Annotated in this window: 50 protein-coding genes (2 of these 50 only partly in view); 33 read left to right on the top strand and 17 right to left on the bottom strand. The window is 64.8% G+C overall.

Annotated elements, in window-relative coordinates:
• A protein-coding gene (locus tag AC3WLX_RS08740; protein WP_492335522.1) for a TRAP transporter large permease crosses the window boundary here: on the top strand, positions 1 to 1085 show its 3' portion. It extends 235 nt beyond the left edge of the window; the window shows 1085 of its 1320 coding nt (coding positions 236-1320); its start codon lies beyond the left edge, outside the window; the stop codon is at positions 1083 to 1085.
• Between the two features lie 41 nt (positions 1086 to 1126).
• Here the strand turns inward: AC3WLX_RS08740 and AC3WLX_RS08735 are convergent, their stop codons facing one another.
• The gene (locus AC3WLX_RS08735) at positions 1127 to 2401 is read right to left on the bottom strand and encodes a serine hydrolase domain-containing protein (RefSeq protein ID WP_492335521.1); all 1275 of its coding nucleotides are present in this window, start codon (positions 2399 to 2401) and stop codon (positions 1127 to 1129) included.
• 162 nt (positions 2402 to 2563) lie between these two features.
• Here AC3WLX_RS08735 and AC3WLX_RS08730 point away from each other — a divergent pair, with 162 nt between their 5' ends.
• Positions 2564 to 3481: an intradiol ring-cleavage dioxygenase gene (locus AC3WLX_RS08730; protein ID WP_492335520.1), complete on the top strand. Its 918-nt coding sequence runs from the start codon at positions 2564 to 2566 to the stop codon at positions 3479 to 3481.
• 22 nt (positions 3482 to 3503) lie between these two features.
• Here the strand turns inward: AC3WLX_RS08730 and AC3WLX_RS08725 are convergent, their stop codons facing one another.
• Entirely contained in the window at positions 3504 to 4394 is an 891-nt protein-coding gene (locus AC3WLX_RS08725; RefSeq protein WP_492335519.1) for a LysR family transcriptional regulator, read from the bottom strand.
• Positions 4395 to 4496: 102 nt separating this feature from the next.
• Between AC3WLX_RS08725 and AC3WLX_RS08720 the strand changes: the two genes are divergently transcribed.
• The 10 genes from AC3WLX_RS08720 (at position 4497) to AC3WLX_RS08675 (ending at position 16905) form a co-directional block, all read left to right on the top strand.
• Positions 4497 to 5366 (top strand): SDR family oxidoreductase, encoded by an 870-nt coding sequence (locus AC3WLX_RS08720; RefSeq protein WP_492335518.1) that lies wholly within the window; start codon positions 4497 to 4499, stop codon positions 5364 to 5366.
• A gap of 450 nt (positions 5367 to 5816) precedes the next feature.
• A complete protein-coding gene (locus AC3WLX_RS08715; RefSeq protein ID WP_492335517.1) occupies positions 5817 to 7133 on the top strand; it encodes a CmpA/NrtA family ABC transporter substrate-binding protein in 1317 nt (438 codons plus the stop codon).
• Positions 7134 to 7198: 65 nt separating this feature from the next.
• On the top strand, positions 7199 to 8095 hold the full coding sequence (gene ntrB, locus AC3WLX_RS08710; RefSeq protein ID WP_492335516.1) for a nitrate ABC transporter permease: 897 nt from the start codon (positions 7199 to 7201) through the stop codon (positions 8093 to 8095).
• Positions 8096 to 8108: 13 nt separating this feature from the next.
• Positions 8109 to 8903, top strand: coding sequence for an ABC transporter ATP-binding protein (locus AC3WLX_RS08705; RefSeq protein WP_291624547.1), 795 nt, complete (start codon positions 8109 to 8111; stop codon positions 8901 to 8903).
• A gap of 245 nt (positions 8904 to 9148) precedes the next feature.
• Positions 9149 to 9577, top strand: a complete 429-nt coding sequence (locus AC3WLX_RS08700) for a globin family protein (protein ID WP_291624548.1) — start codon at positions 9149 to 9151, stop codon at positions 9575 to 9577.
• A gap of 11 nt (positions 9578 to 9588) precedes the next feature.
• Positions 9589 to 10806 carry an NAD(P)/FAD-dependent oxidoreductase gene (locus AC3WLX_RS08695; protein WP_492335515.1) on the top strand — a complete coding sequence of 406 codons (1218 nt, stop codon included), beginning with the start codon at positions 9589 to 9591 and terminating at the stop codon, positions 10804 to 10806.
• Position 10807: 1 nt separating this feature from the next.
• Positions 10808 to 13513 carry a molybdopterin-dependent oxidoreductase gene (locus AC3WLX_RS08690; RefSeq protein ID WP_492335514.1) on the top strand — a complete coding sequence of 902 codons (2706 nt, stop codon included), beginning with the start codon at positions 10808 to 10810 and terminating at the stop codon, positions 13511 to 13513.
• Positions 13514 to 13796: 283 nt separating this feature from the next.
• Positions 13797 to 14636 carry an aldo/keto reductase gene (locus AC3WLX_RS08685; RefSeq protein WP_492335513.1) on the top strand — a complete coding sequence of 280 codons (840 nt, stop codon included), beginning with the start codon at positions 13797 to 13799 and terminating at the stop codon, positions 14634 to 14636.
• A gap of 187 nt (positions 14637 to 14823) precedes the next feature.
• Positions 14824 to 15765: a DMT family transporter gene (locus tag AC3WLX_RS08680; RefSeq protein ID WP_291621390.1), complete on the top strand. Its 942-nt coding sequence runs from the start codon at positions 14824 to 14826 to the stop codon at positions 15763 to 15765.
• Positions 15766 to 15825: 60 nt separating this feature from the next.
• On the top strand, positions 15826 to 16905 hold the full coding sequence (locus tag AC3WLX_RS08675) for a zinc-binding dehydrogenase (protein WP_492335512.1): 1080 nt from the start codon (positions 15826 to 15828) through the stop codon (positions 16903 to 16905).
• 5 nt (positions 16906 to 16910) lie between these two features.
• On the opposite strand, the gene ppk2 is transcribed toward AC3WLX_RS08675, so the two are convergent.
• Complete coding sequence (ppk2, locus tag AC3WLX_RS08670; protein WP_291621385.1) at positions 16911 to 17831, bottom strand: polyphosphate kinase 2; 921 nt, start codon at positions 17829 to 17831, stop codon at positions 16911 to 16913.
• An 86-nt stretch (positions 17832 to 17917) separates the two neighbouring features.
• Positions 17918 to 18379 carry an Lrp/AsnC family transcriptional regulator gene (locus AC3WLX_RS08665; protein WP_131866897.1) on the bottom strand — a complete coding sequence of 154 codons (462 nt, stop codon included), beginning with the start codon at positions 18377 to 18379 and terminating at the stop codon, positions 17918 to 17920.
• 131 nt (positions 18380 to 18510) lie between these two features.
• Here AC3WLX_RS08665 and AC3WLX_RS08660 point away from each other — a divergent pair, with 131 nt between their 5' ends.
• A complete protein-coding gene (locus AC3WLX_RS08660; protein WP_492335511.1) occupies positions 18511 to 20874 on the top strand; it encodes a thiamine pyrophosphate-binding protein in 2364 nt (787 codons plus the stop codon).
• A 284-nt stretch (positions 20875 to 21158) separates the two neighbouring features.
• Entirely contained in the window at positions 21159 to 22589 is a 1431-nt protein-coding gene (locus AC3WLX_RS08655; RefSeq protein ID WP_291621377.1) for an aldehyde dehydrogenase family protein, read from the top strand.
• Positions 22590 to 22781: 192 nt separating this feature from the next.
• Here AC3WLX_RS08655 and AC3WLX_RS08650 read toward each other — a convergent pair whose 3' ends face one another.
• On the bottom strand, positions 22782 to 23759 hold the full coding sequence (locus tag AC3WLX_RS08650; protein ID WP_492335510.1) for an SMP-30/gluconolactonase/LRE family protein: 978 nt from the start codon (positions 23757 to 23759) through the stop codon (positions 22782 to 22784).
• An 89-nt stretch (positions 23760 to 23848) separates the two neighbouring features.
• Here AC3WLX_RS08650 and AC3WLX_RS08645 point away from each other — a divergent pair, with 89 nt between their 5' ends.
• Positions 23849 to 24673, top strand: a complete 825-nt coding sequence (locus tag AC3WLX_RS08645; protein ID WP_492335509.1) for an NAD-dependent epimerase/dehydratase family protein — start codon at positions 23849 to 23851, stop codon at positions 24671 to 24673.
• Positions 24674 to 24747: 74 nt separating this feature from the next.
• Here AC3WLX_RS08645 and AC3WLX_RS08640 read toward each other — a convergent pair whose 3' ends face one another.
• Positions 24748 to 24999 carry a hypothetical protein gene (locus tag AC3WLX_RS08640; protein ID WP_492335508.1) on the bottom strand — a complete coding sequence of 84 codons (252 nt, stop codon included), beginning with the start codon at positions 24997 to 24999 and terminating at the stop codon, positions 24748 to 24750.
• A 306-nt stretch (positions 25000 to 25305) separates the two neighbouring features.
• On the bottom strand, positions 25306 to 25611 hold the full coding sequence (locus AC3WLX_RS08635; RefSeq protein ID WP_492335507.1) for a nickel-binding protein: 306 nt from the start codon (positions 25609 to 25611) through the stop codon (positions 25306 to 25308).
• Positions 25612 to 25762: 151 nt separating this feature from the next.
• Here AC3WLX_RS08635 and AC3WLX_RS08630 point away from each other — a divergent pair, with 151 nt between their 5' ends.
• The gene (locus tag AC3WLX_RS08630; protein WP_492335506.1) at positions 25763 to 27556 is read left to right on the top strand and encodes a winged helix-turn-helix domain-containing protein; all 1794 of its coding nucleotides are present in this window, start codon (positions 25763 to 25765) and stop codon (positions 27554 to 27556) included.
• 125 nt (positions 27557 to 27681) lie between these two features.
• On the opposite strand, the gene AC3WLX_RS08625 is transcribed toward AC3WLX_RS08630, so the two are convergent.
• Positions 27682 to 28626, bottom strand: coding sequence for a DUF6662 family protein (locus AC3WLX_RS08625; RefSeq protein ID WP_492335505.1), 945 nt, complete (start codon positions 28624 to 28626; stop codon positions 27682 to 27684).
• A 251-nt stretch (positions 28627 to 28877) separates the two neighbouring features.
• Positions 28878 to 29834 carry a hypothetical protein gene (locus AC3WLX_RS08620; RefSeq protein WP_492335504.1) on the bottom strand — a complete coding sequence of 319 codons (957 nt, stop codon included), beginning with the start codon at positions 29832 to 29834 and terminating at the stop codon, positions 28878 to 28880.
• A gap of 191 nt (positions 29835 to 30025) precedes the next feature.
• Between AC3WLX_RS08620 and AC3WLX_RS08615 the strand changes: the two genes are divergently transcribed.
• Positions 30026 to 31744, top strand: coding sequence for an IlvD/Edd family dehydratase (locus AC3WLX_RS08615; RefSeq protein ID WP_492335503.1), 1719 nt, complete (start codon positions 30026 to 30028; stop codon positions 31742 to 31744).
• 33 nt (positions 31745 to 31777) lie between these two features.
• Here AC3WLX_RS08615 and AC3WLX_RS08610 read toward each other — a convergent pair whose 3' ends face one another.
• Together AC3WLX_RS08610 and AC3WLX_RS08605 are read right to left on the bottom strand one after the other, a co-directional pair.
• Positions 31778 to 32353 carry a histidine phosphatase family protein gene (locus AC3WLX_RS08610; RefSeq protein ID WP_492335502.1) on the bottom strand — a complete coding sequence of 192 codons (576 nt, stop codon included), beginning with the start codon at positions 32351 to 32353 and terminating at the stop codon, positions 31778 to 31780.
• Positions 32350 to 33144 (bottom strand): enoyl-CoA hydratase/isomerase family protein, encoded by a 795-nt coding sequence (locus tag AC3WLX_RS08605; RefSeq protein WP_492335501.1) that lies wholly within the window; start codon positions 33142 to 33144, stop codon positions 32350 to 32352. Before AC3WLX_RS08605 ends, AC3WLX_RS08610 begins: the two co-directional genes overlap by 4 nt.
• Positions 33145 to 33370: 226 nt before the next feature.
• Between AC3WLX_RS08605 and AC3WLX_RS08600 the strand changes: the two genes are divergently transcribed.
• Entirely contained in the window at positions 33371 to 34591 is a 1221-nt protein-coding gene (locus tag AC3WLX_RS08600) for an NAD(P)/FAD-dependent oxidoreductase (protein ID WP_492335500.1), read from the top strand.
• Positions 34592 to 34594: 3 nt separating this feature from the next.
• Here AC3WLX_RS08600 and AC3WLX_RS08595 read toward each other — a convergent pair whose 3' ends face one another.
• Together AC3WLX_RS08595 and AC3WLX_RS08590 are read right to left on the bottom strand one after the other, a co-directional pair.
• Complete coding sequence (locus AC3WLX_RS08595; RefSeq protein ID WP_492335499.1) at positions 34595 to 35503, bottom strand: ribokinase; 909 nt, start codon at positions 35501 to 35503, stop codon at positions 34595 to 34597.
• Positions 35504 to 35509: 6 nt separating this feature from the next.
• The gene (locus tag AC3WLX_RS08590) at positions 35510 to 36403 is read right to left on the bottom strand and encodes a sugar kinase (RefSeq protein WP_492335498.1); all 894 of its coding nucleotides are present in this window, start codon (positions 36401 to 36403) and stop codon (positions 35510 to 35512) included.
• Between the two features lie 224 nt (positions 36404 to 36627).
• Between AC3WLX_RS08590 and AC3WLX_RS08585 the strand changes: the two genes are divergently transcribed.
• From AC3WLX_RS08585 to AC3WLX_RS08545, 9 genes are all read left to right on the top strand, one after another.
• Positions 36628 to 37476: a VOC family protein gene (locus AC3WLX_RS08585; RefSeq protein ID WP_492335497.1), complete on the top strand. Its 849-nt coding sequence runs from the start codon at positions 36628 to 36630 to the stop codon at positions 37474 to 37476.
• Positions 37477 to 37816: 340 nt separating this feature from the next.
• Positions 37817 to 38524 (top strand): TetR/AcrR family transcriptional regulator, encoded by a 708-nt coding sequence (locus AC3WLX_RS08580; protein ID WP_291621348.1) that lies wholly within the window; start codon positions 37817 to 37819, stop codon positions 38522 to 38524.
• Positions 38525 to 38733: 209 nt separating this feature from the next.
• Positions 38734 to 39543: an ABC transporter permease gene (locus AC3WLX_RS08575; protein WP_291629499.1), complete on the top strand. Its 810-nt coding sequence runs from the start codon at positions 38734 to 38736 to the stop codon at positions 39541 to 39543.
• 51 nt (positions 39544 to 39594) lie between these two features.
• Positions 39595 to 40587 (top strand): ABC transporter substrate-binding protein, encoded by a 993-nt coding sequence (locus tag AC3WLX_RS08570; RefSeq protein WP_291629497.1) that lies wholly within the window; start codon positions 39595 to 39597, stop codon positions 40585 to 40587.
• Positions 40588 to 40708: 121 nt separating this feature from the next.
• Positions 40709 to 41551, top strand: coding sequence for an ABC transporter ATP-binding protein (locus AC3WLX_RS08565; RefSeq protein WP_492335496.1), 843 nt, complete (start codon positions 40709 to 40711; stop codon positions 41549 to 41551).
• Between the two features lie 217 nt (positions 41552 to 41768).
• Positions 41769 to 43157, top strand: coding sequence for a hypothetical protein (locus AC3WLX_RS08560; protein ID WP_492335495.1), 1389 nt, complete (start codon positions 41769 to 41771; stop codon positions 43155 to 43157).
• 5 nt (positions 43158 to 43162) lie between these two features.
• Entirely contained in the window at positions 43163 to 44314 is a 1152-nt protein-coding gene (locus AC3WLX_RS08555; RefSeq protein WP_492335494.1) for a Gfo/Idh/MocA family protein, read from the top strand.
• A gap of 10 nt (positions 44315 to 44324) precedes the next feature.
• On the top strand, positions 44325 to 45515 hold the full coding sequence (locus tag AC3WLX_RS08550) for a dihydrodipicolinate synthase family protein (protein ID WP_492335493.1): 1191 nt from the start codon (positions 44325 to 44327) through the stop codon (positions 45513 to 45515).
• On the top strand, positions 45515 to 46378 hold the full coding sequence (locus tag AC3WLX_RS08545) for a sugar phosphate isomerase/epimerase family protein (RefSeq protein ID WP_492335492.1): 864 nt from the start codon (positions 45515 to 45517) through the stop codon (positions 46376 to 46378). Before AC3WLX_RS08550 ends, AC3WLX_RS08545 begins: the two co-directional genes overlap by 1 nt.
• A 133-nt stretch (positions 46379 to 46511) precedes the next feature.
• Here the strand turns inward: AC3WLX_RS08545 and AC3WLX_RS08540 are convergent, their stop codons facing one another.
• Positions 46512 to 47732 (bottom strand): cytochrome P450, encoded by a 1221-nt coding sequence (locus AC3WLX_RS08540; protein ID WP_492335491.1) that lies wholly within the window; start codon positions 47730 to 47732, stop codon positions 46512 to 46514.
• Positions 47733 to 47837: 105 nt separating this feature from the next.
• Here AC3WLX_RS08540 and AC3WLX_RS08535 point away from each other — a divergent pair, with 105 nt between their 5' ends.
• From AC3WLX_RS08535 to cnbZ, 6 genes are all read left to right on the top strand, one after another.
• Positions 47838 to 48380, top strand: a complete 543-nt coding sequence (locus AC3WLX_RS08535) for a phosphonopyruvate decarboxylase (RefSeq protein WP_492335490.1) — start codon at positions 47838 to 47840, stop codon at positions 48378 to 48380.
• The gene (locus tag AC3WLX_RS08530; RefSeq protein WP_492335489.1) at positions 48377 to 48967 is read left to right on the top strand and encodes a thiamine pyrophosphate-dependent enzyme; all 591 of its coding nucleotides are present in this window, start codon (positions 48377 to 48379) and stop codon (positions 48965 to 48967) included. Before AC3WLX_RS08535 ends, AC3WLX_RS08530 begins: the two co-directional genes overlap by 4 nt.
• Positions 48968 to 49110: 143 nt before the next feature.
• On the top strand, positions 49111 to 49797 hold the full coding sequence (locus AC3WLX_RS08525; protein WP_492335938.1) for a TetR/AcrR family transcriptional regulator: 687 nt from the start codon (positions 49111 to 49113) through the stop codon (positions 49795 to 49797).
• Between the two features lies 1 nt (position 49798).
• The gene (locus tag AC3WLX_RS08520) at positions 49799 to 50989 is read left to right on the top strand and encodes an efflux RND transporter periplasmic adaptor subunit (protein WP_492335488.1); all 1191 of its coding nucleotides are present in this window, start codon (positions 49799 to 49801) and stop codon (positions 50987 to 50989) included.
• A gap of 68 nt (positions 50990 to 51057) precedes the next feature.
• On the top strand, positions 51058 to 54153 hold the full coding sequence (locus tag AC3WLX_RS08515; protein ID WP_492335937.1) for a MexW/MexI family multidrug efflux RND transporter permease subunit: 3096 nt from the start codon (positions 51058 to 51060) through the stop codon (positions 54151 to 54153).
• Positions 54154 to 54376: 223 nt separating this feature from the next.
• Positions 54377 to 55123, top strand: a complete 747-nt coding sequence (cnbZ, locus tag AC3WLX_RS08510; RefSeq protein WP_492335487.1) for a 2-amino-5-chloromuconate deaminase CnbZ — start codon at positions 54377 to 54379, stop codon at positions 55121 to 55123.
• Between the two features lie 169 nt (positions 55124 to 55292).
• On the opposite strand, the gene AC3WLX_RS08505 is transcribed toward cnbZ, so the two are convergent.
• The 3 genes from AC3WLX_RS08505 to AC3WLX_RS08495 form a co-directional block, all read right to left on the bottom strand.
• Complete coding sequence (locus AC3WLX_RS08505; protein WP_291624244.1) at positions 55293 to 56180, bottom strand: ABC transporter permease; 888 nt, start codon at positions 56178 to 56180, stop codon at positions 55293 to 55295.
• A 3-nt stretch (positions 56181 to 56183) separates the two neighbouring features.
• Positions 56184 to 57125: an ABC transporter permease gene (locus AC3WLX_RS08500; RefSeq protein WP_492335936.1), complete on the bottom strand. Its 942-nt coding sequence runs from the start codon at positions 57123 to 57125 to the stop codon at positions 56184 to 56186.
• 103 nt (positions 57126 to 57228) lie between these two features.
• A protein-coding gene (locus tag AC3WLX_RS08495; protein WP_492335486.1) for an ABC transporter substrate-binding protein crosses the window boundary here: on the bottom strand, positions 57229 to 57671 show its end. 1081 nt of this gene lie beyond the right edge of the window; only the last 443 of its 1524 coding nucleotides appear in the window; its start codon lies beyond the right edge, outside the window; its stop codon occupies positions 57229 to 57231.

Here is a 57671-nt window from a genome sequence, read left to right as displayed (position 1 = left end):
GCATCGGCGGCATCACCGATCGCCTGGTGGCGCTGTCGCGCTCGATGGTCGGGCACTGGCCGGGGTCGCTGGCGCAGATCAACGTCGTGCTGTCGGTGTTCTTTGCCGGCATATCCGGCTCCTCGACGGCCGATGCCGCCAGCCAGTCCAAGATCTTCATCGACGCGCAGACCAAGGAGGGCTACGACCTTTCGTTCTCCATCGCGATCACCGCGGTGTCCGCGGTGCTCGCGGTCGTCATCCCGCCGTCGATCCTGATGATCGTATGGGGCGGGCTGATCTCGACCTCGATCGCGGCGATGTATCTGGCCGGCATCGTGCCGGGCCTTTTGATCGCGGGCGCGCAGATGGCGACGGTGCACGTCTACGCGGTGCGCCGCGGCTATCCGACCTATCCGAAGGCGAGCTGGGTCGACATGCGATGCGCGATCTGGCGCTCGATCCCGGCGCTAATGACCCCGTTCATCATCGTCGGCGGCATCCTGCTCGGCTGGTTCACCGCGACGGAATCCGCCTGCGTGGCCGTGCTCTATTCCGTGGCGCTCTCGACGTTCTTCTACCGCGAGACGGGCTTGCGCGAATTGTACAAGGCCTTGCTCGATACCGGGCGCCTCGCCGGCGTGGCGCTGTTCTGCGTCGGCACCGCCAGCGCGTTCGGCTGGCTGCTGGCCTACTACAAGATCCCGCAGGAACTGCTGGCCAACGTCTCGACATGGGGCATGGGTGCCATCTCGGCCGGCTTCTTCATCGCCTTCTGCTTTCTGGTGGTCGGCTGCTTCCTGGACGCCATCCCGGCGATCATCATCGTCGGCACCGTGCTGGAGCCGCTGGCCAGGTCCGTCGATCTGCATCCGGTCCAGTTCGCGATCATCTCCATCGTCTCGCTGGCCTTTGGGCTGGTAACGCCGCCCTATGGCCTGTGTCTGATGATCGCCTGCTCGATCGCCGGCGTGCGGCTGCGCTATGCGCTGAAAGACACGGTGATCATGCTGATCCCGATGCTGTTGGTGCTGGCGGCCGTCATCATCTGGCCCAGCGTGTCGCTGTTCTTGCCGCGCCTGATCGTGCCGGAGATGCTCAAATGAGCGCGACCCGCGGCCGGTGGCCGCGGGGTCCATTCGGCTAATTACAGATTGCTCTCGGTGATCGCGGCGTAGACCATGCTGCGCAGTTCGCGTCGGATCGGGTAGGCGCTCGACGGCAGTACCTGCGTCATGAAGATGGCGATCAGCTCCTCGGCCGGGTCGATCCAGAACGAGGTCGTGGCCGCACCGCCCCAATTGTATTCGCCGGGGCTGCCGGCGATCATCGTCTCGGCCGGGCGCATGGTCACGGCGAAGCCGAGGCCGAAGCCGATGCCGTTATAGGCGGCCTCGGAGAACAGCGAGCGCGACACCTCGGGCAGAAAGCGACCGCCCGGAATGTGGTTGCTGGTCATCAGCGCCAGCGTCTTGGGCCCGATCAGCCTGACGCCGCCAAGCTCCCCACCATTGAGCAAGGCGCGGCAGAAAGTGAGGTAGTCGGCGACTGTCGAGCACAGACCACCTCCGCCCGAGATGAACGAGGGCGGGGACAGGAACGAGCTCGTCGCCGGATCGTCCTGCAGAGTCAGGCCTTCGCGGCGCTGGCCGGCATGGAAAGTCATGCCGCCGCCGGGATCGGCGGAATAGCAGGCGGCGAAGCGATGCGCCTTCGACGCCGGCACGTGGAAATCGGTGTCGGTCATGCCGAGCGGATCGAGAATGCGTTGTTTCAGGAACTGCTCGAACGGCATTCCCGAGATCTTGCCGACGAGGTAGCCGAGGACGTCGGTCGCGACCGAGTAATTCCAGGCCTCGCCCGGCGAGAACTCCAGCGGGATCTTGGCCAGGCTCTCGATCATGGTCTGGAGCGTGCCTGACTTCTCGACCTCGCCGATCTTCTCACTGCGATAGGCGGCATCGACATTGGAGCGCTGCTGGAAGCCGTAGGTGAGGCCGGAGGTATGGCGCAAGAGGTCGACGATCAGCATCGGCCGGGACGGCGGCCGGGTCAGGAACGCGGGATAGGTGCCGGCAACGAACACGCCGAGATCCTTCCATTCCGGAATGTATCTGGCGACGGGTTCGTCGATCGCGACGAGGCCTTCCTCCACCAGCATCATGAAGGCGACGCTGGTGAGCGGCTTGGTCATGGAATAGATGCGATAGATAGTGTCGTCCTTCACCGGCAGCTTGCGCTCGACGTCGGCGAAGCCCTGCACCGAGCTGTGCGCGACCTTGCCGCGGCGGAAGACCAGGAGCTGTGTGCCCGGGAAGCGGCCGGCATCGATGTACCGCTTCTTCAGATGCGCATCGACACGGTCGAGCGCGGCCTTGGACATGCCGACGGATTCGGGCGAGGCAGGGGTGGGGGCAAGCATCAGTTCCTCCGGGCAGTTTCTCGATCACCGTGATAGCCAAATGGCGGGCCCATTCCAAGCCGGTCGCGCTTAACGCGGGCCGGCCAGCTGGTATAGGCTGTCCCCTGGAAGGCCGAAGCAGCCCGCCTGGGGCAACGAGAACAACGCGAGGGCAAACGCAGCATGACCCAGTTCAACGAGACCGAGCTCACCGAAGCCGTCATCAGGAGCTTCGACAACACGCCGAACCCGCGTGCGAAATTCCTGCTGCAGGAATTGGTGAAGTCGCTGCACGATTACGTGAGCAAGACCGGCCTCACCTTCGAGGAATGGGACTACGCCATCGATTTCCTGACCCGCACCGGGCAGAAATGCACCGACACGCGGCAGGAATTCATCCTCCTGTCCGACGTGCTCGGTGTTTCCATGCTGGTCGACGCCGTCAACCACAGGGATCGCGACGGCGCGACGGAGACCACCGTGCTCGGCCCGTTCTATGTCGGCGAGCACAAGGTGACTGCGCACGGCACCGACATCTCGCCGCATAACGCGGCCGGCGAGAAGATGTTCGTGCAGAGCCGCGTCACCGACCTCGAGGGCAAGCCGCTTGCAGGCGTGCCGGTGGACGTCTGGCATGCCGACGACGATGGCTTCTACGATTCCCAAAAGCCGGACTATGACGAGGTCGGCGCCTCGGCGCGGGCGCGCTTTATCACGGACAGCGACGGCCGCTTCTTCTTTCGCACCATCCTGCCGTGCAGCTATCCGATTCCGACCGACGGACCGGTCGGCGAGATGATCGTGCAAACCGGCCGTCATCCGATGCGGCCCGCGCATGTGCACTTCCTGGTCAACGCCAGGGGCCATGAGCCGCTGATCACCCACGTCTTCATCGGCGGCGACAAATATCTCGATTCCGACGTCGTGTTCGGCGTGAAGGACGATCTCATCGCCAAGGTCGAGCCGCGCAACGATGCTGCGATGCCGGACGGCACCAAGGCGAGCGGGAAATGGCACCTGATGACCTACGAATTCCACCTCAAGCCGGGCGGCGGCATGGCACCGAAGCCGCTGGGGACGAAGGCGGCGGAGCCGGCGTGAGCGCACTTTCGAGACGCGAGGATTACCGGCTGATGTAAGCGGCGAGTTCGTCCGGCGTTCCCTTCGGGAACGCGTCCTTGAGACGATCGAGGAAGGCGGAGACGCGCGCGCTGAGCAATCGCCGCGAGGGGTAGAGCGCCCAGAGGGCGATGTCGGATCCATCGACATCTCCCCAGCGGACCAGCGTGCCGGCGGCAAGATCGTGACTGACGAGCGACAGGGGGAGCCGTGCCGCGCCGATTCCGGCTCTCACGGCATCGCGAGCCATCATCAGGGATGACAGCCGAAGCACCGGATCGACCGTGATGCGCGATGGGCCGCTTGGCTGCCTGATGTCCCAGAGCGCAGCATCATCGTCGCCGCGCACGACGGCCGGAACGGCGAGGTTTCCTTTCGGGCGCTTCAGTCCGGGGCCGGCTGCGACCACCAGTCGGTCGCGCAAGAAGATGCGGCCGACGAGGCTTTCATCCGGGGCGGGGTTGACCCGGATCACGAGGTCAAAGCCCTCCTCGATCATGTCGACATGGCGATCATCGGTGGTGACCTCGAGCCGGACTTGCGGATGCTTGAGCGCGAAGTTGGCCGCCAGACGGCCCATCGCGGTTTGCGAGAAGAGCTGGGGGGCACTGACCCGCAACCTGCCCCTTGGCTTGTCTCCGCCGGAGGCGATCGCTGCCGCCGTCTCGCCGAGCTCGGTGAGGAGCACTGCGGTTCGCTCGTAAAGCGCGCGCCCTTCATGGGTGAGCTTGAGACTGCGCGCGCCGCGCTCGAACAGACGCAGATGGAGACTGCTCTCGAGCTCGGACACGCGCCGCGACAACGTCGCTTTCGGGCGTCCCGCTGCACGCGCGGCCTTTCCGAACCCTCCATGCCGCGCGACGAGATTGAAGTCGGCAAGCGCAAGCAAATCCATCTGTTCCACCAATGAGACGGTCTGTCCAAATATAGCGGCTATCGGCTCGCATGTGGATCATTAATTTCTGGGGTGTCTTCAGCCCCAAACCGGAGTGATCCCATGACCATCCTCGTTACCGGCGCCACCGGCACCATCGGCCGCAACGTCGTCGAGCAGCTCGTCAAGCGCGGCGCCGATGTGCGCGCACTCGTTCGAAATCCTGAGAAGGCCAACTTTCCGGCAGGTGTCGCCGTCGCCCAAGGCGACTTGCTGGACGTCGATTCCGTGCGCGTAGTGCTCTCGGGAGTCTCGACGCTGTTCCTGCTCAATGCCGTGGTGCCTGACGAATTCACTCAGGCGCTGACTGCGCTCAACCTCGCCCGCGAGGCCGGCATCGAGCGGCTCGTCTACCTGTCGGTCATTCACAGCGACCGCTACGTGAACGTGCCGCACTTCGCCGGCAAGTTCGGCGTCGAGCGCATGATCGAGCAGATGGGCTTCCAGGCGACAATCCTGCGTCCCGCCTATTTCATGAACAACGAGCTCATGATCAAGGATGTGGTGACCGCGCACGGCGTCTATCCCATGCCGATCGGCGGCAAGGGACTGGCGATGATCGACGCGCGCGACATCGGCGAGATCGCGGCGATCGAACTGATCCGCCGTGAGGCATCCGCGGTGCCGCTTCCGCTCCAGCGCTTCAATCTCGTCGGTCCCGATACGATCACCGGCGCGAAAGCTGCTGCGATCTGGTCGGACGTGCTCGGACGCGCAGTCGCCTATGGCGGAGACGACACCGCGGGGTTCGAGAAGAACCTCAGGCAGTTCATGCCGCCCTGGATGGCTTTCGACATGCGGGTGATGAGCGAGCGCTTTCTGAGTGAGGGAATGATCCCCGAAGTCGGCGACATCGGGCGTTTGGTCGACATGCTGGGCCGTCCCTTGCGCGCCTACCGCGACTTCGTCGCCGAGATCACGGCCGCTGCCTGACGGCCGTGGCGATCGCCTGACTTCGTCAGAACATTTTTACCAACGACGGGGGGCCCTTTGGGCGCGCCCCGTCGTCAGGTGAATCCCCCGTAAAAACGCGGGACTCTGACAAAGCTCGTGCTCCTGCATAAGATTTGTGCGTCGCACAAATTTTATGCAGGTCGCAAATTTCGCGTGCGGAATTGACTGCGACTGTTTTTCGCGACTGTCGCAGCCCATTGAATTACCTAGATCTTTTGTATCGGCAACCTTGGCATGAAGCTTGAATAGTTCCAAGCCGACGCCATTGAAGCCGTCCCGCGAGATTTCTCATCCGATTTGCTGACGCCGCCAGGCGGGGGTCCCCCCGTCGCGCGTTCGCATGCGCCGAAGAGGCGCCACGGACGGACGGGCCGCTCGCGCGCACAGCCGCAAATCATTCCGTAACGCCGCAAAAGGACGACACGACCTATGACCAAGCGCATTCGCCGGCTCTCCGCGACTGGCCTCAGCCGCCGTCAATTGTTGAAAGCCACCGGCGCGACCGCCGCACTGCTCGCCGCCGCAAAGCTGAATTTTCCCGCCGGCGCCTTCGCGCAGGACGGAGGCCCCGAGGTCAAGGGCGCCAAGCTCGGCTTCATTGCTCTCACCGACGCGACCCCTCTCTTCGTTGCCAAGGAGAAGGGCTTCTTCGCAAAGTATGGCATGCCCGATGTCGAGGTGCAGAAGCAGGCCTCCTGGGGCACCACGCGCGACAACCTCGTGCTCGGCTCCGAGGGCAACGGCATCGATGGCGCACATATCCTGACACCGATGCCGTATCTGATCTCGGCGGGTAAGGTGACACAGAACAATCAGCCGACGCCAATGTACATCCTGGCGCGGTTGAACCTGAATGGTCAGTGCATCTCCGTCGCCAAGGAGTATGCGGATATCAAGGTCGGGATCGACACTGCGCCCTTCAAGACTGCGCTGGAGAAGAAGAAGGCCGGAGGCAAGGCCGTCAAGGCCGCGATGACCTTCCCGGGCGGCACGCATGATCTTTGGATCCGCTATTGGCTCGCCGCCGGCGGCATCGATCCGGACAAGGACATCGAAACCATCGTGGTGCCGCCGCCGCAGATGGTCGCCAACATGAAGGTCGGCACCATGGATTGCTTCTGCGTCTGCGAGCCGTGGAATCTGCAGCTCATCCATCAGAACATCGGCTACACCGCAATCACCACCGGTGAGCTCTGGGACAAGCATCCCGAAAAGTCGTTCGGCATGCGCGCGGCATGGGTCGACAAATATCCGAAGGCAGCGAAGGCGCTGCTGATGGCGGTGATGGAAGCGCAGCAATGGGCCGAGAAGATGGAAAACCGCGAGGAAGCCGCGGTGATCTGCGCCAAGCGCCAGTGGATCAATTGCCCGGTCGAGGACATCACCGACCGCATGAAGGGCAAGTTCGACTACGGTACCGGCCGGGTGGTCGACAACTCGCCGCAGCAGATGCGCTTCTGGAAGGACCATGCCTCCTATCCCTTCAAGAGCCACGATCTCTGGTTCATGACCGAGGATATCCGCTGGGGCAAGTACGAGGCCGGTTTCGACAGCAAGGCGCTGATTGCCAAGGTCAACCGCGAGGACCTCTGGAAGGACGCGGCCAAGGCCCTCGGCGTCGCCGCCGCCGATATTCCGACATCCACCTCGCGCGGCAAGGAGACCTTCTTCGACGGCAAGGTGTTCGATCCGGAGAATCCGGCCGCCTATCTGAAGTCGCTCGCGATCAAGCGCGTCGAAGTCTGATGGAGCCAGCGGTCGCCCATGGGCGGGCGGCCGCATCGTCCCAGCCAATCCGGAGAGAGATTGCGATGAGCATGACTGCCACCAAGATCGAGGTTGAGACCGCGAAGCCGGCCGCAACAATTGCGCCGGTCGTCGCGTTGACGCCGAAGCGTCCCCCGCGCACTGAGGCTTACGCGCGCATGGCACGGGAGACGGCGGTGCGCGTGATCCCGCCGCTGATCGTGATCGCGCTGCTGACGCTGATATGGGAGCTGGTCTGCCGGCGGGCCGGCTCGGCGCTGCCGCCGCCGTCGAAAGTTTTCAGTGATACCAAGGAGCTGATCTTCGATCCGTTCTTCGACAATGGCGGCATCGACAAGGGCCTGTTCTGGCATCTGTCAGCCAGTCTCCAGCGCGTCGCCTTCGGCTATTCGCTCTCGGCGATCGCGGGCATTGCGCTCGGCGTGCTGGTCGGGCAGTCGGTCTGGGCCATGCGCGGGCTCGATCCGCTGTTCCAGGTGCTTCGCACGATTCCGCCGCTCGCCTGGCTGCCGCTCTCGCTCGCGGCGTTCCGCGACGGCCAGCCTAGCGCGATCTTCGTCATCTTCATCACTTCGATCTGGCCGATCATCATCAATACCGCGGTCGGCATCCGCAACATCCCGCAGGACTATCGCAACGTCGCCGCGGTGGTGCAGCTCAATCCGCTCGAGTTCTTCGCAAAGATTATGATCCCGGCGGCGGCGCCCTACATCTTCACCGGCCTGCGCATCGGCATCGGCCTGTCGTGGCTCGCGATCGTCGCAGCGGAAATGCTGATCGGCGGCGTCGGCATCGGCTTCTTCATCTGGGACGCTTGGAACTCCTCGCATATCAGCGAGATCATCCTGGCGCTGTTCTATGTCGGCATCGTCGGCTTCGTGCTCGATCGCCTGATCGCGGGCGCCGGCAAGATCGTCACCCGCGGCACCGCGCAGAACTGAGAGGAGAGGGCACATGACCGCCTACCTGAAACTCGACCACATCGACAAGGTCTTCACCCGCGGTGCCGCCACCACGGAGGTGCTGAAGGACATCAACCTCACGATCGAGAAAGGCGAATACGTCTCGATCATCGGCCATTCCGGCTGCGGCAAGTCGACCCTGCTCAATATCATCGCAGGGCTGACCGGCGTCACCACGGGTGTCGTGCTCCTGGAGAACCGCGAAGTGAACTCGCCGGGGCCCGATCGCGCCGTGGTGTTCCAGAACCACAGCCTGCTCCCGTGGCTGACCGTCTACGAGAACGTCAGGCTCGGCGTCGACAAGGTCTTCGCCAAGACCAAGTCTCGCGCCGAGCGCGACGCCTGGGTGATGCACAATCTCAATCTCGTGCAGATGGCCCACGCCCGCGACAAGCGACCGTCAGAAATTTCCGGCGGCATGAAGCAACGCGTCGGCATCGCGCGGGCGCTGGCGATGGAGCCGAAGGTGCTGCTGTTGGACGAGCCGTTCGGCGCGCTCGACGCATTGACCCGCGCGCATCTGCAGGACTCCGTGATGGCGCTGCACCAGAAGCTCGGCAACACCATCCTGATGATCACGCATGACGTCGACGAGGCGGTGCTGCTGTCCGACCGCATCGTCATGATGACGAACGGGCCGAGCGCGCGCATCGGCGAGGTGCTGGAGGTGCCGCTGGCGCGGCCGCGCAAGCGGCTCGAGCTTGCCACCAACGCCACCTACCTGAAGTGCCGCCAGCGCGTGCTCGAATTCCTCTACGAGCGTCATCGCTTCGTCGAGGCCGCGTAAAGCCGGCGCTACTGCAAGAGGCGTACCCGTGCACGCCTCCTGCCTCGCTCTGACCTGGTGGTTTGACCTGCGTCGTATCCCGCAGGCTGAAGGCGCGCCAAGCCTCGCCGAAACAACGGTCCAGGACTTGGCACGAATGTCGCTTCCCCCCGTGAGCGGGGAGGAGTCTCTCTGATGACGTTTGACCCATGAACTTTTTCCGCAATGGCGCGGACGAAGGCAGACGAACCAGACAGGAGAACATCATGACGCCCGAACAGATTGCCCTCATTCAGCAGAGCTTTTCCAAGGTCGCGCCGATTTCGGAGGCCGCCGCGGTGCTGTTCTACGATCGTCTGTTCGAGGTGGCGCCGTCCGTGCGCGCGATGTTTCCCGAGGACATGACCGAACAGCGCAAGAAGCTGATGGGCATGCTCGCTGCCGTGGTCGGCGGCCTGTCGAACCTGGAATCCATTCTGCCCGCGGCCTCCGCGCTCGCCAAGCGTCACGTCGACTATGGCGCCAAGGCCGAGCACTACCCGGTCGTCGGTGCGACCCTGCTGTGGACCCTGGAGAAGGGGCTCGGCGAGGCCTGGACGCCCGAACTCGCCAAAGCCTGGACCGACGCCTACGGCGTGCTGTCCGGCTACATGATTTCCGAGGCTTATGGCGCGAAAGCGCAGGCCGCCGAATAGGAGAGGCCTTTGTGAGTGAACCGCTCGTCATCGTCGGTAACGGTATGGCGGCCGCGCGGCTGGTCGACGAGCTCGCCAACACCGCCCTCGGCCGTTACGCCGTTGCCGTGATCGGCGAGGAGCCGCGGCTCGCTTACAACCGCGTGCTACTGTCCTCCGTGCTGGCCGGCGAGACCGGCTCGCACGAAATCGAGCTGCGGCCGGCCGACTGGTGGCGAAATCGCGGTGTCACGGTGCGCTACGGCTATCGCGTCACCGAGATCGATATCGGTCGCCGCGAGCTCAAGATCGAAGGCGCGGAGAGCATGGAATATTCCAAGCTCGTCCTCGCCACCGGCTCGACGCCGCTGCGGCTCAACGTGCCCGGTGCCGATCTCTCGGGCGTGCACACCTTTCGCGACACCCGGGACGTTGACCTGCTGCTGACACTGGCCGCGGCGAAGAAGCGCGTCGTCGTGGTCGGAGGCGGCCTGCTCGGGCTGGAGGCGGCCTACGGTCTCGCCAAGGCCGGCGCCCCCGTGACGCTGCTGCACCTGATGGACCGGCTGATGGAGCGCCAGCTCGATGCGCCCGCGGCCGACCTGCTGAAGACGCTGGTCGAGCAGAAGGGCATCCGCATCCTGCTCAACGCGTCGACGGCCCGCATCCACGGCGAGAGCCATGTCGAAGCCGTCGAGCTCGCCGACGGTAGCCGCATCGAGGCCGATGCGGTGATCTTCGCGGCCGGCATCAGGCCGAACGTCGTGCTGGCGAAGGAGGCGGGCATCGCCGTCAACCGCGGCGTCGTGGTCAACGACGTGATGCAGACCTCCTCGCCCGACGTCTTTGCGCTCGGCGAATGCGCCGAGCACCGCGGCAGCTGCTATGGCCTGGTCGAGCCGGCCTATGAGCAGGCGCGGGTGCTGGCGCGGCATCTCGCCGGCCGGCCCGCCGCCTATCAGGGTAGCGTGGTCTCGACCAATCTGAAGGTGTCCGGCGTCAGCGTGTTCTCCGCCGGCGATTTCACGGGCGGGGAGGGCAGCGAGAGCCTCGTCCTGTCGGACCGCAGGCGCGGCACCTACAAGAAGCTCGTGATCGCGGACGGGCGGCTCACCGGCGCGGTTCTGATCGGCGATACGATCGATGCGCTCTGGTATCTCGAGCTGATCCGCAATCGCGACAAGGTGACGGCAATCCGCGCCGACATGATATTCGGCCGCGCCCTGGCGCAGCCTTCGAAGGCGGCTTGATATGACCGCGATCGATCCAGACCTCCGAACCACCAGGACCACCTGTCCCTATTGCGGCGTCGGCTGCGGCGTGCTGGCGACGCCAGACGGCAAGGGCGGAGCGGCGATCGCGGGCGATCCCGACCACCCCGCCAATTTCGGCCGGCTGTGCTCCAAGGGCTCCGCGCTCGGCGAGACCGTCGGGCCGGAAAACCGTCTGCTCTACCCGATGATCCGCTGCAAGGGCGTGCTGGAGCGGGTTGCCTGGAGCGATGCGCTCGATCATGTCGCCCATCGCATGCAGCACATCATCGCCCGTGACGGCGCCGACGCGGTCGCGTTCTATCTCTCCGGCCAGCTGCTCACCGAGGACTATTACGTCGCCAACAAGCTGATGAAGGGGTTCGTCGGCACCGCCAACGTCGACACCAATTCGCGGCTCTGCATGTCCTCTTCGGTGGCCGGTCATCGCCGTGCTTTCGGCGCCGACACCGTGCCGGGCTGCTACGACGATCTTGATCAGGCCGACCTGCTCGTCTTCGTCGGCTCGAACGCAGCCTGGTGCCATCCGGTGCTGTTCCAGCGCATGCTGAAGAATAGGCAGGAGCGCGGCGCGCGCATGATCGTGATCGATCCGCGCCGCACCGACACCGCTGGTGACGTCGATCTGTTCCTCGGCCTCAAGCCCGGCACTGATACCGCGCTGTTCTCCGGCCTGTTCGTTCACCTCGCCGACAATGGTGCGCTCGATCGGGATTACATCGCGCAGAACACCAGCGGTTTCGAGGATGCGCTGGCGCGCGCGCGGAGCATCGCCGGCAGTGCCGCCGCGACGGCGCTCGCCACCGGCCTGTCCGAGCAGGACGTAGCCATCTTCTTCAAGATGTTCCGTGACACCGACAAGGTCGTCACGCTCTATTCGCAAGGGGTCAACCAGTCGGCGCAGGGCACCGACAAGGTCAACGCCATCCTGAACTGCCATCTGGCGACGGGGCGCATCGGCAAGCCCGGCGCCTCGCCGTTCTCGCTCACCGGCCAGCCCAACGCCATGGGCGGCCGCGAGGTCGGCGGGCTCGCCAACATGCTCGCCGCCCATATGAGTTTCACGCCGCCCGACATCGACCGGGTCAGGCGGTTCTGGAAGGCGCCGCGCATCGCCACGCATGAGGGGCTGAAGGCGGTGCAGTTGTTCGAGGCGATCAACCGCGGCGAGGTCAAGGCGCTCTGGGTGATGGGCACTAACCCGGCGGTGTCGCTGCCCGACGCCGACATGGTTCGCGATGCCCTGAAGAAGCTTGAATTGTTCGTGGTCTCCGAGAACGTGCTCTCGAACGACACGGTCGAGGCCGGCCCGCATGTGCTGCTGCCAGCGCTGGCCTGGGGCGAGAAGTCGGGCACGGTGACCAATTCCGAACGCCGCATCTCGCGCCAGCGCTCGTTCCTTCCGGCGCCCGGCGAGGCGCGCCCCGATTGGTGGATCCTGAGCGAGACCGCAAAGCGGCTCGGCTTCGGCGACAGCTTCAACTACAAATCCGCAGCGGATATCTTCCGCGAGCATGCCGCGCTGTCGGCATTCGAGAACAACGGCAGCCGCGATTTCGACATCGGCGCGCTGACCTCGCTGTCCGACGACGCGTTCGATGCCTTGCAACCGGTGCAGTGGCCGGTGCGGAAAGGGGGCGAGCCCGGCGAGCGTTTTTTCGCGCAAGGCGGCTTCTTCACCAACGACGGCAAGGGCCGCTTCGTCGCGCCCGAGGTGCCTGCGCTGCGCGGGGAGACCGGCCCGTCGCGCCCCCTGAGGCTCAACACCGGACGCATCCGCGACCAATGGCACACCATGACGCGCACCGGGCTGAGCCAGCGGCTGGGCGCGCACCTGCCCGAGCCGTTCGTCGAGATCCATCCCGATGACGCCAACAGATACGGCCTCGCCCATGACGGCTATGCCCGTATCACCACCGACTACGGCCAGTGCATCCTGAAGGTCGTCGTCAGCGAGCGGCAGCAGCGCGGCGCGCTGTTCGTGCCGATCCACTGGAGCGCGATGAACGCCTCGCACGGCCGCATCGGGGCGATGGTCGCGCCGTTCACCGATCCGTTCTCGGGGCAGCCGGAATTGAAGGCGACGCCCGCGGCGATCGCTCCTTACGAATACGTCTTCCGCGGTTTTGCATTATCGCGGAGGCGGCTCGATCTGCCGCAAAACCTGTTGTGGACGCGCGTGACCGTCAGCGGCGGATTCGGTTATCTCTTTGCCGACAACGGCGACCTTTCGCGCTGGCCTGCCTGGCTCGAGAATGTCGCCGGGGAGGATGTTGCCGAATATCGCGACTTCGGAGGCGGGGTTTTTCGCGCGGCTTCGTTTGATGGGGATCGAATCGAGACCTGCCTGTTCGTCGGACCCGCGCATGATGCCGGCGACTGGGAGGTGGTGAAGAGCCTGTTCGCGGCCGATCAGGTCAGCGACGAGCAACGCCGTATGCTGCTGTCGGGCAGATCCGGCGAAGGCGGGGCTTCGACCGGCCCCATCGTCTGCGCCTGCTTCGGCGTCGGCCGCGACACCATCTGCGACAGCATCGCCAGCGGCGCCCGCACGGCCGCCGAAATCGGCGCCAAGCTGAAGGCCGGCACCAATTGCGGCTCCTGCATTCCCGAGCTGAAACGGCTGATCGCGACGACAAACGTCGCTCCACCGGAAGAGGCCAAGCTCGCGGGCGCGGCGCGATAGCGACTGGCTCGCTCTCTCCGCCGTCATTGCGAGTGAACCGAAGCAATCCAGAATCTTCCCGCGGTGGTCGTCTGGATTGCTTCGCTCCGCGATGACCCCGTGGATGCAGGGCCTCCAAAACCACGATCTCGTGTCCCGGACGTAGCGCAGCGTCCCTTTGACGATGCACTGCAGAAGCCGGGCTGGCAAGTAACGGTCCCCGCGCAATCGACGTGTCCGCGATTGTGCCCTATGCTGCCGCGTGCTCCATCACAGGCGTGGGGAGCGCGCCCTTGGAGCCAACATGAACACAAAACCTTTCGGCAACACCGGCACCGACGTCTCCGTCATCGGGCAGGGTACCTGGTATCTCGACCATGGCGACCGCAACCGCGCGATTGCGGCGCTGCAGCGCGGGCTCGATCTCGGCATGACGCACATCGACACCGCCGAGATGTACGGCGATGCCGAGCTCGTCATTGCCGAGGCCATTGCAGGCCGGCGCGACGAAGTGTTCCTCGTTTCAAAGGTGCTGCCGAGCAACGCCTCGCGCCGCGGCACCATCACCGCCTGCGAGCGCTCGCTGAAGCGGCTGAAGACCGACAGCCTCGACTGTTATCTCTTGCACTGGCGCGGCTCGTATCCGCTGGAGGACACCGTCGCCGCGTTCGAGGAACTGGTGAGATCAGGCAAGATCAAGTCCTGGGGCGTTTCGAACTTCGACGCTGACGATCTCGACGAGATCCTCGATGTTGCGGGCGAGGGCCGGATCGCGTGCAACCAGGTGCTCTATCACCTGAAAGAACGCGCGATCGAGCACGCGGTGATCCCGTGGTGCGAGCAGCACAATGTCGCCGTTGTCGCCTATTCGCCGTTCGGCCATGACGATTTCCCGGCGAGCGGCAGCAAGGGCGGTGCCGTGCTGGCGCGCATCGCGGAAGCGCATCGTGCGACGCCCCGTCAGGTCGCGCTGAGCTTCCTCACCCGTGCGACTACGGTGTTCGCGATTCCGAAGGCTTCGTCCGCGGAACATGCCGGCGAGAATGCGGCGGCTGGCGACATCGTGCTGACGAAGGACGAGATTGCGGCGTTGGACGGGGCGTTTCCCCGCGGGCCGAAGCCGCGCAGCCTTCCCATGCTGTAGTGCACAATTTGCAATATTAACGGAGCATTGACGCGCGCGGCGGCTCGCGCATATCGGCATCCTGTTTTCGGAAGTTGTGAACGGGGCGCATTTGTCGTTTTTTACGACCGTTCTCGATTCGCATTTTGCCCGGGTTCCCACCGTGACACCGCCGCCCGCCGCAGCCGCAAGGCTCGACAGTATTCCCATGCCCGCGCCGGAGAAGAAGCAGCAGGCGCGCCGCGCGCCCGCGCGCGTCGATCATCCCTTCAAGGGCATCGCGCTGATCCTGCTCTCGACGATTTTTCTCGGCTGCTCCGACACTACCGCGAAGTATCTTTCGGCCAGCCTGCCTTCGATCGAGATCACCTGGATCCGTTTCCTCACCTTCACGCTGCTGTTCACGCCGGTGATGCTCCCCGCGTCGCCTTTCTATGCGATGCGCACCAAGCGTCCCGGCCTGCACGTGATGCGCGGCGCGGCGCTGCTCGGCTCCTCGCTGTTCTTCATCACGGGCCTCGGGTTCCTGCCGATCGCGGAGGCCTCTGCCACCGGCTTCGTCGCGCCGCTGTTCGTCACGGCGCTTTCGATCGTCTTCCTCGGCGAGAAGGTCGGCATGCGCCGCTGGATCGCCACGGCGCTCGGCCTCATCGGCGTGCTGATCATCCTGCGCCCGGGCACCAGTGCATTTCACCCCGCCGCCGTCTTTCCGTTGATCTCGGCGGCATGCTGGGCCGGCACGCTGATCCTGACGCGCATGATGAGCGGACGGGAAGCCGTCGTCACCACCATGGCGTATTCCTCGCTGACGGGCCTTGTGATCCTGACCGTGCTGGTGCCGTTCGTCTGGGTCACGCCGTCCTGGACCGCGATCGCACTCGGCATCTTCATCGGCGTCGCCTCGACCGCGGGCCAGTGGATCGTCGTGCTGGCCTATCGCTACGGCGATGCCTCCGTGCTGGCGCCGTTCTCCTATACGCAGCTGCTCTGGGTCAGCATTCTCGGGTACTTCATCTTCAGCGAGGTCCCCGATGTCTTCACCATCACCGGCGCGGCCTTCATCGTCGCCAGCGGCCTCTACATCGCCCATCGCGAGCGTGTCCGCCGCGCCCAGCTGCTGGTGCTCGAGGAGCGTTCCCCGAACGCCTGACGCAAGTTCGCTCCTCGTGCTTCGTGGTATCAGCGCTCCAAACAAGATGGGAGGAGCCGGATGCGCGCCGCGATTTTCAGGAATGGTGAGATCGTCGTCGACCGGATGGCCGACCCGACGCCGGGCCCGGGCCAGGTGCTGGTCAAGACGCTCGCCTGCGGCATCTGCGGCTCCGACCTGCACGCGCGCCAGCACGCCCCTCGCATGGTGGAGATGGCACGGAAGGTCGGACGCAAGCCGATGGACCTCTCCCGCGACGTCGTGTTCGGCCACGAGTTCTGCTGCGAGATCGTCGATTTTGGTCCGGGCACCGAACGCAAGCTCCGGCCTGGCACACGCGTCTGCTCGCTGCCGGCGCTGCTGACGCCGCAGGGCGTCGAAGGCATCGGCTATTCCAACGACAATGTCGGCGGCTACGCCGAGGCGATGCTGCTCAGCGAAGCCTTGTTGCTCGAAGTGCCCAATGGTCTTGCGCCCGAACATGCCGCGCTCACCGAGCCGCTGGCGGTCGGCGTCCACGCCGTGGCCAAGGCAAACATTCGAGGCGGCGAGGTGCCGCTCGTGATCGGCTGCGGCCCGGTCGGCCTCGCGGTGATCGCCGCGCTCAAGCTCAGAGGGCTGCACCCGATCGTCGCCGCCGACTATTCGCCGGCGCGGCGCGCCCTGGCCGCCAGGCTCGGCGCGGACGTCGTGGTCGATCCCAAGGTGTCGCAGCCCTATGCGAACTGGGCCGAGCACGCGCAGATGTCAGAGGCCGAGAAGGCGGCGCGGCCGCCGTTCCAGTCCATGCTGCCGGCGCTGAAGCCCGCGATCATCTTCGAATGCGTCGGCGTGCCCGGCCTGTTGCAGCAGGTGTTCGAGGGCGCTCCGCGCGATGCGCGCATCGTCGTGGTCGGCGTCTGCATGGAGAGCGACCGAAGCGAGCCCATGCTCGGCATTATGAAGGAGCTCAACGTCCAATACGTGCTCGGCTACACGCCGGACGAATTCGCCAACTCACTGCGCCTGATCGCGGAAGGGCAGGTCGATGCGGCTGCGATGGTGACGGCCGAAGTCGGCCTCGACGGAGTCGCCAAGGCGTTTGCCGACCTCGCCAACCCCGAGGCGCACACCAAGATCATCGTGCAGCCGTGGCGGTAGGAGTGTCAATATTTCGCCGGCACGTACATCTCCGGCGGAACCGGGCCTCGCTGATAGTCTGGGTTGCGTACGCGCGGCGGCAGCGTCACCGGAGCCCGCACGACCTCCTGGTACGGGATCTGAGTCAATAGATGCGCGATGCAGTTGAGCCGGGCGCGCTTCTTGTCCACGGCATCGACGATCCACCACGGGCTATCCGGCAGATGCGTGTGCTCCAGCATCGTCTCCTTGGCCTTGGTGTAGGCCTCCCAGCGACTGCGGGACTCGACGTCCATCGGGCTCAGCTTCCACTGCTTGAGGGGATCCTTGATGCGCATGGTGAAGCGGAACTGCTGCTCGTCATCGGTGATCGAAAACCAGTACTTGACCAGGATGATGCCTGAGCGGATCAGCATGCGCTCGAATTCCGGCACTGACTTGAAGAACTCCTGATACTCGTCCTCCGAGCAGAAGCCCATCACGCGCTCGACGCCGGCGCGGTTGTACCAGCTGCGGTCGAACAGCACGATCTCGCCGCCGGCCGGCAGGTGCGCGACGTAGCGCTGGAAATACCATTGCGTGCGCTCGCGCTCGTTCGGAGCGGGGAGCGCCGCGACGCGGCAGATGCGCGGATTGAGTCGTTGCGTGATGCGCTTGATGACGCCGCCCTTGCCGGCGGCATCGCGGCCCTCGAACAGCACCACGACTTTCTTCCGCTCGCTCTGCACCCAGTCCTGGAGCTTGATCAACTCGCCCTGGAGGCGAAGCAGTTCCCGGAAATAGAGCCTGCGATCGACCGTCGGACTCAACGTTCCGGTCTCATCGAGAAGCTCGTCGAGACGGGCATCATCCAGCTCCATCTCCAGTTCCTCGTCGAGATCGTCGGCCATTTCCCGGATGATGCGCTCGCGCTTGGAGATCTGGGATTTGGGATCGGGTGTGGTCATGGGTCCTTCTCTCGGCTCGATACCGGTCACAACGACCATCGACGGGGTTTGTTGCGACCTTGTGACAATGTGCGATGCCGCTGAGGTCACACCGGCAGCGCGATCGAATATTTCACCTGGCTGAGCGCAAAGCTCGATTCGATCGAGGCGATGCCGTCGAGCCGGGTCAGCTTGGTCTTGAGGAACGTCTCGTAGGAGGCGAGGTCGGCTGCGACAACACGCAGCAGATAGTCGCGGTTGCCGGTCATCAGATAGCACTCCAGCACCTCGTCCCATTTCGAGATGGCGCGGGCGAAGCGGTTGAGGTCCTCTTCCTTCTGGCGCGCCAGCTTGATCGAGATGAAGACGCTGACATGCAGCCCCAGCGCCTTCTGGTCCACGGTCGCGATATATCGCGAGATCACGCCGCGCTCCTCCAGCAGCTTGACGCGGCGGTGGCAGGGCGAGACCGAGAGTCCGACCTTGTCGGCAAGCTCCTGCATGGTCATCCGGCTGTCGTTCTGGAGATGGCCGAGGATTTTCCGGTCGATGGCGTCGAGCTCTGGCATTGGGATGGAACCTGGGTCAGGGGCGTCTGATTGGTAAAATATCCCAATATCGGCCGGTATGGCGCGAAAAATTGAGAAGTTTGGCACGGCCTGCAGGCGTATGATCAGTGCTTCTTTCCCGGAGCATCGCCATGCCCGTTGACCCCGCTCGCCTCGACATCCTGACCGCGCTGGCCCGCAAGGCGCTGTGGCTGTCGTCCTGGACCATCCACCACGCCAACCACATCCGTTCCAATGCGGATGGCCTCAAGGTCGGCGGCCACCAGGCCTCGTCCGCCTCGCTCGCCACCATCATGTCGGCGCTGTATTTCCACGTGCTGCGCCCGGAGGACCGCGTCGCGGTGAAGCCGCATGCGAGCCCCGTGTTCCACGCCATCCAGTATTTGTTCGGCCGGCAGAGCCGCGAGAAGCTGGAGAACTTTCGCGGCTTCAAGGGCGCGCAGTCCTATCCCTCGCGCACCAAGGACGTCGACGACGTCGATTTCTCCACCGGCTCGGTCGGCCTCGGCGTCGCGCAGACGCTGTTCTCGTCGCTGGTGCAGGATTACGTCAAGGCGCATGGCTGGATGAAGGACCGCCGCGAGGGGCGCATGATCGCGCTCGTCGGCGATGCCGAGATGGACGAGGGCAACATCTGGGAGGCGCTGGCCGAAGGCTGGAAGCACGGCCTGCGCAACACCTGGTGGGTGGTCGACTATAACCGCCAGTCGCTCGATGCCGTCGTGCGCGAAGGTCTCTGGGAAAAGTTCGAGACCATGTTCCGCAATTTCGGCTGGGACGTCGTCATCGTGAAATACGGCCGCCTGATGCGCGAGGCGTTCGCGGAAGCTGGCGGCGAGGCGCTGAAGACGTGGATCGACAATTGCCCGAACGCGCTCTATGCGGCGCTGTGCTTCCAGGGCGGCGCGGCCTTCCGCAAGCATCTCCATGACGAGATCGGCGACCAGGGCCCGATCACCAAGCTGATCGACCGGCGCAGCGACGAGGAGCTGCTCGCGCTGATGTCGAATCTCGGCGGCCACGACATGGCGAGCGTGCTGGAGGCGTTCGACTCCATCGATCACGATCGCCCGGTCTGCTTCATCGCCTACACCATCAAGGGCGTCGGCCTGCCCTTCCAGGGCCACAAGGACAACCACGCCGGCCTGATGACTGTTACGCAGATGGAGAAGTACCGCGAGAGCCAGAACATCCGTCCCGGCCACGAATGGGACAAGTTCGAAGGGCTGACGCAGGATGCGGCCGAACTGGAAGCTTTCCTCGCGCAGGTGCCGTTCAACCGTGACGGCCGCCGCCTCACGGCGCCGGTCGTCGAGGTGCCGCAGCAGCTCGCCTTCAAACCGTCGCCGCAGATGTCGACCCAGCAGGGCTTTGGCCTCGTGCTGAACGAGATCGCGCGCAGCGACAGCGAGCTCGCGAGGCGCATCGTCACGACCTCGCCCGACGTTACCGTCTCGACCAATCTCGGTCCCTGGGTGAACCGCCGCGGCCTGTTCGCGCGCGCCGAGAAGGCGGACTTATTCCGCAGCGAGAAAATTCCCTCGACCTACAATTGGGACGCCTCGCCGAAGGGCCAGCATCTGGAGCTCGGCATCGCCGAGATGAACCTGTTCATCATGCTCTCGGCGCTCGGCCTGTCGCACCAGATCAACGGCGAGCGGCTGCTCCCGGTCGGCACGCTCTACGATCCCTTCATCGAGCGCGGGCTCGATGCGCTGAACTATGCCTGCTACCAGGATGCGCGCTTCATGGTGGCGGCCACGCCCTCCGGTATCACGCTTGCGCCCGAGGGCGGCGCGCATCAATCGATCGCGACGCCGCTGATCGGCATGGCGCAGGATGGGCTGGCTTCGTTCGAGCCGGCCTTCGTCGACGAGCTCGCCGTGATCATGGCTTTCGGCTTCGAGCACATGCAACGCGACCCTGGCGAGGGCGGCTCGGTCTATCTGCGCCTCTCGACGCGCGCAATCGAGCAGGCGCAGCGGATCATGACACCGGAGTTGCAGCAGGGCATCACTGACGGCGCCTATTGGCTGCGCAAGCCTGGCCCCAATGCCGAAGTCGTGATCGCCTATACCGGCGCGGTCGCGCCCGAGGCGATCGAGGCGACCGGCTTCATCGGCGAGAGCCGCCGCGACATCGGCCTGCTCGCGATCACCTCGGCTGACCGTCTCCACGCGGGGTGGACTGCGGCGCGGAAATTGCGGCGCGACCGGCGCGGCGTGCAGCATCTCAGCCATGTCGAAAAGCTGCTCGCGCCGCTTTCGCGCGACTGCGGCATCGTGACCGTGATCGATGGCCATCCCGCCGCGCTCGGCTGGCTCGGCAGCGTCCGCGGCCACCGGGTCGAGGCGCTCGGTGTCGAGCAGTTCGGCCAGACCGGCAGTATCGCCGAGCTTTATCGGCACTACGGCATCGATGCCAACGCCATCATCGATGCGGCGGAAAGCCTCACCACCGGCGCGCCGGTGCTGCACCGGAAGATGGCGGTGTAGCTAAGTCGTCATTCCGGGGCGCGCGTGAGCGCGAACTATGGTGCGCAATCGCGCACCTGAGAATCCATCGGGCCTCAGTCCAGGTGGTAAAATGGATTCCGGGCTCGCGGCGTCGCCGCGCCCCGGAATGACTGCGGGGCCATCTTGCCTCGTTCCCGCCATCGGCTCATATACCTCCGCCCGCCGCAACGCTGGCCCCGCATATGGCGGGTTCAATTGCCGGCGCTTTCGTGCAAGGATGCCTGCCGAAACGCCCCCTCCAAGCCCCCAAGAAGAGGTTAACGATGGTCAATCGCATGCAATTCTACATCGACGGCGCCTGGGTCGATCCCGCCGTCAAGAAGTCCACCGCCGTGGTCAATCCGGCGACGGAAGAGGCGATGTACGAGGTTGCGCTGGGCTCCAAGGCCGACGTGGACAAGGCTGTCGCCGCCGCCAAGCGCGCCTTCACGACCTTCTCCCAGACCAGCCGCGACGAGCGCGTCGCGCTGCTCAGCAAGGTCATCGAGGTCTACAAGGGCCGCCTCAAGGAGATCGGCGCCGCCGTCTCCGACGAGATGGGCGCACCGCTGCCGATGGCGGAGAAGCTGCAGGCCGGCGCCGGTCTCGGCCATCTCATGACCACGCTCGACGTGCTCAAGAACTATCATTTCGAGGAGCCGGTCGGCACCGCCATGGTGCTGCGCGAGCCGATCGGCGTGGTCGGCATGATCACGCCCTGGAACTGGCCGCTGAACCAGATCGCCTGCAAGGTCGCCCCCGCGCTCGCCGCTGGCTGCACCATGATCTTGAAGCCGTCGGAGTTCACGCCGACCTCGGCGCTGATCTTCGCGGAAATCCTGCATGAAGCCGGCGTGCCGAAGGGCGTGTTCAACCTCGTCAACGGTCTCGGCCCCGAGGTCGGCGCCGCCATGAGCGAGCATCCTGATATCGACATGATCTCCTTCACCGGCTCGACCCGCGCCGGTATCGACGTCGCCAAGCGCGCGGCTCCCACCGTGAAGCGCGTCAGCCAGGAGCTCGGCGGCAAGTCGCCGAACGTCATCCTCGAAGGCGCCGACCTCACGAAGGCGGTGACTGGTGGCGTGATGCACATGTTCAACAACTCCGGCCAGTCCTGCAACGCGCCCTCGCGCATGATCGTGCCGCTGTCGAAGATGAAGGAAGTCGCCGCGATCGCGAAGGCGGTCGCTGACAAGACCAAGGCCGGTGATCCCCGCGCCGAAGGCACCACCATCGGACCCGTGGTCAATCGCGGCCAGTGGGACAAGATCCAGGGCCTGATCAAGAAGGGCATCGACGAGGGCGCAACGCTCGTCGCCGGCGGCCCGGGCCTGCCCGAAGGCGTCAACAAGGGCTTCTATGTCCGTCCGACCATCTTCGCCGACGTCACGCCCGATATGACGATCGCACGCGAAGAGATCTTCGGACCGGTGCTGACCATCATCGGCGCCAAGGACGAAGCCGACGCGGTGCAGATCGCCAACGACACGCCCTACGGCCTTGCCGGTTATGTCTACGGTCCGTCGGTCGAGGACGCCAAGCGCGTCGGCCGCCAGATCCGCGCCGGCAACGTCAACCTGCAGGGCGTGCCCAACGACCGCACCGCGCCGTTCGGCGGCTACAAGCAGTCCGGCAACGGCCGCGAGTGGGGCAAGTTCGGCCTCGAGGACTTCCTCGAAGTGAAGGCCGTCGCCGGCTTCAACGCGGCGTAATCGTTAGCACGAGCAACCAAACGCCGGAGCGGGCAACCGCTCCGGCGTTTTTCGTTTGCTATCTCTGTCGTCATTCCGGGGCGTCGCGCCGCGACGAGCCCGGAATCCATTCACCCACCAACTCCGTGGCCTGATGGATTCCGGGCTCGCGCCGAAGAGGCGCGCCCCGGAATGACGCCAGAGAGAGATTTGCTATCCCCCCACCGCGCCCTGGGTGTTCACATACAGCGCATAGATCGACTGGCTCGCGGCCATGAACAGGCGGTTGCGCTTGAGGCCGCCGAAGCAGACATTGGCGCAGCGTTCGGGTAGCGCGATGCGTCCGATCATGACGCCGTCCGGCGCGAACACCACGACGCCGTCGAGCTCGGGATCGCCCATGCCCCAGCCGCACCAGAGATTGCCGTCGATGTCGACGCGGAATCCGTCCGGCGTGCCGGGGCCGGCGTCGACAAAGACGCGCTTATTCGAAAGCTTGTCGCCGGAAGGTGAAACGTCATAGGCGAGAATTTTGCGTGTCGGCACGCCGCGGGATTCGATGAGATAGAGAATCTTCTCGTCCGGCGAGAAGGCGAGCCCGTTCGGCCCGAGCACGCCCTCGGCGACGACCGTGGCTTTGCGAGTCTCCGGATCGAACCTGTAGACGTTCATGTCGAGCTCGGGATCTGCCTTGTAGCCCTCGTAATTGCCAAGCAGGCCGAAGGTCGGATCGGTGAACCAGATCGAGCCGTCCGACTTGACGACGACATCGTTCGGCGAGTTCAACCGCTTGCCGTCGAACGAATCCATCAGCACCGTGATGCTGCCGTCATATTCGGTGCGCACCACGCGCCGGCCGCCGTGCTCGCAGGTGACGAGCCGGCCCTGCCGGTCCCGCGTGTTGCCATTGGCGAAATTGGAAGGCTTGCGGAACACGCTGACCGCACCGGTCTCCTCCTCCCATTTGATGATGCGCTGGTTCGGGATATCGCTGCACAGGAGATACCGCCCGTCGCCGAACCACACCGGCCCCTCGGCCCAGCGCAGGCCGGTCGCGAGGCGCTCCACCGCCGACAATTTCAGCCAGTATTTTTCAAAGCGGGGATCGAGCGCGTGAATGGCCGGATCGGGATAGTAGCTCGCCGGCCGCCAGCCTGGCCGTTCCTGGGAGTGGGACGATGCCTCATTCATGCCGGTTCTCTCGTTTCGTTCCCTCTGGACAATCCTGCTATCATTGGAGACACGTGACCGCAAATCGGTCAGCATAGGCGAGGGACGACATGGCGCGCATCTTGATGACGGGAGCTTCGGGCGGAATCGGCACGAGCCTGCGGAAACTGCTGCCGCCGATCTATCCGGATCTGCTGCTCTCCGACATCAAGCCGCCCGCCGATCTCGGCGCGAACGAGAAATTCAAGGCCGCCGACCTCGCCGATCTCGCGCAATGCGAAGCGATCTGCGAGGGCGTCGACGGCATCCTCCATTTCGGCGGCTATTCGGTCGAAGGCAGCTGGGATCAGATCCTCCAGGCCAACATCATCGGCGGCTACAATCTGTTCGAGGCGGCCTACCGCAAGGGCGTCAAGCGCGTGGTGTTCGCCTCGTCGAACCACGCCGTCGGCTTCTATCCGCGCCACCACAGGATCGGCACCGACGTCACTGCGCGGCCCGACAGCCGCTACGGCGTCAGCAAAGTGTTCGGCGAGGCCGTCGGCGCGCTCTATGCCGACAAGCACGGGATGAAGGTGACGTGCCTGCGCATCGGCAATTTCGGCGACATGCCGCTCGACCATCGCCGGCTCTCGATCTGGCTCAAGCCCGACGACCTCGTGCAGCTCTGCCGCATCGGGCTCGACCATCCCGACATCCATTTCGAAATCTTCTACGGTGCGTCTTTCAACGAGCGCGCCTGGTGGGACAATCACCGCGCCTACGAACTCGGCTACCGCCCCACCGGACGCGCCGAGGATTTCCGCGAGCACGCGATGGCCGAGCAGGCCAAACTCAAGCCGGACCCGGTCGGCGATTATTTCCAGGGCGGCACCTTCTGCAGCATGGAGTTCGACGCCGACCCGAGCCGGATCATCGATTGGACGAAGCGCTAGCGAGCGCGTTCAAACCCCGGCGGTCGAAGATGCGGGTGCACCAGGTTCTATCCCGCGTCAGAGCGGCAAGATCTTCACATTGCAAACGCCGCCGGCGAAGGGGCGACCTTGCACTTGCCGGCGCCTTTCCGGACCGTTGCGCCGACGCTACCACCCTCGTCGCGACGATCGCCGAACGTCGGTGCCGCTGAAACCAGGGCAAGGGATATCATGATGGCGCCAATCACGCCGACCGCCAGCGCTGCGGTTCTGGGCGTGAAATCCCTGCATGTCCTGGAATCGCTGGCATTGGCTTGGCAGGCCCGAGGCCGAAAGAACGAATTCATGACTATCTCCTCGAATTGGAGCTCATGCTTGAGATGCACGCGGTCTTAGGATGAAGCGCAACCCGAACCGTGGTCTCGCCGCTTGCGTTAGCTCGCCGGCGGTATCCGTCCGCAAACTGCATTGCGGCCTTCTCGCGATTCGCCAGCATGCCGGCGACATATCGGTTGATGATCCGGCGGACGCGCAACAGGAGGACGGCGAGATATCGCTGCGACGGGCTCAGTGCGGGCGTCGCCTGAGACTGAATGGACATTTCCTTGCCTTTCACGGAATCGAGTGTCGGTGACGGCGCCCGCGCTGACCTGCTATTCGGCGGCGGCCGTGTGCTGGATGGGATCGCCGCGAACAACCACGGTCGTGGCGACCTTGTAGAATTCCTCGCCGGGCATGCCGACGCGCCGTGCATGCTCGCGGATCGACTCGCCGTCGCTCGCTTCATAGATGCAGAAAGTGCCGATGCGGCCGTCCGCCTCATGGACCACATAGCTGCGGATCCAGCGGACCCGGTCGGACATCTGCTCGTTGCCGATCCGCGCGGACTTCGCGCCGGCCGCTTCCAGTTCGCTCAGATTTGCCCAGGCGCTTGGGCGACGAATGACGTAGAGTTCCACCAGACATCTCCTCAGGGTTGTTGCCCGCGGGTCGGGAGCGACCGAAGGCCGTGAGGAGCTTTAGGCCGGCGAGGTGCTGACCGTCCTGACCGCGGCCTGATCATCGCCTGATCCTTGCTGAACCTTTTCCCAATCGCCCAGACACAACGATATGACCCTCAGGTTTGGACCTTTTGAGCTCGACGAAGCGGGCCGGGCGCTGATCCACGCGCAGCAGGAAGTCGCGTTGCAGCCGCGCGTGTTCGATCTGCTGGTCTACCTGGTGCGTAACCGCGCTCGTGTCGTCACCAAGGATGAACTGCTCGATGCCCTCTGGCCCGACGTAACGGTCACGGATAATTCGTTGCAGAGGGCGGTCAGCATGCTGCGTCGTGTGCTGCGCAAGGGTGGCATGGACAATGCCATCCGGAACATGCCGGGCAGGGGATATCGCCTCTGCATCGACGCCGCTTCGGAGCTGCAGGTGGCCTGTCCCAAGGCTACGGACGAACCGGCCTCGGACGTGCGTGCGCAGGCGCGACGCGCCGTCGCCGCGCAAGCCTGGGACAAGGCCGCAGAGCTGTTCCAGGCCGCCGATATCGCCCGCCCGCTCGATGGCGCTGACCTCCACCAATGGGCGCTGGCCTTGCAGTGCACCGGCAAGGCCGACGCCGCGCTCCCACTTTTGGCCCGCGCGGTTGCCGACCACACCAGTGCCGGAAATATTCCATCGGCTGTCGTCGACGCCGTTACGCTCTCCGGCTTGCACTTCGAGCGCGGGCAGGCAGCGATTGCCAAGGGCTGGCTGGCACGCGCGGAAGACTGGGCCTCGGGGATCGGAGATCCCGCGACGACGGCTTTGACTCTTTGGATGAAGTCGAAAGTCGCCGCGTTCGACGGCGAACCAGAACAGGCGCTTTCGCTTGCCGATACTGCCTACAGCACTGTCCGGCACAAGGACGCGGTGGGCATCGAGGCGCTGAGTCTCGCTTATCGCGGGTTCTACCGGCTGTGTCTGGGCGATACCCGCGCAGGACTGGCGGATCAGGACCTCGCCGCCACAATGGCGCTCTCCAGCGGCGATATCGATCCTATCATCGGCGGCATTCTCTACTGCAACATCCTGTGGGCTGCCCGTATGTTTGGAGATTGGGCCAGGGCCGACCAGTGGACGCTGGGATATCAGAAATACTGTACCGAGAGCGGGATGGAATTGACCGGCTCCTGCCAGCTTCATCGGTCCGAGGTTCTCGGCGTCAGGGGCTCGCTCGGCGAGGCCCTGTCCCGCATCCAGGACTCGCTGGCACAGCTCACCGGCGATGCGCCCTGGGCGATCGGGGATGCTAACCGCGTGCTTGGCGACGTTCACGCTGCGATCGGCAACGACGACGACGCGTTCGAAGCCTATGAGAAGGCTTACGCCCGGGGCTGGTGCCCGGAGCCGGGTCGCGCCATGCTGCTGCTGGAACGTGGCGAGGCTGAAGCCGCCTACGCCAGTCTCGAGCGTAGTTTGATCGGGAAGACCTGGTGGACCCTGCAGCGGCGAGGAATCCTGTTCGCGCATCTGGCGCTTGCCGCGGCGCACACGGGCCGTCGTGAGCAGGCCCTGGAGTTGATCGAGGAACTCTCCGGAAGTTCGGACCGATGGCCGATGCCGTCGCTCCGGGCTCTGACGAACGAGGCGCAATCGGTCCTAGCCCATATGCGCGACGATTACGATACTGCGCTGCGGCATCTCCATCTGGCCCGGCAGCTATGGTCGAGTATCGACGGGCGGGTGCAGGCCGTCAGGCTCCGGCTCCGCATCGCGAAGCTGCAATTGGCGCATAATGACGTTCGAGGCGCTTCGGCGGAAATTCACGCAGCGCAGCTCCTGAACAGCGAACTCCGCTCACGCAAGTTCGAGGCCGAATGCGCGGCTTTGCGGCGCGAGGTCGATATACGAAAGACCGGACGTGCTGCCTGAAGAGTGATTCGGCAAACTGCGCGGCGGTTCAGAAGAGATCATGCGCAACAACCCAAAGCGCGATGACGGTTCACCTCATCGCATCGCGCTTGGGCGAACGTTCACCCCGTTCGTGCGGTCAGACCTCAAAAATGCAAATTGATCCTCAGCAGCGCCTGATGCCGCTCGAACTGATCGAGGTTGAGGCTGCGGTTGTCGCCGAGTGCCTTGCCCGCGACCTGCATCTGCCAGGTGCCGGAGATGCCGACTTCCTTCGAGATGCTGTAGGAGAAGGTCGGTCCGGCGAAGACGGCGTCTCCCAAAAAGCGGTCGAGGCCGCCGCCGTCATAGGCTCGCGCGTAGCGTATGCCGAGGCCGAACAGGAGATCGGGCTGCACTGCGTAGGAGATCGCCGCCTGGAGCTGCATCTCGGAATCGTGTCGCCAGAGATTGGTGACGATCTCGCGGGTCCCGCCGGTCCCGTACCAGACGTTGAAGGCCGCAAACAACCTGTCCTTGACCAGCTCGCGATCGAACAGCGCGGCAAACTCCGCGCCATATTGCGCGATGTGCATGCCGGTGGCGTCGTCGATCCGGCTCCAGCCGGGCTGTGCGTGGAGAGTGAGCCCGAACGGCGCGACGGCACGATCGACCAGCTTGTAGCGCAGTTCGAGCGCGACGCCGCTGAAAGCGACGTCCCGATGATCGGCAAGTCCCGGAACGCCGCTGATGTGCTGCCCGCCCAAGGAAAATCCCGGCGCGATCCGGAAATTGTCGGAGACCGTGTATTTGACCTGATTGAGATTGGCCCAGGCGGCGTAGCTGCCGGAGCGCTTGCCGAACGCGCCGACATTCTCGAACTCGACCTCGATCTCGCCGGGCTTGCCGATGTCGGAGCCCATGCTGAAACCGAAAATATGCTCGGTGTCGATCTCCGCGTGGGCTGACGACAGGTTTTGCGCAGGCTTCGGAGGCGTGCCGGTAGTGCGTCCGCGCTTGTCGTCGGCGTGGGCCAAGGCACAGCTCGCCAGCTGGCTGGCCACGATCGTTGCCGCCGCCACGGCGCGCGGGAAGCTCAATATTCCAGTCACGAACAATCACCCCGAAATCGAGACCCGCGGAGGACGGATCTCGCGTGCGTGCATCGATCCATGCAAATGCAAGTCATTCGCAAATATTCCACGCAATTGGCGCCAGAGCAATTATTGCAACTCATTCTTAGTTGCGTTCAAGTGTCGCAGTTGGACGAGTTCCAGCGCAAGCGCCTAGGGCGGAAGCGCGCAGCTCGGAGGCGTTGATCGGCCACCGGCAAGAGGCTGCGACGGACCTCCGCCGGGAATTGTCAGCCTCTGGCGATGTCCCGGCTTATCTTCTGCAATCGTACGAAGGCGGCCCACGCGTTTGGATATTGGGCGTCTCTTGAATCGATCGTGAGCAGCGCGCGGCAGGCCTCGTTGATGTCGTCGGCGGAAGGACGCAGGGAGACGTCGCCCGACGATTCCGCTCGCTTCCAGCGGTCTTCGACCTCTTTCGCCAGGGCGAGTGCTTCCGACGGGGTTCGCTTCCGGGTTGGCTTCGCCAATGCGTGGTCCGGCGGGAATGTGGGCCAGGCGGTAGGCGGCCGATCGGCTGGCCAGTCGCCTCCCCTGGCGGCCTCGCGCTTCGCAGTCGAATTTGCCTGTCCAGGTGCGGCATCAGGCGGGACGGTCCGGCCGGCCAACTCGCGGATCTGCCGTTCCATTGTCCCGCCGGACGACGATCCGCCCGCCGAGGCAGCAGGCGCTGTCAGCACGGGAGCCATCGACGTCTGCACGTCGGGGGCAATCTTCTGAACGGTCTTGATGGCGGCCGACGTGCCGGGCGACAGAGCCGGCCGCTGTTGGGCGACCTTGTCGTCCTCGGTGGGGCAGGGCCGGTACCCCGAATGTTGATGCGTGATGCGTCCGTTATCATCGATGCGGGCAAAATCGATGGCTACGGTGTAGACGAACGCAACCTCGGTGAACTGGCCGGACTTGTCCCTCGCCTTGACGCCGCCGCAAACATACCTCGTCGCGCCGGACTCGACTGAACGCAGCGCGCCGAACGTGGCCGTCGCTGGATCGATCAGGGCATGCCGGACGGCTGCGCGGGCTTTCGCGTGTTCGGAGGAAAGCGCGCTGATCAGGACATCAGGGTTGATCAAATCGGGCTGGTAGTACCACACATACTCCGCGGCAAAAAAAGCTGCGCCGAACGCCGCTGCGATCAGGACACCGGGTACATTCATAGGATTCCTCCGGGCGAAGGAACCCGGCATGGTTGTTATATTATTCGAAAACTATTTGCGATAGAGTCCTCTAATAAGCCGTTAATCGGTTGTGCAATCGAGGAGCATCTACCAAAAGATTGTCCTCCCGGCCGGGTGATCTCCGCCGGATCCATTTGCGCGCCTTGTTGACAATACGGGGTGAGGCGGTACCACCAACGCAAACAGGACGGAGCGACCTGATGACGAGCGGCTTGCGCAAAGGTCTGACGAGCTATGGCGATGCCGGCTTCTCGCTGTTCCTGCGCAAGGCGTTCATCAAGGCCATGGGCTATTCCGACGACGCGCTGGAGCGGCCGATCGTCGGCATCACCAATACCTATAGCGACTACAATCCCTGCCACGGCAACGTTCCTCAGATCATCGAGGCGGCCAAGCGCGGCGTGATGCTGTCGGGCGCGATGCCGTTCGTGTTCCCGACCATCTCGATCGCCGAGAGCTTTGCGCATCCGACCTCGATGTACCTGCGCAACCTGATGGCGATGGACACCGAGGAGATGATCCGCGCCCAGCCGATGGATTCGGTGATCGTGATTGGCGGCTGCGACAAGACGCTGCCGGCGCAGGTGATGGCCGCGATCAGCGCCGACTTGCCGACCGTTGTCATACCAGTCGGGCCCATGGTGGTCGGCCATCACAAGGGCGAGGTGCTGGGCGCCTGCACCGACTGCCGCCGTCTCTGGGCGAAATATCGCGCCGGCGACATGGACGATGCCGAGATCGAAGCCGTGAACGGGCGCCTCGCGCCGTCGGTCGGCACCTGCATGGTGATGGGCACGGCCTCCACCATGGCCTGCATGATCGAGGCGATGGGCCTGTCGCTGCCGATGAGCGCGACGATCCCGGCGCCGCATGCCGAGCGCTTCCGTCTCGCCGAGGCGAGCGGCAAGGTGGCCGCCGCGATGGCCAAGGCCAAGGGGCCGAAGCCGAGCGAAGTGCTGACGCCCTCGTCATTCAAGAACGCGCAGGTCGTGCTGCAGGCAATCGGCGGCTCGACCAACGGCCTGATCCATCTGACCGCGATGGCGCATCGCTCGCCGCACCGGCTCGATCTCGCAGCCTTCGACCAGATCGGCCGCGAGGTGCCGGTGCTGGTCGACCTCAAGCCGTCCGGCGAGCATTACATGGAGCATTTCCATCACGCCGGCGGTGTGCCGAAATTACTGGCGCAGCTTGGCGATCTCGTCGATCTCGATGCCAGGACCATCACCGGCCAGACGCTGCGCGAGATCGCGGCGAATGCCGAGGACGTGCCCGGCCAGGATGCCATCCGTTCGCGCGACAATCCGATCAAGAAGGAGGGCGGCCTCGCCATCCTGCACGGCAATCTCGCCCCGCGCGGCGCGGTCATCAAGCAGTCGGCCGCGAGCCCGAAGCTGCTGCAGCACACCGGCCGTGCCGTGGTTTTCGAATCCGTCGAGGACATGACGCTGCGCGTTGACGATCCCGATCTCGACGTCAGCGCCGACGACGTGCTGGTGCTGCGCAACGCCGGCCCGAAGGGCGCGCCCGGCATGCCGGAAGCCGGCTATCTGCCGATCCCGAAGAAGCTCGCGCGCGGCGGCACCAAGGACATGGTGCGCATCTCGGATGCGCGCATGAGCGGCACCGCCTTCGGCACCATCGTGCTGCACATCACCCCGGAATCCGCGGTCGGCGGGCCGCTGGCGCTGGTGGAGAACGGCGACATGATCCGCCTCGACGTCGAAAAGCGCAGCATCGAGCTCCTGGTCGATGCCGCCGAGCTCGAACGGCGCCGCGCCGCGCTGAAGCCGGCCGCCGCGCCCGAGGAAGCGCGCCGCGGTTACGCCTGGCTGTTCAACGAGACCATCATGCAGGCCGACGAGGGCTGCGATTTCGATTTCATGCAGAGGACGGGGAAGCAGACCGGGAAGAGTTGATCGGCCCCCGCAACGCACGCTCGGTACTCTCTCTCAGGTAACGACCTGCTCGATCCGCCACTGCGCGTCTTCCCGCAGGTAGCGGAACGGCGTGCCGTGGCTGTTCTTGAAGTAGCTGCCAGACAGTGCGTTTGCCATGGCTTGCATCACGGCGTCGTGGCAGACGAACAGCAGATTGTCGCCGGGATGGCGCGCAAGCCAGCCCGAGACGCAGGCCAGCGACCGCCCCGCCATGGCGTCCCAGCTTTCGCCGTCGGCCGGCAGGATCGACACGAGACCCGTCGCGGATTTGACGCCGTGCTTGATCATGAGGTCGCGGACGGGGAGGCCTTCAAAGCTGCCGAAATCGAACTCGATGATGCCGGCGTCGATCGCGAGGGGCACCGCGATCGCGTCCGCGATGATCTCGGCCGTCCGCGCGGCGCGTATCAGGGGGCTCGAGACGATGCGGCTGATGCCGAGGCTGCGCAGCACATGCGCGGCCTCGTGCGCTTGTCGCAGGCCATCGTCGTTCAGCGGGTTGTCGGTGCGGCCCTGGAACCGCCCCTCGCGATTCCAGTCGGTCGCACCGTGACGAAGGCCGTAGAACGTGCGCGCTGGCCTCGTCACTTCGACTTGCTCGTGAACTTCTTCACGGCGGTGCGGAACGCCTCCGTGTTCATCGCCATGATGATCTTGTGCTCCTCGGCATCCAGCTGCTGCTTCACCGGCGTCGTCGCGGCCTGGTAGACCAGCTGCTTGGTGCCGGCAATCGCAGCCGGCGGATTTTGCGCGAGGCGCTCGGCGAGTTGCCGCGTCGCCGCCTTCAGCTCGGTCGCGGGAACGGTCCTGGCGACCAGGCCCCATTCATAGGCCTGCTGCGCGGTGAAATTGTCCTCGGCGAGGAAGACCTGCAGCGCCCGGCGCGATCCGACGGTACCGACGATCCCGACGGTGGAGCCGCCGTCCGGCGACACCCCGATCTTGGCATAAGCGGGCGTGAACCTGGCGTCATCGGCGGCGATGCAGAGATCGGTGACGAAGGCGAGGCCCATGCCGGCGCCGGCGGCCGAGCCGTGCACGCTCGACAGCGAGAGCTTCGGCATGCGCCTGACGATCTCGATGAAGGAATGATAGTGCTTGAGCAACTCGCCGACGACAGGCGTCACCGTGCCGGCTTCGGCCGCGGCCCCGATCGTCTGCAAATCGCCGCCGGCGCAGAAGGCGCGGCCTTCGCCTTCGAGCACGACGACGCGAATGTCGTCCGCGCCTTCGAGATAGGCCGCGAGCTGTTCGAGCTTCTGCGCAATCGCAAGGTTGATCGCGTTGAACGCAGCAGGGCGGTTGAGCGTGATGGTCGCGATCGGGCCGTCGATCCGCAGCAGGGCGGGATCGTCGGGCTTGGAGATGGGAGCGGTCATCTTAAAATTCCCCGGCAGGAGGTCGAGGCTTGACTAAATCGCAGAAGGGCAGGGGTGACAATCCCCGGCCGTCGCTCTTGCGCCAGGCGGAACGATAGGTTCAAATAGGGCCGCTTTCGCCAAGGGACGGACACGAGCGCCGGCTCCTCGCAAGGCCAGCAACCACAATCAGCGAGAGAGGAGGCGGCATGGGCCAGGCTCGTGTCTTCCGGAAATGGGCTGTCCAATGACGGGCGGCCCGGTGATCATCGTCGGCGCCGGCCATGGCGGCTACCAGGTCGCGGCATCCTTGCGCCAGGCCGGCTTTTCGGAGCGCATCTGCCTGATCAACGACGAGGCGCATCTGCCCTATCAGCGGCCGCCGCTGTCGAAGGCCTACATCAAGGGCTCGGCCGGGCCGGAGAGCCTGATGTTCCGGCCGGAGAAATTTTACCAGGACCAGACCATCGAGCTGATCGCCGGCCGCGCCGCCTCGATCGACCGCGCCGCGCGCAAGCTGCATCTCGCATCCGGCGAGGCGCTGGATTACGGCCATCTCGTGCTGGCGACCGGCGCGCGCAACCGGCTGCTCGACCTGCCCAACGCCAACCTTGCCGACGTGAAATACTTGCGCATCCTCGACGACAGCGAGGAGCTCCGGCAGATCATGCCGTCGAAGACGCGCGCGGTGATCATCGGCGCCGGCTTCATCGGCCTCGAATTCGCCGCGACTGCGCGGATCAAGGGCCTCGAGGTCGACGTGCTCGAGCTTGCCCCGCGCGTGATGGCGCGCGCGGTGACGGCCGAGGTCTCGGAATATTTCGAGGCGCGCCATCGCGAAGCCGGCGTCCGCATCCATCTCGGCGTGCAGGCGACCGCGATCGAGGCGGAGGGTGGCAAGGTCACCGGCGTGTCTTTGAGCGACGGACGGCATCTGCCCGCCGATCTCGTATTGGTCGGCGTCGGCGTGCTGCCGAACATCGAGCTCGCCGCCGAGGCGGGGCTGCCGGTCGCCGCCGGCATCGTCGTCGACGAATATCTTGCAACCGCCGATCCCGACATTTCCGCGATCGGCGATTGCGCGCTGTTCGCCAGCCCGCGCTTCGGCGGATCGCTGCGGCTGGAATCGGTGCAGAACGCCACCGACCAGGCCCGTTGCCTTGCCGCGCGGCTAACCGGCGACAAGAAGCCCTACGACAGCCATCCCTGGTTCTGGAGCGACCAGGGCGACGACAAGCTCCAGATCTCAGGTCTCACCACGGGCTACGACCGCGTCGTGCTGCGCGGCAATCCCGCCAACAAGGCGTTCTCGGCGTTCTGCTATCACGGCGACAGACTGCTCGGCATCGAGTCCATCAACCGCGCCGGCGACCACATGTTCGGACGCCGCTTGCAGAGCATGGATCGTTCGATCACGCCAGAGCAGGCCGCAGACGAGAGCTTCGACCTCAAGAGCGCGCTGGCGTGAGCGCTACAAGACCGCGGCTACCTCCGCCGCCGTCGGCATCGACGGCCCCGCGCCCATCCGCTGCACGCTGATCGAGGCAGCCGCGTTGGCGAAGGCGAGGGCGGTGCGTAAGGCTGCGCCCTCGGCCAGTTGCGCCGCCAGCGCGCCGACGAAGCAATCGCCGGCGCCTGTGGTGTCGAGGGCCTTCACCGCGCGGCCGGCTACGGCAATCTCCTCGCGCCCCGCCAGCGCGAGCACGCCGCGCCTGCCGAGCGTGACGCAGATGGTCTGGTCCTCGCGGGCCTGAAGTTTTCGCGCGACGTCGATGATCTTTCCGGCTTCATCGTCGTCCGACAGCTCCGCGCCCGCGAGAAAGCCGAGCTCGGTCTCGTTCAGCACGAGGATGTCGACCAGCGCCAGCAACTCGTCCGGCATCTTCCGCGCCGGCGCAGGATTCAAGACGGTCACGGCGCCGGCCGCACGCGCGCGCCCGAAGAAAGCGGCGATCGACGGCAGCGGAATCTCGAACTGGCTGACCGCGACGTCGCCCTTCAGTAGCGGCACCACTTCGACGTCATCAGGGCCGAACAGCCCGTTCGCCCCGGGAACGACGACGATGGTGTTGTCGGCCTCCGCCACGGTGATGATGGCCGTCCCGGTGTGCGCCTCCGCCGTGTCCTGGACGTAACCGAGATCGATGCCCTGCGCGCCGAGAAAGGCCTTCAGCTCGGCCCCGAACGAATCCTTCCCCAGCCGTCCGATCAGCGTCGTCCGCGCCCCCAACCGTGAGGCCGCGACCGCCTGGTTGGCGCCCTTGCCGCCCGGGAAATACAGCACCTGCCGGCCGGCGACGGTCTCGCCGACCCTGGGATGGCGATCCGCGGTCGCCACCACATCCATGTTGATGCTGCCGGCGACGAAGACGCGCCCCATCTGACCTTAGACCCTGACCTCGAACTCGTGCCGGACCTTCGCGATATCGACCAGCGTCGGCAAGCCGGCCTCGTTGCCGAGGCGCTGGATCTTGAAGGTCGAGGCGGCGCGCGCGAAATCGAAATGCTCGCGCCAGCTTTTGCCGGGATGGGCGAGGTAGGAATAGACATAGGCGCCGTGGAAGACGTCGCCGGCGCCGTTGGTGTCGATGACGCGCTCGCGCGGGATCGGCATCGCCGGCATCACCTGCACCGTCCCTGTCTCGTCGTACCAGAGCAGGCCCTTCTCGCCCATGGTGACGCCGCCGATCTTGCAGCCGCGGCCCTTGAGATAGTCGAGCATCTTTTCCGGCGTCAGGTCCATCTGCTCGCAGAGGCGCTCGGCGACGATGGCGACGTCGATATATCCGAGCAACTCGTGGGTGTTGGTGCGCAGGCCGCCGCCGTCGAGCGAGGTCAGGATGCCCGCCTCGCGGCACACCTTGGCGTAATGGATCGCGGCATCCGGCTGGTGGCCGTCGACATGCAGCGCGCGGCAGCCGCCGAGATTGAGGATCGGGAAGGGGTGGATGTGCTCGTCGTCGCGGCAGCGGACGATGGCGCGCTTGCCGTCCTTGGGCATGATGAAGGAGAGCGAGGACTGGTTGACCTTGCGCCCATGCAGCGAGATGCCGTACTTCGCGCACATGTCCTGGAACATGCGCCCCAGCCAGTCATTGGCCGCGGTCGCGATCAAATCCGGCACGATGCCGAGCTTGGCGCAGCAGAAGGCCGCCGTCACCGCATTGCCGCCGAAGGAGACCGCGTAGTCCGAGGCCACGTGCTTCTCGTCGCCGGTCGGCATGTGGTCGGTGATGAAGACGACGTCGATATAGGTCTGTCCGATGAAGAGAGCCTGCATTGCTTGTCCGTGATGCGCTTGTGGTCCCGGCCGGCGGGATTACTCTAGCACCGGTTCCGCCCCGTGGGGACGCTGAAATTATTCGCAAAACTGCCGCCCGAAGCGCTTGAGGTCAGCATTGTGCCGGAATACGACCATCACCAGCCAATGCCAAGCCCGGACAAACGCCGTCTGTCGCGGCCCGGGTTCCAAGGTCCGTCACAGGTCCATCAAAAGGGTGCAGGATGATCACCGGTCTCGATCACATCGTCGTTCTGGTGAGCGATATCGGTGCGGCCAACGCGGCCTATCAGACGCTGCTCGCCCGCGCGCCGGCCTGGCAGAATTCCGGCGAGGGCGCCGACCGGGTGCTGTTCACCCTCGACAACATGACCATCGAGCTGATGGCCCCTCACGGCTTCAGCGTCACCGCCGACCGCATGCGCGCGCTGCTCGAGGACCAGGAAGGCGTGCTCGCCAGCCTGTGCTTTCGAGTCGCGGACATCGGCAAGATGCATCGGCGGCTGGAGCGCGTAGCCCTGAGGCCGGACCCGGTCGCGGAGGTTGAAAGCAGCGACTCCGTCACCGGCGCGGTGCTGCACTGGAAACGCACGCGGGCCGCCACCGAGCTCACGCGCGGCGTGCGCATGTTCTTCCTTGAACTGGCCGACGAACGTCCCAAATCGGTCCCGACCGACATTGCCCCGATCGACGCGCTCGACCACGTCGTCGTCACGACCGAGGATTCCGATCGTGCCGCCGCGCTCTACGGTGCGCGGCTCGGGCTCGACCTGGCGCTCGACCGCTCCCACCAGGATTGGGGCCAGCTGATGTTCTTCCGCTGCGGCGACCTCGTCGTCGAGGTGGTGCGCCGACCGGTTGCGGGCAGCGATGCCGCCCATGACCGCCTCTGGGGCCTCAGCTGGCGCGTCGCCGACATCGACGCCACCCGCGCCCGCCTGATCGCTGCCGGCCTCGACGTCAGCGAAGTCCGCAACGGCCGCAAGCCGGGCACGCGGATCATGACCGTGCGCAGCGGTACCTGCGGGATTCAGACAGTGCTGCTGGAGCGCTCGCCGAAGCCGGTGGAGTGATTCTGTCATTCCGGGGCGTCGCGAAGCGGCGAGCCCGGAATCCATTCCGCCACCGACTCTGCCGCTCAATGGATTCCGGGCTCGCGCCAAGGAGCGCGCCCCGGAATGACGGAGCACGTGTGGCCTCGTGGTCCGGACGCGGTGCGGCACGCAGCAAGGCACTCTCGTAGGGTGGGCAAAGCGAAGCGTGCCCACGCATTTTCTATGATCGAGAGAGATGGTGGGCACGGCGCAAGTGCGCCTTTGCCCACCCTACGAAACTGCGTCAGGGGTACGAGATCGTTCTCAAATGCTCGCCCCCATGATACACGCGATGGACGACCACCCAGTGAGCACCTCTTTGGCGAAGGCAAAGCGAACTCTGAAATGGCAGCGCGATCCCGAGGGGATGCGGCTGCGCATTCTCGACGCCGCCAAGCAGGAGTTTTCCGCCCATGGTCTGGCCGGCGCGCGCGTCGACCGCATCGCCGCCAAGGCCGGCGCCAACAAGCGGATGCTCTATTACCACGTCGGCAACAAGGACGAGCTCTATCTCGCCGTGCTCGAAGGCGCCTATGACAAGATCCGCAGCGAGGAGCGGGGGCTCGATCTCGAGCATCTCGATCCGCCCGAGGCCATCCGCCGCCTGATCGAGTTCACCTGGAATTACTTCCTGCGCAATCCCGAATTCCTGTCACTGCTGCAAACCGAGAACCTCGCGCGCGCAAAACACCTGAAGAAGTCGACCAAGGTCAAGTCGATGCACTCACCCTTCGTCGAGATGATCCGGACCGTGGTGCGGCGCGGTGTCGACAGCGGCGACTTCCAGGTCGCGGTCGATCCGGTGCAGCTCTACATCTCGATCGCGGCGCTGAGCTTCTTCTATCTCTCCAATTCGGCGACTCTGAGCGTGATCTTCGGCCGCGATCTCCTGGACAAGAAGGCGAAGGACGAGCGGCTGGCGCATATGGTCGGCCTCGTTCTGGCCGCGCTGACAGGGCAGTCCGCCGCGCTGTTCGAGATCGCGAAGGCGCCGAAGCAGCGCAGCGCGGTGGCGCAAACGGTGTAGCGCTCAATTCTCTCTGCTGTCATTCCGGGGCGGTCCGTAAGGACCGAACCCGGAATCTCGAGATTCCGGGTCGATGCTTCGCATCGCCCGGAATGACGATTTTGGTGTGCCGGAACCACGGCACAAAAAGCCACAGGGAAAGCTCTGGACAGTATTTATCCAACGGGTTAATTTCTCGCCATAACGAAGAAGACTGCCGGGAGTGAAAATTGGCCGAGCCCAAGCCGCAGCACGCGATTTCCAAGCTGCTGAATGCAGCCTGGGTTCGGCCGTTCTTGTTCCTCGTCTTCATCGTCGTCGCCTGGGATCTCGCCATCCGGATCTTCAGGATTCCCGCCTACCAGATCCCGTCGCCGCTCGACGTCGTCGCCGTGCTGCGCACCGAATGGCCGGAGCTGCTGCGCCAGTCCTGGCCGACCACCTATGCAACCGTCTGCGGCTTCCTGCTCTCCGCGCTGTTCGGCATTCCCGTCGCGATGCTGATCGCGGGCTCGAAAACGGTGGAGAGCTATATCTATCCGCTGCTGGTGTTCTCGCAGTCCGTTCCGAAAATCGCGATCGCGCCGCTGTTCGTAGTCTGGTTCGGCTTCGGCATCATTCCGAAGGTCATCTCGGCGTTCCTGCTCGGCTTCTTCCCCGTGGTGGTGTCGGCCGTGCAGGGTTTCAAATCGGTCGATCCCGACATGGTCGATCTCGCGCGCGCCATGCAGGGCAGCCGCTTTCAGGTGTTCCGCGCGGTGAACCTGCCGCATGCGCTGCCGGCGATCTTCTCAGGCCTGAAAGTGTCGGTGACGCTCGCCGTGGTCGGCGCCGTCGTCGGCGAGTTCGTCGGCTCCAATTCCGGCATCGGCTACGTCATGCAGCGCTCGATCGGCACGTTCGATCTGCCGACGATGTTCGCAGCTCTCGTCATTCTCGCGCTGCTCGGCGTGGTTCTGTTCTGGATCGTCGACCGGGTCGAGAAGCTGGTCATTCCATGGCATGTCAGCCAGCGCGAGGACGTCATTTTCGCGTCTTGAATCTAGCAACGGCCACCAACGGCCGAAACATAACGGCAAGGGAGAGAAGCGATGAAGCGGTGGATTGGAGCTGCATCAGTGGCACTGATGGCGTTCGCAGCCGTGCCGGCGCAGGCGGCCGACAAGGTCGTGCTGATGCTGAATTGGTACGTTTATGGTGAGCACGCGCCGTTCTATTACGGTAAGGCCAAGGGCATCTACGCGGCCGAGGGCATCGAGCTCGAGATCCAGGAAGGCCGCGGCTCGGCCGCGACCACCCAAGCGGTCGCCGCCAAGACCGCCGACTTTGGCTATGTCGACGTGCCCACCATGATGCGCGCCGCGATCAAGGGGGCGCCGGTGGTTGCGACCGGCGTGCTGCTGCAGACCTCGCCGATGTCCGCCATGGGCTTCGCCGACAAGAACATCAGGAAGCCCGAGGACATCAAGGGCAAGACGGTCGCGATCACGCCTGCGGACTCCATGACGCAGATCTGGCCGCTGTTCCTGAAGAAGACCGGCCTGAAGGAGAGCGACTTCAAGACCGTCGCCGGCGACGGCCAGACCAAGCTCAATGCCGTCATCAACGGCCAGGCCGACCTCCTGCTCGGCTACGTCATGGACCAGTCGATGAAGATCAAGGACGCCACCGGTAAGGACGTCTTTCCGATCAAGTTCGCGGACTACGGCATCAACATGGTGTCGTCGGGCATCATCGCCAACGTCGATTATGTAAAAGCCAATGCCGACATCGTCCGACGCTTCATGTCGGCGACGACCAAGGCGGTCGAGGCCGCCGAGAAGGAGCCGAAGGCTGCGGCGCAGGCCATCCTCGATGCGAACCCCAAGGGCGGCAAGATCGATACGCTGACGCAGGGCTTCGAGCTGACCATTCCGCTCTATAGAACCGCCGAAACCAAGGGCAAGCGGCCGTTCCAGGTCACCGACCAGAATATGACGGACTCCGTCAATCTGATGGTCGAATATGGCGGTCTCGACGCCAAGGCCAAGGAGAACCCGAAGGCCTTCTACACCAACGACTACCTGCCGAAGAGCGGGTCGTGAGCGCCAAACACACCGTCATTCCGGGACTCGCGAAGCGAGAACCCGGAATCTCGAGATTCCGGGTCTGGTCCTTCGGACCATCCCGGAATGACGGGGTGTATCGTCGAGTGGACTTAGCCGAATGAACCACGCAACGAAGACCGCCGACATGCAGCCCACCGCGCATCTGCGCCTGGTGTCAGACCGCGCCAGTGATGCCTCCGGCATCAGGCTGTCCGGCGTCTCCAAAACCTACCGCACGCGCGACGGCGACGTGCCGTCGCTGCGGCCGCTCGACTTTCACATCAATGACGGCGAGTTCTTCGTCGTGGTCGGCCCTTCCGGCTGCGGCAAGTCCACGCTGCTCAAGCTGATCTCGGGCCTGCTGGCGCCGACCACCGGCGAGATCCTGGTCGAGGGCGAGAAGGTGACGGCGCCGCATGGCAATGTCGGCATCGTCTTCCAGAACGCTCTGCTCTTGCCCTGGCGCAACATCCTAAAAAACGTGATGCTGCCGATCGACATGAAGCGGCTGCCGCGGGACAAGTATCTCCCCCGCGCCAGGGAGCTGTTGAAGCTGGTCGGGCTCGAAGGCTTCGAGAAGAAACTGCCCTGGCAGCTCTCCGGCGGCATGCAGCAGCGCGCCTCGATCTGCCGCGCGCTGGTGCACGATCCCAGGATCATGCTGATGGACGAGCCGTTCGGCGCGCTCGATGCGCTCACGCGCGAGCGCATGAATGTCGAATTGATGCGGATCCAGCGCGAGACCAGGAAGACGGTGCTGCTGATCACGCATTCCATTCCCGAGGCCGTGTTCCTCGCCGACCGCGTGCTGGTCATGACCGAGCGCCCCGGCGCCATCGCCGCGATCTACGACGTGCCGCTGCCGCGCCCGCGTTCGCTCGACGCGATGGCGGACCCGGTTTTCATCGAGCTGGTGCAGCGCATCCGCAAGCACTTCTTCTCGCAAGGTGCGTTGGATTAGCTGTCATGGCGTTTTCCGAGGGAGCCACGTGCACGCTGCGCTCCCTCCCCCGCCTGCGGGGGAGGGTTGGGGAGAGGGTGTCTCCACATCGGGACACTCCCCTAGAGGAGAGAACCCTCACCCGGCGCTGCGCGCCGGCCTCTCCCGCAAGCGGGAGAGGCGAGTCGCCCGTGGCCACACCAGTCGCACCAGATTCAATTCACGTCGTTGCAACACCATGTCCCACCGCCTGAAGCTGCGAGACATCGCCTTCTTCGAACGCCCCGTGCAGTTCGCGCGGCCGTTCCGCTTCGGCGCGATCACGATCAACGCGACGCCGCAGCTGTTCGTGCGGGCCGAGATCGAGGTCGAGGGCAGGGGCGTTGCGGTCGGCGCCAGTGCCGAAATGCTGGTGCCGAAGTGGTTTGACAAGCGACCGGAGCTGTCGCCGACACAGACGGTCGACGGCTTGCGCCGCTCGCTGCAGATCGCGCGCGGCCTCTATCTGGCGTGCACCGGATTCCAGACGGCATTCGATCTGCATGCCTCATGCGTCGGTGCCCAGATCGCGACCTGCGCGAAGAAGGACATTCCGCCGCTCGCTGCGGCTTACGGTCCGGCCGAGATCGACAAAGCCATTCTCGATGCGCTGCTACGCGCCTCGGGAGCAAACTTCTTCGACGGGATGGCCGGTAACATCGCTGGCATCGATGCTCGGCTTTCTACTGACCTGAGCGAGCACGACATCAGGACGTTTCTATCCAATAGGGTGCCGTTGGAACGTGTTGCCATCAGGCATACCGTTGGTCTTGATGATACCGTCGAAGGCGAGGGGGGCGTCGCCGATCAACGCGAGAACGCCGGTGCGCGCTACTTCAAGCTCAAGCTGTCGGGCGATCCCGCCGCCGATGCGGCGCGGCTTGCGCGGATCGGCAAGGAGCTCGACGCGCTCGGCCGCAACGTCAAGGTGACGCTCGATGCCAATGAGCAATACGCCGACCTCTCGGCGTTGCGTGCGCTGATCGACCGTCTCGATCACGACGCCACGCTGCGCGCGATCGCGGTGCGCCTGCTCTATGTCGAGCAACCGATGCCGCGCGATATCACGCGGCAGACGCCACTTGGCACGCTAGGCACGCGCGGCTTCATCATCGACGAGGCCGACGATTCCTACGATGCCTTTCCGGCCGCCCGGGCGCTCGGCTATCGCGGCATCTCCTCGAAGTCCTGCAAGGGTCTCTACAAATCCATCGTCAACGCGACGCGCGCGGCGAAATGGAGCGCGGGCGGCGAGCAGTTCTTCGTCACCGGCGAGGACCTGACCTGCCAGGCAGGTCTCGCCGTGCAGCAGGACCTCGCCCTCGGTGCCCTCATCGGCGTCACCCACGCCGAGCGCAACGGCCACCACTACGTCGACGGCTTTGGCGAAACGCCTCTCGCCGAAACTGCGGCCTTCGCCGCCGCGCATCCCGATCTCTACGCCGATTCCGGTCAAGGCATCCGGCTCTCCATCCATAACGGCGATCTCCTGACGGGATCGCTTCACGCAACGGGCTTTGCCACCGCGGTCCATCCCGACTGGTCGGCGCTGCGCCCGCTCGAACAGCCCAAATCACTTCAGGAGTAATTGGCATGACCACCCAACGCCTCGGCCTCATCATGAACGGCGTCACCGGCCGCATGGGGCTCAACCAGCATCTGATCCGCTCGATCGTTGCGATCCGCGATCAGGGCGGCGTCCGCCTGAAGAACGGCGACCGAATCATGCCCGATCCGATCCTGGTCGGCCGCAGCGCGGAGAAGGTCGAGGCGCTTGCCAGGCGCTTCAACATCACGCGCTGGACCACCGACCTCGATGCCGCGCTCGCCGACAAGAACGACACCATGTTCTTCGACGCCGCGACCACGCAGGCGCGCCCCGGTCTGCTGACCCAGGCCATCAACGCGGGCAAGCATGTCTATTGCGAGAAGCCGATCGCGACCAATTTCGAGGAGGCCATCGAGGTCGTGAAGCTGGCCAATGCCAAGGGCGTCAAGCACGGCACGGTGCAGGACAAGCTGTTCCTGCCCGGCCTAAAGAAGATCGCATTCCTCCGCGATTCCGGTTTCTTCGGCCGCATCCTCTCGGTGCGCGGCGAGTTCGGCTATTGGGTGTTCGAAGGCGGCTGGCAGGAGGCGCAGCGGCCGTCTTGGAATTACCGCGACGAGGACGGCGGCGGCATCATCCTGGACATGGTCTGCCACTGGCGCTACGTGCTCGATAACCTCTTCGGCAACGTCCAGAGCGTGGTCTGCATCGGCAACACCGACATCCCTGAGCGTTATGACGAGCAGGGCAGGAAGTACAAGGCGACGGCGGACGACTCCGCCTACGCCACGTTCCAGCTCGAAGGCGGCATCATCGCCCACATCAACATGTCCTGGGTGACGCGGGTCTATCGCGACGATCTCGTCACCTTCCAGGTCGACGGCACGCTCGGCTCGGCGGTCGCGGGTCTTTCCGACTGCATGATCCAGGCGCGGCAGGCAACGCCGCGGCCGGTGTGGAATCCCGACGAGAAGCGGCTGCACGATTTTTACGGCGACTGGCAAAAGCTGCCCGACAACGTCGCCTACGACAACGGCTTCAAGGAACAGTGGGAGATGTTCATCCGCCACGTCTACGAGGACGCGCCCTACAAGTTCACGCTGCTCGAAGGCGCCAAGGGCGTGCAGCTCGCCGAATGCGCGCTGAAGAGCTGGAAGGAGCGGCGGTGGATCGACGTCGCTCCGATCAAGGTCTGAGGAGGAGCGCATGAACAAACCCGTCCAACCTATGTCATCCCTATCGCTGAAGCTGCCGAAGGCCGATCGCTCCATCGAGACCTACCGGCTCGCGGCCTCACGCACGTTCCCCGCCAGGCTCGAAGGGCCGCTGAACCGCATCGCCTTCTCGGCCGTGCACACGGTCGCCGATCCCTTCGCCGACAACGATCCGTGGCTGTCGGCCGCCGTCGACTGGGACAAGACCATCGCCTTCCGCGAGCACGTCTGGGACCTCGGCCTCGGCGTTGCCGAAGCCATGGACACCGCGCAGCGCGGCATGGGGTTGGACTGGCCGACCTCGCTGGAGTTGATCACGCGCTCGGTCGGCGCCGCCAAGCGCCGCAACGCGCTGGTGTTCTCGGGCGCCGGCACCGACCATCTCGCGGTCGAGGATGCCAAAAACCTCGACGACGTCATCCGTGCCTATGAGGAGCAGATCTCGGCGGTCGAGAAGGTCGGCGGTCGCATCATCCTGATGGCCTCGCGCGCCCTGGCGAAACTCGGTCGCAGCGCCGACGATTACGCCAAAGTCTATGACCGCGTGCTCTCGCAGGTCCGTGAGCCCGTCATCATCCACTGGCTCGGCGACATGTTCGATCCGGCTCTCGCGGGCTATTGGGGCACCCGGGATCTCGACAAGGCGATGGATACGGCGGTCGCCGTCATCAATGGCAACGCCGCCAAGGTCGACGGCGTCAAGGTCTCGCTGCTCGACAAGCAGCGCGAGATCGACATGCGCCGTCGCCTCGACAAGCGGATCAGGATGTATACCGGCGACGATTTCAATTACGCGGAGCTGATCGCCGGCGACGAACAGGGCTTTTCCCATGCGCTGCTCGGCATCTTCGATGCCATCGCGCCGGCGGCGTCCTACGCGTTGTCGAGATTGGCTGCGGGCGACGAGGCCGGCTTCCACGACGTGCTGGGCCCGACGGTGCCGTTGTCGCGGCATATCTTCAAGGCGCCGACCCGGTTCTACAAGACCGGCGTCGTGTTCATGGCCTATCTGAACGGCCATCAGGACCATTTCACCATGGTCGGCGGACAGGAGAGCACGCGCTCCACGCTGCATCTGGTCGAGCTGTTCCGTCTGGCCGACAAGGCCGGCCTGCTCGCCAACCCTGAACTCGCGACGCAGCGGATGAAGACCGTGCTCGCCACCCACGGTATCGAATCCTGATGCGCGATTTTTCGTCCGACCACCGCTGGCTGTCGCTGAACACGGCGACCGTCCGCAAGCAGGGTGACCTCGTCGCGATCGTCGAGGCCTGTGCCAGACACGGCATCCGCGCCATCGATCCCTGGCGCGACCAGGTCGCGACCGTGGGACTGGAGCGTGCCGCGCGCGCGGTGCGCGAGGCCGGCCTCGAACTGTCAGGCTATTGCCGTGGCGGCATGTTCACTTCGGACGCCTCGCGCCGGGGCGAGGTGCGGGACGACAACAGGCGCTGCGTCGACGAGGCCAAGGCGCTGGGCGCGCCCTGCATCGTCCTCGTCGTCGGCGGACTGCCGCAATATTCGCGGCCGGGCAGCGAAGCCTCGAAGGACATCGTGGCGGCGCGGGAGCAGGTCGAGGAAGCGCTCGCCGAGATGCTCGACTACGCCCGACAGGCGAAGCTGCCACTGGCGATCGAGCCTTTGCATCCGGCCTATGCGGCGGACCGCGCCTGCGTGAACACCACGAAGCACGCGCTCGACATTTGCGACCGGCTCGACCCTGATCGCACCGGCATGCTCGGCGTCGCGCTCGACGTCTATCACATCTGGTGGGATCCGGAGCTGATGGGCCAGATCGCGCGCGCCGGCCTGGATCGCCTGCTCGCGTTCCACGTCTGCGACTGGCTGGTGCCGACCAAGGACATCCTCAACGACCGCGGCATGATGGGCGACGGCGTCATCGACATCAGATCGGTGCGCCAAGCGGTCGAAGCACAGGGCTTTGCTGGCTATTCCGAGATCGAGATATTCTCAAACGATTGGTGGGACAAGCCGATCGACGAAGTGCTCGCCACCTGCATCACGCGGCACAAGACGGTGGTGTAGGTATTTACACACCTTGCGCCAGTGTCGCTGATATGCCCGACATATCAGCTCGTTGGTCGACGCCGCCGACACCCGCCTCTGATGCCAGTCTACTGTGCATGGGGTTGTTTTTGCAGTTTCGTTTTCAAGCCCCTCACCCGATCGAGCAGGGCACACTCAGAAAGCCGCGGAACCGGACCCGTCCGCCCCGGATGGGCGACCCGCTCACGGCATAGTTCGGGAAGCGCGCCAGAAAGCGGGAGATCGCGATCGCGCCTTCCAGCCGCGCCAGCGCCATGCCGGCGCATTGATGCGCGCCGGTGGCGAAGGCGAGGTGCCGGTTCGGGGTGCGCGCGATGTCGAAGGTTTCCGGATTAGGAAACTGCGCGGGGTCGCGGTTGGCCGCGCCGATGCACAGCGTCACCGAGGTGCCGGCCTCGAGCATGACGCCGCCGAACTCCACCTTCTCGGTGGTCATGCGGTTGCCGAGCTGGTTCGAGCTTTCGTAGCGCAGCATCTCCTCGACGGCGGTCTTGATCATGTCAGGATTGTCGATCAGGCGCCGTTTCTGGTCGGGATGGCGGTCGAGCGCCACGAGGCCGTTGCCGATCAAATTGGTCGTGGTCTCGTGGCCGGCATTGAGCAGGAAGATGCAATTGTGCAGCAGCTCCTTCTCGGTCAGCCGCTCGCCGTTCTCCTCTCCCTGGATCAGCCGCGTCAGCACGTCACGATCAGGGTTGCCGGGCTTGGCGCGCCGGCGAGCGACCAGCGTTTCGAGATAGGCCAAGAAGTCTTGCACCGCCTTGTTGCCGCGCGCGGCCGCGTCGGGCGAGACCACCGGTTCGAGCGCGCCGAGGATCGCCAGCGACCAGTCGCGCAGCGGCCCGCGCTCGTCATGGGGCACGTCGAGCAGATTGCCGATCACCTCGATCGGGATGGAGGCCGCGAAATCCTCGATCAGCTCGCAATGGCCTTTTGCCGCGATGGCATCGAGCAGGCCGTCGACCAACTTGACGAGATCGCCCTCCATGCCTGCGATCGCCCGCGGCGACAGCGCGCCCATGATCAGGCGGCGCACGCGGGTGTGCGACGGCGGATCGTTGAAGACGAGGCTGGTGGTGTGATGCTCGTAGAGCGGCGTGTCGCCGTATTTCGGCGCGAACTCGCGCTTCTTGTCCGAGCTGAAGGATTTCGTGTTCTTGTAGGCCGTGACGAGGTCATCGTACCGGGTCAGGAACACGGTGCCATTGCGCAGGCGCTTGACCGGCTCGTTCTCCCGCAGTGCACGATAGGTCGGGTAGGGGTCGTCGTAGAATTCCGGCGTCAGCTTCTCGAGATCGAAGCTGGTGGCCAGCGCCTTCGCATCTGCGTTCATCCCGTTATACTCGCCGGTTAATGCCGATATGCCGTTTTTGTTGTTCTGGTCGGCGCATGCATGCGTCTACAGTCTTCGCATCTTGCTAGCCGACCGGACGGGAAAATGCACGCACGCACTGACGCTGCCGACACGACGCCGAGTTGGCCCGATGATATCTTCGCGACCTTGCAGCGCTTCGACGTCCGGCAGGTGCCGTATGTCCCCGACGCCGGGCACTCCAGGCTGATCCAGCGTGTGCTGGACTCCTCGACGATGCGCGGCATTCCGTTGACGACGGAGGAGGAAGGCGTGGCGCTGCTCGCCGGCGCCTGGGCCGGGGGACAGCGCGGCGTGCTGCTGATGCAGTCGAGCGGCGTCGGCAATTGCATCAACATGCTGTCGCTGATTCCGATCCTGCGCTTTCCGTTCCTCACGCTGGTGACCATGCGCGGCGAGTGGGGCGAGTTCAATCCGTGGCAGGTGCCGATGGGCTCGACCACGCAAGGCGTGTTCGAATTGTCGGGTGTCCAGGTGCTGCGCGCCTCCAATGCAGCCGAGGTGCCCGCCGTGCTCGAAGCGGCGGCGGCTCAGGCCTACAACGCGCTCACCCCCACCGCCGTCCTGTTGTCGCAGCGCCTGATCGGCGCCAAGGTTTTCACCAAATGAGCAAAGCCAATCTCCTCGACCGCCGGCAGGTGGTGTCCACGCTGCTCGCCGACCGCAAGGACGTCGTCGCGATCGGCGGCCTGGGTGCGTCCACCAACGACATCTGCGCGGCCGGCGACCACGCCCGCAATTTCTATCTGTGGGGCGGCATGGGCGGCGCTGCGATGATCGGGCTCGGGCTCGCGCTGGCGCAGCCGAAGCTGCCGGTGCTGGTCATCACGGGCGACGGCGAGATGCTGATGGGGCTGGGCAGCCTTGCCACCATCGCCCTGCAGAAGCCGTCCAACCTCTCGATCGCAGTGCTCGACAACGAGGCCTATGGCGAAACCGGCGGCCAGACCAGCCACACCTCGGCCGCCGCAGATCTCGTCGGTATCGCGAAGGCTTGCGGCATTGCGGACAGCCGTGCCGTGACGACCCTGGCCGAGGTTGAGGCTTTCGCCCAAGCCGTCCAGGATGTCTCGGCAGGCCCGCGCTTTGCCAATGTGAAGATCGACAGCGCCAGCGTCGAGCGCATCCTGCCGACCCGCGATGGAACCCACATCGTCAACCGGATCCGCGGCGACCTCGGTTTCAAACCGATCTAGCAGGCGCTCCTCTGGAGTGGCATCAGCCCAGCGCCTGTCGGCTGAATTTCCCGTGAGTTTGCAGCGCATTCAGGTTGCGGTGCAGCAGTGCGCTTGACTTCTGCGTGGGTGAGTGCTTACTCACCGAAATGAGCTCATTGCGTATGACGAGCGACCTGAGGCGTCAATTGATCCTCGGCGCCGCAAAGCGTTGCTTTGCCCGGCACGGCTATACCGGCACCACGACCAAGAGCGTGGCGGCCGCCGCCGCTATTTCCGAAGCGCTGCTATTCAAGCATTTCCCGTCCAAGGCGGCGCTCTACGCCGAGATCCTCAGCGACGAATGCGAGGCGGACCCGGCGTTCATGGAGCTACTGGAGCGGGAGCCGTCGACCGCCACTCTCGTCGAATTGATCCGTGGCATGGTCGAACACTTCCTCCAGATCGCCGACGGTCCCGATCAGGAAGAGGCGCAGCGCCTCCGACTGATGGCCACGAGCCATTTGGACGATGGCGAATTCGCCCGTGTGCTTTATGCCAAAATCGATACGCTGATCGGGGCTGTGTTCGTCGCCTCGTTCGAGCGCGCGATTGCCGCCGGAGACGCGCGGCCCTGCGCCGGCGATCCGCTCAACCTGTTCTGGTTCGCCCATCACGCCGTGATGACGGTGGCGCTGACCAGGCTGCCGGCCACGCCTTGTCTCGCCTACGGCGAGGCGAAAGACCTGGAGCGGCAGCTCTGTGAGTTTCTCCTGAGGGGTATCGGACTTAACGACGCCGCAATTGCTTCGCATCTGGGCCGCGATCTCGCCGCGGATGCGAACCAGACGGCGATTGCAGAAAGTGCATGACATGAACGTCGTAGCTGAACACAAGATATCGGGCGAACCGATCGACAAGGCTCCCAAGCGCCCGGTCAAGCCGGTGCGCTGGTTCATCATCGTCGGCACGCTTTTGGCGCTGCTCGTCGGCGGCCTCGTCTGGTTCAATTACTTCCGCGGCCAGATGATCAAGCAGTTCTTCGCCAACAACAAGCCGCCGCCGACCCTGGTCAACGCGGCCGAGGCGAAGTCCGAGGTGGTGCCGAACCTGCTCACCGCGGTCGGCAGCCTCGTCGCGGTGCATCAGGTCGACGTTTCCGCCGACGTCAACGGCCGCGTCACCGAGATCAAGTTCGAGCCGGGTACGCGGGTCGAGGCCGGCACGCCGCTGGTGCAGCTGTTCGACGCGCCGGATCAAGGCGACCTCGCCAACTACAAGGCGCAGGCGACCGTCGCGCAGCTGTCGCTCGACCGCGCCAAGCAACTGGCCGCGCGCCAGTTCGGTCCGCAGGCGACCGTCGATACTGCGCAGGCCGCCTACGACCAGGCGCTCGCCGGCATCGCCAAGACGGAGGCGTTGATCTCGCAGAAGCTGGTGCGCGCGCCGTTCTCCGGCGATCTCGGCATGCGCAAGGTCGAGGTCGGCCAGTATCTGACGGCCGGCACCGCGATCGTGTCGCTGACCGATCTGTCCGAGCTGTGGGCCAACTTCACCGTGACCGAAAAGGATTCCGGCAGCCTCAAGGTCGGCCAGGTCGTCCGGCTCAGGGTCGACGCCTATCCGGGCCGCACCTTCGAAGGCAAGATCACCACGATCGAGCCGCAGATCTCGACCGATACCCGCAACATCCGCGTGCAGGCGACGATCGCCAATCCGGAGAAGATCCTGAAGCCCGGCATGTTTGTCACCACGACCGTGGTGCTGCCCGAGAAGCCCGCCGTGATCACCGTTCCGGAAACGGCGGTCGACTACACGCTGTACGGCGACTCCGTGTTCGTGATTGCCGAGAAGAAGGAAGAGGACGGCAAGACCAGCCTGTCGGCGGTGCGTACCTTCGTGCAGACCGGCAGCCGGGTCGAGGGTCGCGTCGAAATCGTCAAGGGCCTGAAGGCGGGCGACAAGGTCGTCGCGCTCGGCCAGCTCAAGCTGCAATCGGGCGCGCCGGTGTCGATTTCGACCGATCCGATGCCGCCGATTCCGGCGCAGCCGCCGCGCTACTGACACATGCACGCGCGTGATCCGGCCCGGCCGGATCACGTCTGTTGAGACATAGAATCGAGATCGCCGCGATGGCCTTTACCGACATTTTCATCAAACGACCGGTCCTGGCAGTCGTCGTCAGCCTGCTGATCCTGCTGATCGGCCTGCGTGCGGCGATGGTGCTGCCGATCCGGCAATATCCGAAGCTGTCGAACACGGTCATCAACATCACGACCGTCTATCCCGGCGCGTCCGCGGACCTGATCCAGGGCTTCATCACCACGCCGATCGAGCAGGCGGTCGCTTCCGCCGAGGGTGTCGACTACATCACCTCGTCCTCCGTGCTCGGCACCTCGACGATCCAGGTCTACATCAAGCTGAATTTCGATCCGAACCAGGCCCTCACCGAGGTGCTGGCGAAGACCAACTCGGTGAAGTACCTGATCCCGAGGGAATCCAACGACCCGATCGTCACCAAGACCACAGGCCAGACCACGGCCGTGATGTATCTCGGCTTCTCGTCCGAGGAGCTGTCCGGCTCGGCGATCTCCGACTATCTGACGCGCGTGGTGCAACCGGTGCTGTCGACGGTCGACGGCGTCGCCTCGGCCGACATCCTGGGCGGCCAGACCTTTGCGATGCGGCTGTGGCTCGATCCCGTGAAGATGGCGGGCCGCAATGTCTCGCCGGCGGACGTCGCTGCGGCCATCCAGGCCAATAACTTCCAATCGGCGGCGGGCCAGACCAAAGGCTATCTGATCGTCTCGAACGTCTCGACCAATACCGGCCTGACCAACGTCGACCAGTTCAAGAAGATGATCGTCAGGGCCAGGGACGGCGGCTTCGTGCGGATGGAGGATATCGCCACCGTCGAGCTTGCGGCTCAGAGCACGGACGCCAGCGTCGCCTTCAACGGTGAGCGCGCGATCTTCATCGGTGTGAACGCCACGCCGCAAGGCAACCCGTTGACGCTGGTCAAGGGCGTGCGCGCGCTATTCCCCGAACTCGAGCGCAGCCTTCCGCCGTCGATGAAGATGAAGGTGGCCTACGACTCGACCAAGTTCATCCAGTCTTCGATCGACGAGGTGCGGAATACATTGGGCGAAGCCGTGATCATCGTGATCGTGGTCATCTTCCTGTTCCTGGCCTCACTGCGGTCGGTCATCATTCCCGTCGTCACCATTCCGCTGTCGATGATCGGCGTCTGCACCATGATGCTGGCGCTGGGCTTCAGCTTCAACCTCCTGACGTTGCTCGCGATGGTGCTGGCGATCGGCCTCGTGGTCGACGACGCCATCGTGGTGGTGGAGAACATCCATCGCCATCTGGAGGAGGGCAAGACGCCGGTCCAGGCCTCGCTGCAAGGAGCGCGCGAAATCGTCGGCCCGGTCATCTCGATGACCATCACGCTCGCTGCGGTGTACGCGCCGATCGGATTCCTCGGCGGTCTCACCGGTTCGCTGTTTCGCGAATTCGCCTTCACGCTTGCGGGCTCTGTGATCGTGTCGGGCGTGATCGCACTCACGCTGTCGCCGATGATGTGCTCGGTGCTGCTGAAGAACACCGAAGAAGGCCGCTTCGCCAAGCTCGTGAACCGGGTGTTCGGCGCGATGACGCGCTGGTACGGGCGCAGGCTCGATCGCTCGCTCGACTACAAGGCCATCACCGGCCTGTTCGCGATCACGATCCTGGGTCTCGTCGCCTTCCTCTATATGCACACCTCCAAGGAGCTGGCGCCCGAGGAAGACCAGGGCATCGTGTTCGCGGTGACCAAGGCTCCGAAATACGCCAACATCGATTATCTCGATTTCTATGGCGAGAAGCTCGACAAGGAGTTCGCGAAATTCCCCGAGACCGATCTGCGCTTCGTGCTGAACGGCATCAACGGCCCGCAGGGCGGCATCGCCGGCATGCTGCTCAAGCCGTGGGACGAGCGCAAGCGCTCGGCGATCCAGCTGAAGCCGCTGGTGCAGGCCGAGCTCTCCAAGATCGAGGGCGTGCAGGCTTTCGCATTCAACCTGCCGCCGCTGCCGGGCGGCCCGGGCGGTCTGCCGATCCAGATGGTGATCAACTCCACCGCCGGCTTCCAGACGGTCTATGAGGAGATGGAGAAGCTGAAGGACGCCGCGCGAAAGAGCGGCATGTTCATCGTCTCCGACAGCGACCTCGCCTACAACCAGCCGAACGTGGAGGTGACGATCGACCGCACCAAGGCGCAGGACCTCGGCGTCAACATGCAGAACCTCGGCGCCACGCTCGCGGTGCTGCTTGGCGGTAACTACATCAATCGCTTCAATCTCGAGGGCCGTTCGTACCAGGTCATTCCACAGGTGCCTCGCGCCAAGCGGCTGTCGCCTGACTCGATTGCCGGCTTCTACGTGACCACCAATACCGGCCAGCAGCTTCCGCTGTCGACCGTGGTCTCCATCAGAACGAAAACCGACCCGAATTCGCTGACTCACTTCAACCAGCTCAACTCGGCGACGTTCTCGGCCGTGCCGATGCCGGGCGTCACCGTCGGCGCTGCGGTGGACTTCCTTGAAGGCGAGGCCAAGAAGCTGCCGCAAGGCTTCAGCCACGACTATCTGGCGGACAGCCGTCAATACGTGCAGGAAGGCAACCAGCTCGCGATCACCTTCGGCTTCGCGCTGATCATCATTTTCCTGGTGCTGGCCGCGCAGTTCGAGAGCCTGCGCGACCCGCTGGTCATCATGATCTCGGTGCCGATGGCGATCGTGGGCGCGCTGATCCCGCTGTTCTTCGGCATGGCGACGATGAACATTTACACCCAGGTCGGTCTGCTCACGCTGGTCGGCTTGATCACCAAGCACGGCATCTTGATGGTGGAGTTCGCCAACGAGCTCCAGGTCAACGAGCGGCTCGACCGCCGCTCGGCCATCGAGATGTCGGCCCGCATCCGCCTGCGGCCGATCCTGATGACCACGGCCGCGATGGTGACCGGCCTGATCCCGCTCCTGACCGCGACCGGGGCAGGCGCGGCCAGCCGCTTCTCGATCGGTCTCGTGGTCGTCGCCGGCATGTCGATCGGCACACTGTTCACGCTGTTCGTGCTGCCGGCGGTCTATGTGGTGCTGGCGACCGACCATCGCGCGGCCGCCGATTCGGAGCGGAACAAGCAGATCAACGACCTCGATCTCGACGCGAAGGTGCTGCGGCCGACCTGAGGCCGAAGCGAGACCAGCCCCAAGGGCGGCAGCGGTCATCCGCTGCCGCCCTTTTTGTTGTTCTCGGGTGAGGCCCGTCCCGCGCTTGCGAGAGACAAGGCCCGGTCTTCTTGCTAGGTTTTGCCGTGCTGGTCAGGATTTGCGCCGACGGTTCCCTGACTGGCACCTGAAGCGCCGGCTCAACGGCGCCGGGCATTCGCGTGCCACTCGAATGGGGGTCAACATGACGCGTGACTTTGCTGCCGGAAACTATCGCTTCATTCCGTCCGTGTTCCAATATTCGGCGGGCGCGGCCGCGGATGAGGGCTACGAGATCGAGCGCGTCCGCTTCGACCGCCTGGTGCCGCTCGCGGAAGGGTTTGCGCTGGCCGCAAAGTTCATCAAGGAGGCGGGCCGCCCGCTGACGGCATTCTGCGCCTGCGAGTTGCGCTCGCCGGCGGCCTTCAGCGAGGAAGGCTTTCGCGCTTTCAACCTGCACTATGTGAAGACGCTGTCGGAATGGGGCATCTTCGATGGCTCCACCAATCCGGTCGCGCGCAGCAACGTCTGTCCGGAGATCGATCCGCCGTCCGAGCCGTCATTCTACGCGTTCTCCTTCACACGCCCGACCCGATCGAACGCGCCCAGCTTCGTCATCGCCGGCGGTGCGGAGGCACGCGAGGGCAGCGGCACCTATGTCGAGCGCACGGTGCGCTACCGCGACCTCAGCCCGGAGGGACTGCGGGAGAAGGTGCGTTTCACGACGACGTCGCAGATGGAAAAGCGGATGGCGGCCTTCGGCTTCGGCTGGAAGGACACCACTGGCGTGCAGGCTTACTCGGTGCACGACTTCCACCACGCGCTGGTCGACGAACTGGTCCGTCGTGGCGCATTGCGGTCCGGTCTGACCTGGCATTTCGCCCGGCCGCCGGTGGTCGATCTCGAATACGAGATGGATTGCCGCCGTGTGCTGCGGGAAGTGGTGGTTTGAGCAGTTGACGGTGGATTTTCACCTCTCCCAAGGGGAGAGGTCGGCGCGTAGCGCCGGGTGAGGGGTTCTTCCCTCGACAGAGCTGGTCCCCTCACCCGAATTGCTTCGCAATTCGACCTCTCCCTCCGGGAGAGGTGAACAAGCCTCGCCGCTATTCCTTTGCGTCGCCTCAGCGCTGCCTTGGGTCGAGCGCGTCGCGCAGGCCGTCGCCGAGCAGGTTCAGCGACAGCACGACGAGGAAAATCGCAAGGCCCGGCCAGATTGCCATCCAGGGCGCCTGGGTGAGGAAGCGCTGTGCCGCGTTGAGCATGCTGCCCCAGGACGGCGCCGGCGGCTGCTGGCCGAGACCGAGGAAGGAGAGTGCGGCCTCGGCGATGATGGCCGCAGCGATCGAGAGCGTCGCCTGCACTAGCAGCGCCGGCAGGATGTTCGGCAAAATGTGCGAGAACGCGATCCGCCACGGCGGATTGCCGAGGGCGCGCGCGGCCTCGACATAGTCCTCGGCCTTGACGACGAGCACTTGGCCGCGGGTCAGGCGGATGAAGATCGGTGTCGCCGAGATGCCGATCGCGATCATGGCGTTGCCGAGGCTCGGCCCAAGGAATGCCGCGAGCGCAATTGCCAGGATCAGGAACGGGCAGGCCAGCATCGCATCGGTGATCCGGCTGATCAGCGCGTCGGTGAAACCGCCGCGATAGCCGGCAAGGAGACCGAGCGGCACGCCGATACCGAGCGCGATCGCAACTGAGATCAGGCCCGCGAGAAGGGAGGCGCGCGCACCGTAGACGACGCGGCTGAGGATGTCGCGGCCTAGGTCGTCGGTGCCGAACCAGTGCGCCACGGTCGGCGGCTTACGCACCAGGCTCCAGCTCGTCGCGATCGGATCGTAGGGTACGACCAGCGGCGCAAGCGCGGCAAGCAGGATGAATACTGTGATCACGACGAGCCCGAACACGGCGGCCTTGCGCTTGAACAGGCGCCGGCGCGCCCGGCGTGCCGGGCTGTCGAGTTCGTAGGCCTGCGTGGCGGGACTGGCTGGCAGGGCTGCATCGGTCATCGCCTAGCCCCTCAGTCGCGGATTCACGAGCACATAGGCGACGTCGGCAACGAGGTTCAGGGTGATGTAGACGGTGGCCGTCACCAGCACCACGCCTTGCACCACCGCGTAGTCGCGATTGAACACGGCATCGACGATGAGCTTGCCGAAGCCGGGAATGGAAAAGATCTGCTCGGTCAGCACCGCGCCCGACAGCAGTGTCCCGAGCTCGAGCGCGCCGAGCGTGATGATCGGCGTCAGCGCATTGCGCATGGCGTGCTTGAGGATGACGGAGCGCTCGGAAAGACCCTTCGCGCGAGCGGTGCGGACATAGTCGCTCTCCAGCACCTGGAGCATGGCGCTGCGGGTGTGTCGCATCAGGATCGCGGAAATTGCGTTGCCGAGCACGAAGGCCGGCATGATGGTGGCGGCGAGACTGGCGCGCCAGTCCTCGGTCAGCGGCACGTAGCCCGAGGCCGGCAGCCAGCCGAGCTTGATCGAGAACAGGAAGATCAGGAGGATTCCGAGCCAGAAATTCGGCGTCGAGATGCCCCACAGCGCGAACAGATTGGCGCCATAGTCCCAGGCCGTGCCCTTCTTCACCGCGGAGACGATGCCGGCGGGAATGCCGATGCAGAACGCGATCAGGATCGCCATCGAGCCGAGCTGCAGCGTCACGGGCAGTTTCTGTGCGATCAGCTCGCGCACCGGCATCTTGTTGCGCAGCGACTCGCCAAAATTCCCCGAGAGGACGCCTTTGAGCCAATAGGCATATTGCACGGGGATCGGCTGGTCGAGCTTGTACTGCTGGCGGATCTGCTCGATCACCGCGGGATCGCGCTCCTCGCCGGCCATCACCAGCGCGGGGTCACCCGGCAGCAATTGCTGCAGCGAGAAGATCAGAACCGACACGAAGAACAGCGTCGGTACGATCTGCGCGATCCGGCGGGCGAGGAAGTTCAGCATGGTGCGGCGTGTGCCCCGGGCGCTGCGCAACATGCGGGCTGTGCGGAGCAGCTCTCATGCGCTACCCCGCGTCCGGGACACGCCATGGTCGTCATCAGGTCTGTCACTTGAACTTCAGCCCGACCACGCGCACGAGGCCATCGGGCATCTGCCGGTAACCCTCGAGCTTCTTGGTGTGCGCGATCAGAAGCGTACGGTGATAGACGTAGATGATCGGCAGGTCGTCGAGCAGGATCTTGGTCAGCTTGGCGTAGATCGCCTTGCGCTCGTCGATGTTCGCTGTCGCTCGCCCCTCTTCCATCAGCTTGTCGGCCTCGGGATTGGAATAGCCTCCGTCGTTCTGCGGCGCCTTGCTGCGCATGAAGATGTAGGAATTGCCGTCGGGATCGATGCGGCCGCTCCAGTTGATCTGGAAGACCTGGAACTCGCCGGCCTGGGCCTGCTTGAAGGTCGTCGCGAATTCGACCGCGCGGATCTTGATGTCGAAGCCGGCTTCCGCCGCCATCGATTGGACGACCTGGGCGACGGCCTCGTTCTCCGCGCCCT

Source organism: Bradyrhizobium sp. FW305-F6 (genome assembly GCF_058782905.1).
This window is presented reverse-complemented; position numbering and strand designations above follow the sequence as displayed.

Bases quoted from the DNA above. Each gene is read 5' to 3' on its own strand.
- AC3WLX_RS08530 (WP_492335489.1), top strand. From the start codon at position 48,377: ATGAGCAAAGCCAATCTCCTCGACCGCCGGCAGGTGGTGTCCACGCTG.
- AC3WLX_RS08640 (WP_492335508.1), bottom strand. From the start codon at position 24,999: ATGAATTCGTTCTTTCGGCCTCGGGCCTGCCAAGCCAATGCCAGCGAT.
- AC3WLX_RS08630 (WP_492335506.1), top strand. From the start codon at position 25,763: ATGACCCTCAGGTTTGGACCTTTTGAGCTCGACGAAGCGGGCCGGGCG.
- AC3WLX_RS08555 (WP_492335494.1), top strand. From the start codon at position 43,163: ATGACCACCCAACGCCTCGGCCTCATCATGAACGGCGTCACCGGCCGC.
- cnbZ (WP_492335487.1), top strand. From the start codon at position 54,377: ATGACGCGTGACTTTGCTGCCGGAAACTATCGCTTCATTCCGTCCGTG.
- AC3WLX_RS08700 (WP_291624548.1), top strand. From the start codon at position 9,149: ATGACGCCCGAACAGATTGCCCTCATTCAGCAGAGCTTTTCCAAGGTC.
- AC3WLX_RS08715 (WP_492335517.1), top strand. From the start codon at position 5,817: ATGACCAAGCGCATTCGCCGGCTCTCCGCGACTGGCCTCAGCCGCCGT.
- AC3WLX_RS08605 (WP_492335501.1), bottom strand. From the start codon at position 33,144: ATGACCGCTCCCATCTCCAAGCCCGACGATCCCGCCCTGCTGCGGATC.
- AC3WLX_RS08525 (WP_492335938.1), top strand. From the start codon at position 49,111: ATGACGAGCGACCTGAGGCGTCAATTGATCCTCGGCGCCGCAAAGCGT.
- AC3WLX_RS08540 (WP_492335491.1), bottom strand. From the start codon at position 47,732: ATGAACGCAGATGCGAAGGCGCTGGCCACCAGCTTCGATCTCGAGAAG.
- ppk2 (WP_291621385.1), bottom strand. From the start codon at position 17,831: ATGACCACACCCGATCCCAAATCCCAGATCTCCAAGCGCGAGCGCATC.
- AC3WLX_RS08675 (WP_492335512.1), top strand. From the start codon at position 15,826: ATGCGCGCCGCGATTTTCAGGAATGGTGAGATCGTCGTCGACCGGATG.
- AC3WLX_RS08545 (WP_492335492.1), top strand. From the start codon at position 45,515: ATGCGCGATTTTTCGTCCGACCACCGCTGGCTGTCGCTGAACACGGCG.
- AC3WLX_RS08645 (WP_492335509.1), top strand. From the start codon at position 23,849: ATGGCGCGCATCTTGATGACGGGAGCTTCGGGCGGAATCGGCACGAGC.
- AC3WLX_RS08720 (WP_492335518.1), top strand. From the start codon at position 4,497: ATGACCATCCTCGTTACCGGCGCCACCGGCACCATCGGCCGCAACGTC.
- AC3WLX_RS08730 (WP_492335520.1), top strand. From the start codon at position 2,564: ATGACCCAGTTCAACGAGACCGAGCTCACCGAAGCCGTCATCAGGAGC.
- AC3WLX_RS08505 (WP_291624244.1), bottom strand. From the start codon at position 56,180: ATGACCGATGCAGCCCTGCCAGCCAGTCCCGCCACGCAGGCCTACGAA.
- AC3WLX_RS08680 (WP_291621390.1), top strand. From the start codon at position 14,824: ATGCCCGCGCCGGAGAAGAAGCAGCAGGCGCGCCGCGCGCCCGCGCGC.
- AC3WLX_RS08735 (WP_492335521.1), bottom strand. From the start codon at position 2,401: ATGCTTGCCCCCACCCCTGCCTCGCCCGAATCCGTCGGCATGTCCAAG.
- AC3WLX_RS08650 (WP_492335510.1), bottom strand. From the start codon at position 23,759: ATGAATGAGGCATCGTCCCACTCCCAGGAACGGCCAGGCTGGCGGCCG.
- AC3WLX_RS08600 (WP_492335500.1), top strand. From the start codon at position 33,371: ATGACGGGCGGCCCGGTGATCATCGTCGGCGCCGGCCATGGCGGCTAC.
- AC3WLX_RS08515 (WP_492335937.1), top strand. From the start codon at position 51,058: ATGGCCTTTACCGACATTTTCATCAAACGACCGGTCCTGGCAGTCGTC.
- AC3WLX_RS08705 (WP_291624547.1), top strand. From the start codon at position 8,109: ATGACCGCCTACCTGAAACTCGACCACATCGACAAGGTCTTCACCCGC.
- AC3WLX_RS08590 (WP_492335498.1), bottom strand. From the start codon at position 36,403: ATGCAGGCTCTCTTCATCGGACAGACCTATATCGACGTCGTCTTCATC.
- AC3WLX_RS08535 (WP_492335490.1), top strand. From the start codon at position 47,838: ATGCACGCACGCACTGACGCTGCCGACACGACGCCGAGTTGGCCCGAT.
- AC3WLX_RS08520 (WP_492335488.1), top strand. From the start codon at position 49,799: ATGAACGTCGTAGCTGAACACAAGATATCGGGCGAACCGATCGACAAG.
- AC3WLX_RS08620 (WP_492335504.1), bottom strand. From the start codon at position 29,834: ATGCCGGGTTCCTTCGCCCGGAGGAATCCTATGAATGTACCCGGTGTC.
- AC3WLX_RS08655 (WP_291621377.1), top strand. From the start codon at position 21,159: ATGGTCAATCGCATGCAATTCTACATCGACGGCGCCTGGGTCGATCCC.
- AC3WLX_RS08595 (WP_492335499.1), bottom strand. From the start codon at position 35,503: ATGGGGCGCGTCTTCGTCGCCGGCAGCATCAACATGGATGTGGTGGCG.
- AC3WLX_RS08560 (WP_492335495.1), top strand. From the start codon at position 41,769: ATGTCCCACCGCCTGAAGCTGCGAGACATCGCCTTCTTCGAACGCCCC.
- AC3WLX_RS08570 (WP_291629497.1), top strand. From the start codon at position 39,595: ATGAAGCGGTGGATTGGAGCTGCATCAGTGGCACTGATGGCGTTCGCA.
- AC3WLX_RS08725 (WP_492335519.1), bottom strand. From the start codon at position 4,394: ATGGATTTGCTTGCGCTTGCCGACTTCAATCTCGTCGCGCGGCATGGA.
- AC3WLX_RS08550 (WP_492335493.1), top strand. From the start codon at position 44,325: ATGAACAAACCCGTCCAACCTATGTCATCCCTATCGCTGAAGCTGCCG.
- AC3WLX_RS08615 (WP_492335503.1), top strand. From the start codon at position 30,026: ATGACGAGCGGCTTGCGCAAAGGTCTGACGAGCTATGGCGATGCCGGC.
- AC3WLX_RS08565 (WP_492335496.1), top strand. From the start codon at position 40,709: ATGAACCACGCAACGAAGACCGCCGACATGCAGCCCACCGCGCATCTG.
- AC3WLX_RS08660 (WP_492335511.1), top strand. From the start codon at position 18,511: ATGCCCGTTGACCCCGCTCGCCTCGACATCCTGACCGCGCTGGCCCGC.
- AC3WLX_RS08585 (WP_492335497.1), top strand. From the start codon at position 36,628: ATGATCACCGGTCTCGATCACATCGTCGTTCTGGTGAGCGATATCGGT.
- AC3WLX_RS08685 (WP_492335513.1), top strand. From the start codon at position 13,797: ATGAACACAAAACCTTTCGGCAACACCGGCACCGACGTCTCCGTCATC.
- AC3WLX_RS08690 (WP_492335514.1), top strand. From the start codon at position 10,808: ATGACCGCGATCGATCCAGACCTCCGAACCACCAGGACCACCTGTCCC.
- AC3WLX_RS08665 (WP_131866897.1), bottom strand. From the start codon at position 18,379: ATGCCAGAGCTCGACGCCATCGACCGGAAAATCCTCGGCCATCTCCAG.
- ntrB (WP_492335516.1), top strand. From the start codon at position 7,199: ATGAGCATGACTGCCACCAAGATCGAGGTTGAGACCGCGAAGCCGGCC.
- AC3WLX_RS08500 (WP_492335936.1), bottom strand. From the start codon at position 57,125: ATGCTGAACTTCCTCGCCCGCCGGATCGCGCAGATCGTACCGACGCTG.